Here is a 56479-nt window from a genome sequence, read left to right as displayed (position 1 = left end):
GTGCACGTGCCCGAGACCATCACGGTCGCCGAGCTCGCGCACAAGATGGCGGTCAAGTCGTCCGAGCTGATCAAGCAGTTGATGAAGCTGGGCCAGATGGTCACCATCAACCAGTCGCTGGACCAGGACACCGCGATGATCCTGGTCGAGGAGCTGGGCCACAAGGCCGTCGTGGCCGCGCTGGACGACCCCGAGGCCTTCACCGACGAAGAGGTGTCGCAGCAGCAGGCCGAGGCCAAGCCGCGCGCGCCCGTGGTCACCGTCATGGGCCACGTGGACCACGGCAAGACCTCGCTGCTCGACTACATCCGCCGCAGCAAGGTAGCGGCGGGCGAGGCGGGCGGCATCACGCAGCACATCGGCGCCTACCACGTCGACACGCCGCGCGGCATGGTCACCTTCCTCGATACCCCGGGTCACGAGGCCTTCACGGCCATGCGCGCCCGCGGCGCCCAGGCCACCGACATCGTCATCCTGGTCTGCGCCGCCGACGACGGCGTGATGCCGCAGACCAAGGAAGCCATCAAGCACGCCAAGGCGGCCGAGGTGCCGATCGTGGTGGCCATGACCAAGGCCGACAAGCCCGAGGCCAACATCGAGCGCGTGAAGTCCGAGCTCGTGGCCGAGCAGGTCGTGCCCGAGGAGTTCGGCGGCGAGTCGCCCTTCGTGGCCGTGTCGGCCAAGACCGGCATGGGCATCGACGACCTGCTCGAGCAGGTGCTGCTGCAGGCCGAGGTGCTGGAGCTCACCGCGCCGGTGGACGCCATGGCCAAGGGCCTGGTGATCGAGGCGCGCCTGGACAAGGGCCGCGGCGCCGTGGCCACCGTGCTGGTGCAGAGCGGCACGCTCAAGGTGGGCGACGTGGTGCTGGCGGGCCAGACCTCGGGCCGCGTGCGCGCCATGCTGGACGAGAACGGCAAGGCCACCAAGGAAGCCGGCCCCTCCATTCCGGTGGAGATCCAGGGCCTGGCCGAGGTGCCGCAGGCGGGCGACGAGTTCATGGTGATGGCCGACGAGCGCCGCGCGCGCGAGATCGCCACCTACCGCGCCGGCAAGTTCCGCAACACCAAGCTGGCCAAGCAGCAGGCCGCCAAGCTGGAGAACATGTTCGCGGACATGGCCGCCGGCGAGGTCAAGACCTTGCCCATCATCATCAAGGCCGACGTGCAGGGCTCGCAGGAAGCGCTGGCCGCCTCGCTGCTCAAGCTCTCCACCGACGAGGTGAAGGTGCAGCTGGTGTACGCGGGCGTGGGTGGCATCAGCGAAAGCGACGTCAACCTGGCCATCGCGGCCGGCGCCGTGGTGATCGGCTTCAACGTGCGCGCCGATGCCGGCGCGCGCAAGCTGGCCGAGGGCAACGACGTCGACCTGCGCTACTACAACATCATCTACGACGCGGTGGACGAGTTGAAAGCCGCCATGTCCGGCATGCTCGCGCCGGAGAAGCGCGAAGAGGTCATCGGCATGGCCGAGATCCGCACGGTGTTCGTGGCGTCCAAGATCGGCACGGTGGCGGGCTGCATGGTCACGCAGGGCATGGTCACGCGCAGCGCGCACTACCGCCTGCTGCGCGAGAACGTGGTCGTGCACACCGGCGAGTTGGAGTCGCTCAAGCGCCTCAAGGACGACGTGCGCGAGGTCAAGGAAGGCTTCGAGTGCGGTATCAAGCTGCGCAACTACAACGACATCAAAGAGGGCGACCAGCTCGAATTCTTTGAGGTCAAGGAAGTGGCGCGCACGCTGTAATCCACCCGAGCCAGCCAGAGACACACCATGCCCCGCAAGGCCTCGTCCGTTCCCAACCGCGGTTACCGCGTGGCCGACCAGATCCAGCGCGATCTGGCCGAGCTGATCGCGCGCGAGTTGAAGGACCCGCGCGTGGGCATGGTCACGCTCAACGCGGTCGAGGTCACGCCCGACTACGCGCACGCCAAGGTGTTCTTCAGCTTGCTCACCGGCAACCCCGAGGAAACCGCCGAAGGCCTCAACGCCGCGGCGGGCTTCCTGCGCAACGCGCTGTTCAAGCGCCTGCACATCCACACCGTGCCCACGCTGCATTTCGTGTTCGACCGCACCACCGAGCGCGCGGCCGACATGAACGCCTTGATTTCCAAGGCGGTGGCTTCGCGTTCCAAGAACGAGGACTAGCCATGCAGCGCCAACGCACGAGGGTGCAACGGCGCCCCGTGCATGGGGTGCTGCTGCTCGACAAACCGCTGGGCCTGTCCAGCAACCAGGCCTTGCAGAAGGCCAAGTGGCTGCTGCGCGCCGAAAAGGCGGGCCACACCGGCACGCTCGACCCCCTGGCCACAGGCGTTCTGCCGCTGTGTTTTGGCGCGGCCACCAAGTTCAGCCAACTGCACCTGGACGCCGACAAGACCTACGAAACCACCGTGCGACTGGGCGTGCGCACGCGCACGGCCGACGCCGAGGGCGAGGTCATCGACACCCGTCCCGTGTCGTGCTCCGCCGGCCAGGTGGTGGAGGTGCTGGACCGCTTCATGGGCGAGATCGACCAGGTGCCGCCCATGCACAGCGCGCTCAAGAAGGATGGCAAGGCCCTGTACGAGTACGCGCGCGAGGGTGAAACCGTGGCGCGCGAGCCGCGCCGCGTGCGCATCCACGAGATCGAGCTGCTCGACCTGCAGCTGCACGGCGAGGCCCCCCAGCTGCGCCTGCGCGTGGTCTGCAGCAAGGGCACCTACATCCGCACGCTCGGCGAAGACATCGGCGAGGCCTTGGGCTGCGGCGGTCACCTGATCGCGCTGCGCCGCGTGGCCACCGGGCCGTTCGGCGTGGCCGACGCCGTCACGCTCGACGCGCTCGAGGCGATGGGCGAAGCCGAGCGGCTGGGCGCCCTGAAGCCGGTCGAGGCCCTGCTCGAGGGCCATGAACGGATCGCGCTCGACGCCGAGCATGCCGGGCGCTTCCTGAGCGGCGTGCGCCGCCGCGGCGACTGGCCCAACCGCGAGCGCGTGGCCGTCTTCGGCCCTTCGCCCGCGGACCCCACGCCCACCGTCCTGCTGGGCACCGCTCACGTCCAGGGCGGCGAACTCATCCCGGGGCGCCTGTTGAGCCCCACCGACATCCAGCAAATCCTCGAAACCGAGGCACCCGCACCATGAGCAGACCCATCCGCAACATCGCCATCATCGCCCACGTCGACCACGGCAAGACCACCATGGTCGACCAGCTTCTGCGCCAGTCCGGCACCTTCGCCGAGCACGAAAAAGTCGTCGACACCGTGATGGACAACAACGCCATCGAACGCGAACGCGGCATCACCATCCTGGCCAAGAACTGCGCCGTGAGCTGGAAGGGCATGCACATCAACATCGTCGACACCCCCGGCCACGCGGACTTCGGCGGCGAGGTCGAGCGCGCGCTGTCCATGGTCGATGGCGTGGTGCTGCTGATCGACGCCCAGGAAGGCCCGATGCCGCAGACGCGCTTCGTGACCAAGAAGGCGCTGGCCCTGGGCCTCAAGCCCATCGTGGTGGTGAACAAGGTGGACAAGCCTGGCGCCAATCCCGACAAGGTGATCAACGCCGCCTTCGACCTGTTCGACAAGCTCGGCGCCACCGACGAGCAACTCGATTTCCCCGTGGTCTACGCCTCCGGCATCAACGGCTGGTCCTCGCTGGAGGAAGGCCCGGCGGGTGAGCAATGGGGCCCGGACATGTCGGCCCTGTTCGAGACCGTGCTCAAGCACGTGCCCGCGCACGAAGGCGACCCCGATGCGCCGCTGCAGCTGCAGATCTCGGCGCTGGACTACTCCAGCTTCGTGGGCCGCATCGGCGTGGGCCGCATCAACGCCGGCACGCTCAGGCCGTCCATGGACGTGCTGGTGATGGAAGGCCCCGACGGCAAGAGCGTCAAGGGCCGCGTCAACCAGGTGCTGACCTTCCAGGGCCTGGACCGCGTGCAGACCAGCGAGGCCCGCCCCGGCGACATCGTGCTCATCAACGGCATCGAAGACATCGGCATCGGCGTAACCCTGACCGACCCGGCCAACCCCGCGCCGCTGCCCATGCTCAAGGTCGACGAGCCCACGCTGACCATGAACTTCTGCGTCAACACCAGCCCGCTGGCCGGCCGCGAAGGCAAGTTCGTCACCAGCCGCCAGATCTGGGACCGCCTGCAGAAGGAGCTGCAGAGCAACGTGGCCCTGCGCGTGAAGGACACCGATGAGGACGGCATCTTCGAGGTCTCGGGCCGCGGCGAACTGCACCTGACCATCCTGATCGAGAACATGCGCCGCGAGGGCTACGAGCTGGCGGTGAGCAAGCCGCGCGTGGTGTTCCAGGAGATCAATGGCGAGCGCTACGAGCCCATCGAACTGGTGACGGCCGACGTGGAAGAGCAGCACCAGGGCGGTGTGATGCAGGCCCTGGGCGAACGCAAGGGCGAGCTCATCAACATGGAACCCGATGGCCGTGGCCGCGTGCGCCTGGAGTACCGCATTCCGGCGCGTGGCCTGATCGGCTTCAGCAACGAGTTCCTCAACCTCACGCGCGGCTCGGGCCTGATCGCCAACATCTTCGACGGCTACGAGCCGCACAAGGGCGAGGTCGCCGGCCGCAAGAACGGCGTGCTGATCAGCATGGACGACGGCGAGATCTTCAACTACGCCCTGGGCAAGCTCGACGACCGTGGCCGCATGTTCGTCAAGGCCAACGACCCGGTGTACGAAGGCATGATCGTCGGCATCCATAGCCGCGACAACGACCTGGTGGTGAACGCCACGCGCACCAAGCAGCTCACCAACTTCCGCGTCAGCGGCAAGGAAGACGCGATCAAGATCACGCCACCCATCCAGCTCACGCTGGAGTACGGCGTCGAGTTCATCGAGGACGACGAACTGGTCGAGATCACGCCCAAGAGCATCCGCCTGCGCAAGCGCTTCCTCAAAGAGCACGAGCGCAAGCGCGCGTCACGCGACGCCTGAGCCGACCATGCCCTTCCACCTGCTGAGCCGCCTGACGCACACGCAGGCGGTCTTCCTGATGGTCGCGGTGACCCTGATGTGGTCCATCGCCGGCGTGGTCGCGCGCCAGCTCGAATCGGCCGCTCGCTTCGAGGTGACCTTCTGGCGCAGCGCCTTCACCGCGCTGTCGCTGCTGGTGATCCTGCCGCTGTGGCGCTCGGCCGACCGCGCGGCGGGCAGCCTCGAGGACGAACCAGGGCAGGGCCCATGGCAGCGCCACTGGGGCATGCAGCCGGGGTCCGGGGCATTCTGGATGAGCGGTGTGTGCTGGAGCGTGATGTTCACCGCCTTCATGCTGGCGCTGACCTTCACCACCGTGGCCAACGTACTCGTCATCATGGCGGCGGGGCCGCTGTTCACCGCGCTGCTGGCGCGCTTCACCATCGGTCAGACGCTGGCGCCACGGACATGGGCCGCCATCGTGGTCGCGGGCCTGGGCATCGTCTACATGTACGGCAGCCAGTTCCTGCAGGCCTTTGCCCGGCCCGACATCGACACCAGCGCGCTGGTGATCGGCTCGCTGGTGGCGCTGTGCGTGCCCATTGCCGGCGCCATCAACTGGACGGTGATGCAGCGTGGCAAGTCCCAGGGCCGGCACATCGATCTCGTGCCTTCGGTGCTGCTCGGCGGGCTCATCTCTTCCTTGTTCACGCTGCCCATGGCCTTGCCCTTCGATGCCACGGGCCGCGACATCGCCTGGCTGGCGCTGCTGGGCCTGGTGCAGCTCGCCATTCCCTGCGCGCTGGTCGTCGTCTGCTCGCGCGCCCTCAAGGCGCCCGAGGTGTCGCTGCTGGCCCTGTTGGAGGTGATCTTCGGCATCCTGCTCGCCTGGCTGGGTGCGGGAGAAGAGCCCGGTGCCGAGGTGCTGATCGGCGGCAGCCTGGTCATCGGCGCGCTGCTCACCAATGAGCTGCTGGGCTGGCGCTCGCGCAGCGGCACGCCCCGCATACAAACCCTGGACGCCCGCGACGCCCGCGACTCGCGTGGCGCCTGAGGAAGAACAACCACCGCCTGGAGTACCCGCATGTCTTCGACCGAACCGCTCGTGATCACCGAAGTGCAGGGCCGCGTGGGCCTGATCACGCTCAACCGTCCCAAGGCGCTGAACGCCTTGTCGCTGGGCATGATCCGCGGGCTCACGGCCGCGCTGCTGGCCTGGCGCGAGGACCCCGCGGTGCTGGCCGTGGCCATCCGCGGCGTCAACAAGGAGGGCCCCTTCGGCGCCTTTTGCGCGGGCGGCGACATCCGCTTCTTCCACCAGGCGGCGCTGGCCGGCAACCCCGAGCTCGAGGACTTCTTCACCGAGGAGTACGCGCTCAACCACCTGATCCACACCTACCCCAAGCCCTACATCGCCTTCATGGACGGCATCTGCATGGGCGGGGGCATGGGCATCAGCCAGGGCGCCAGCCTGCGCGTGGTGACCGAGCGCAGCAAGCTGGCGATGCCCGAAACCAACATCGGCCTGTTCCCCGACGTGGGCGGCGGCTACTTCCTGAGCCGGTGCGCGGGCCACCTGGGCGAGTACCTGGGCCTCACGGGCCGGATGCTGCAAGGCCGCGAGGCGTTGAGCGCGGGCCTGGCCGACGGCCACATCGAATCGCAGCGCCTGCCCAAGCTCTGGGACAGCCTGGGCGCCACGCCCTTCGAGAACGGCGAGGCCGTGCAGCGCTGGGTGGAAAGCCACCTGCAGGCGCAGGCGCCCGCCGCGCCCTGGCCGGTGGACGAGGTCAACGCCGTCTTCGGCCTGGGCTCGGTGTCCGCCATGGTGGCCGCACTGGGGGCCAGCGGCAGCGAGTGGGCGAAGGAGACGCTGCAGGTGCTGCGCCAGCGCTCGCCGCTGATGCTGCACGTGGTGCTGGAGCAGATCCGCCGCGCGCGCCGCGTGGGCCTGGCCGAGGACCTGCGCATGGAGCGCGACCTGGTGCGCCACTGCTTCCACCTGCGCCCGGGCGCGGCGAGCGAAACGGTGGAAGGCGTGCGCGCGCTCGCCATCGACAAGGACCACGCGCCGAAGTGGAACCCGGCGCGCATCGAGGACGTCACGCCCGAGCAGGTGGCCGCGTTCTTCGTCTCGCCCTGGCCGGCGCACGCGCACCCGCTGCGCTCGTTGGGCTGAGGCCGGCGGGCCCACGCGCCAGGCGCGGGGCCCTGCGCACCGTCAGGGGGTGTAGCGTTCGGTCGAGTTGACCTCGACCCCGGCGACAGAGCCGCTCACCACCAGCACCTGGCCGTTGTCCAGTCGACTGGCCACCGCGGCCTGGCGCACATGGGCCATGGAGGCGGCGCTGGTCCAGACGTTGAGGTCCGGGTTGTAGATCTCGGCGGTGGTCTGGCCGGCGCCACCCGCCAGCAGCACGCGGCCGTCGGCCAGCAGCGTCATGGTGGGCAGGAGCCGGCCGGTGTTTTGCGTGCTCGGGGTCCAGGTCGAGGTGTGCGGGTCGAAACGCCACGCCGTCGTGCCGGCATCGCTCGTCACGAGCACGCTGCCGTCGTCCAATGGCACCGACAGCATGACGTTGCCGCTGCCGCCAAAGGCGATCGGCGTGGTGGCGCTGCCGTCCACCGCGTAGAGCTCGGCCGAGGTGACGAAGCCCCCGCTGTTGACGCCGCCCGCGACCAGCAGCGTGGTGCCGCCCGGCAGCAGCTGCGCCGCGTGCTGCGCCCGGGCGGAAGACAAGGGGGTGGGCAGCACGGTCCAGGTGCCGGTGGCCGGGTCGTACACCTCGGCCGTGCTCGAGAAGCTGAGGGGCGCCGGGCCGCGGAATCCGCCGACGACCAGGACCTTGCCATCGGTCAACACGCGCGCGCTGTGCCGCGTGCGCGCCTCGTTCATGCTGCCCGTGGCCGTCCAGGTATTGGCCACCGGGTCATAGAGCTCGGCGCTGGCCAGCGTGCTGAAGCCGGCGGCATCGCCGCCGAAGACCAGGACCCTGCCATCGGCCAGGACCACGGCCGCCGGATCCGCGCGCGCGACGAGCATGGGGGCCGCCGCGCTCCAGCTGCCGCTGGCGGGGTCGTAGATGTCGGCCTCAGAGGACGGGCCGCCGAGGGCATAACCGCCCGCCAGCAACTGGCGGCCATCGGGCAGGCGCGACAGGGTCGCGTAGTGGCGGGGCGTCGGGACGGTCGCGACGGATGTCCACGCGCCGCGTCCCGTGACGGTCAGGCGCAGCTGCGTCTGGACCGAGCCCGCGGGGTGGCTGGCGCTGACCGTGTGGCTGGTCTCGCGCTGCAGCGCGGTGGGCGTGCCGGTGATCGCGCCGGTGAGCGTGTCGAGGGTCAGCCCGCTGGGCAGGGCCGGCGAAACGGTGAACGCGCTGGCGGAGCCGCCGCTGAGCCGCGCATGGTTGGTGGCAATGGACTCGCCCACCACGTACAGCGCCCTTGGGGTGTCGTAGGTCAGGGCCGTCGCAGTGGGTGTGCCGGAGTGATTGCCCCCGCAAGCGGCCAGCAGGGCCGCGGCCGACAAGGCCAGGGTCCGCAGCCACGCCGCGGGGCCTGTTCGCTTTTTCACTATGGAATTGGGAGCAATCGAATACGCCATGGCCGAATCTACCATCGGCGGCCCGATCGCCCCCTGTCGCCCCAGTGCCCGCGCGGGGCCGGCGTTGCATGGCCGGCTCCCTGCGCTGGCGTGTTCAGGCCGGCGCCGCCAGGCGACCGAAGCGCCCGCTCTGGAAGTCGTGGAAGGCCTGCACGATCTCCTCGCGCGTGTTCATCACGAAGGGACCGTGGCCCACCACGGGTTCCTCGATCGGCTCGCCGCCCAGGAACAGCAGCTTGGCGTCGGTGTTGGCCTCGATCTCCAGCGCGTCACCGTCGCGCTGGAACTGCACCAGCTGGGCCTCGCGGGCCACGGCCTCGCCGTTGACCAGCACGGTGCCCGCCAGCACCACCAGCGCGGCGGTGTGGCCTTTGATCAGCGGCAGGCGCGCGGTCTTGCCCTGGTTCAGTCGCACGTCCCACACGTCCATGGGCGTGTGCGTGCGCGCCGGGCCGGCGTGGCCGCGGTAGGCGCCTGCGATCACGCGCACGCGGCCCGCGCCCTCGGGCAGGTCCACGCCGGGGATCTGCGCGTCCAGGATGTTCTGGTACCCGGGCGCCTCCATCTTGCTGCGCGCGGGCAGGTTCACCCACAGCTGCACCATCTCCAGCTGGCCCCCGCGCTGCGTGAACGCGGGCGAGTGGAACTCCTCGTGCAGGATGCCCGAGGCCGCGGTCATCCACTGCACGTCGCCGGGGCCGATGGTGCCGCCCGCGCCGGTGGAGTCGCGGTGCGCCACCTCGCCGTCGTAGACGATGGTCACGGTCTCGAAACCGCGGTGCGGGTGCACCCCCACGCCGCGCGGGCGATCGCTGGGCGGGAATTGCGCCGGGCCGGCGTAGTCGAGCAGCAGGAAGGGGCTGAGCTGGGCGCCGTGGTCGCCGTAGCTGAACAGCGAGCGCACGGGAAAACCGTCGCCCACCCAGTGCGGGCGGGGCGCGCTGTAGACCCCTTGGATCGGCTTGAGCATGGACTTCTCCTGAGAACACCACCCCGGTGGAACGGGGAATGGTGAGAGGATATGTGTGGAACGATGCCCTGGGTAGATGGCGATAATCGGTTGCAATGTTCTATAGGTGGAACGATGAAGCTGCCCGATCTCAACGACCTCTGCTACTACGCCCAGGTGGTGGAGCACGGCGGCTTCGCGCCGGCCAGTCGCGCCCTGGGCATCCCGAAGTCGCGCCTGAGCCGGCGCATCGCGCTGCTGGAAGAGCGCCTGGGCGCGCGGCTGATCCTGCGCTCCACGCGCAGCTTCTCCGTCACCGACGCGGGCCGCGGTTACTACACGCACTGCCGCGCCATGCTGACCGAGGCCGAGGCGGCCGAGGAGTCCATCGCCGTGGCGCGCGGCGAGCCGCGCGGCGTGGTTCGCATGAGCTGCCCGGTGGCGCTGCTGGCCACGCGCATGGGCGGCATGCTGGCCGACTTCCTGGCGCGCCACCCGCGCGTGGAGCTGCACCTGGAGGAGACCAACCGGCGCGTGGACGTGGTGGCCGAGGGCATCGACCTGGCCGTGCGCGTGCGCCCGCCGCCGCTGGAGGACAGCGAACTGGCCATGCGCGTGCTGTCCGAGCGCAGCCAGTGCCTGGTGGCCAGCCCGGCGCTGATCGAGCGCCTGGGCCACCCGCAGGGGCCCGGCGACCTGGCGCGTTTTCCGAGCATGGACCTGGGCCAGCCGCAGGAGGTGCATCAGTGGGTGCTCGAGGGCCCCGACGGGGCGCGCGCCGAGGTGCGGCACCAGCCGCGCTACGTCACGCGCGGCATGCTGGCGCTGCGCGCCGCGGCGGTGGCGGGCGTGGGCATCGTGCAGTTGCCGCGCATGATGCTGGCGGCCGAGTTCGGGCCGGGCGAACTGGTGCCGGTGCTGCCGGGCTGGGCACCGCGGCGCGAGATCGTGCACGCGGTGTTCGCCTCGCGGCGCGGCCAGTTGCCCGCGGTGCGGCTCCTGATCGATCACCTGGCCGAGCGCTTTGCCGCGCTGAGCGAGGACTGAGCCACGGGCGGGCGACGCGGCGGCGAAGGCCGTGCGGCCCTGGCGGCGTCTCGTGCCCTGTTCGCGTGCTGTCCGCGCGGCGGCCTCAGGCCGACGCCGTGGCCCGTGCGGCCAGCCAGGCCTGCAGCGTGGTCGGTGCCAGCCAGGCGCCCGGGCCGGGCAGCAGCGAGTCGGTTTGGAGCGGCGCGCCGAAATAGCCCGCGCCCTCGTCCGTCACGACCTCGCGCCCATCGCCGCGCTGGCGCAGCAGGTCCCGCAGCAGTTCGTCCATGGGCCAGGCCTGGGGGCCGGCGATCTCGGTGAGGCCATTCAGGGGCTCGGCCGTGGCGGCGCGCGCCACGGCCGCGGCCACGTCGGACGCGGCGATCGGCTGGATGCCCGCCGAGGGCGCGTGCACGCGCCCGTCCCGTGTGGCGGCGTCGGCGATGGCGCCGAGAAACTCGTGGAACTGCGTGGCGCGCACGATGGTGTGGGGCAGGGCGCCGTCGCGGATCAGCTGTTCCTGCGCCAGCTTGGCGAGGAAATAGCCGCTCTCGCGCAGGCGATCGGTGCCGACGACGGACAGCGCCACGACGTGGCGCACACCGGCCGCGGTCGCTTCGCTCAGGACCCGGCGCGTGGAGGTCTGGAAGAAGTGCATGACCGCCGCTGCCTCGAACGAGGGCGAGTTGCTCACGTCCACCACCACCCGCGCGCCCCGCAGCGCCTCGGGCAGGCCGTCTCCGGTGAGCGTGTTGACGCCGGTGGAGGGGGCGGCGGCCAGCACGTCGTGCCCGCCCTGGCGCAACAGCGCGCCGACCTGTTGGCCGATGAGGCCGGTGCCTCCGATGATCACGACTTTCATATGGGTCCTTTGTGTCTGGGGATGGCGAGGACCCGCGGTCGCGGCGCAGGCCGAAGCGGCGTCCTCAGGCCCAAGACGGCGCCGGTGCCCCGCTTGTGACCGCCGCGAACGACCATCCGTCGGCGGGGTCTTTGCCGCTGGCCCGGATCACATCCAGAGCGCGCGCCACAGCAGCCGCGGCAGCTCGCTCTTGTCCACGGTGACGCGCTGCGCCCAGCTGCGGTGCTGGATGGCGGCGATGCGGTCGAGCACGCGCAGGCCGCCTTGCACCACCAGGCGCAGCTCCCAGCCGGCGCGGCCGCCAACCTGGTGCACCAGCGGCGCGCCCATCTGCATCAGGCCACGCGCCTGCGCGCACAGCTCGGCCACCACGGCCTGGCGCTCGCGTTCGCGTGCGCTGGCGCCGGGCAGGAAGTCCTCCACCGCCACGCCGTGGCGGCGCAGCGTGTCAGCCGGCAGGTACACGCGCTGTCGCGACAGGTCGACGCCCAGGTCCTGCCAGAAGTTGATCAGCTGCAGGGCGCTGCAGATGCGGTCGCTGCGCTCCAGCGCGGCGGCGTCGGTCACGCCCCACAGGTGCAGCAGCAGCCGCCCCACCGGGTTGGCCGAGAGCCGGCAGTAGGCGAGCAGCTCGGCCGTGTCGGCGTAGCGGTGGCCGCTGGCGGTGTGGCGCACGTCCTGCTCGAAAGCGCTGATCAGGTCGCGCAGCAGGTCCGAAGGCCAGGCGTGGCGCTGCACGGCGGCGGCCAGGGGCGCGAAGACGGCCTGCCAGCGCGGGGGCACGGGGCGGCCAGCCAGGGCCTCGTCCAGCGCCGCGCGGTAGGCGGCCAGCTCGGCCAGGCGCGTGGTGGCGTCGGCCTCGCCTTCGTCGGCGATGTCGTCGGCCGTGCGCGCGAAGCGGTAGAGCGCGGCCACCGCGGGACGCAGCGGGGCGGGGCAGAGCCAGCTGGCCACCGGAAAGTTCTCGTAGTGCTCGACCGAGGCGCCGAAGGCGGCCGATGCCCCGGGTGGCGCGGCGCCGCGGGGCGCCTTCGCCGTGTCGGGTGCGGCCGTGCCCGTATTCCCGCTGGGATGGGCGGTGTCGGTGGGGTGGGGGGTTTGCACTAGAATTTCGGTTACTAACCGGTCAGTCATTAATATCCGGCGCCGCATCCGGCCCGAACGCGGGGGAATTCCATGAAAACGACGCTGATTGTCTGCGTATTGGCCAGCACCGCCGCGCTGGCCGCCTGCGCCCGGCCCGAGCCGGCGCCCGAGCCGGTGCGCTCCGTGAAGCTGCTCACCGTGGGCCCCTCGGTGCTGAACGCCAACAGCGAATACGCCGGCGAAGTTCGTGCCCGGGTCGAATCGCGCCTGGGGTTTCGTGTCGGCGGCAAACTGGTGGAGCGCCCGGCCGAGGTGGGCCAGCGCGTGAAGGCGGGTCAGCTGCTGGCGCGGCTGGACGCGCAGGACCTGGCGCTGTCCGGCCAGGCCGCGCAGGCCGCGGCCACCGCCGCGCTCACCCAGCGCGACCTGGCGCGCGCCGACCTGGAGCGCTTCAAAGGCCTGCTGGCCCAGGGCTTCGTGAGCCAGGCCGAGATCGACCGGCGCCAGGCCGCGCTGGAGGCGGCCGAGGCCTCCTTGCGCCAGGCACGCGCGCACAGCGCGGTACAGGGCAACCAGGCGGGCTACGCGCGCCTGCTGGCCGACGCGCCCGGCGTGGTGACGGCCGTGCCGGCCGACCCCGGCCAGGTGGTACAGGCCGGCAGCCCGGTGGTGGTGCTGGCGCAGGACGGCGAGCGCGACGTGGTCTTCGCCGTGCCGGAGGACCGGCTGGCCCTGGTGCGCCCCGGCACGCGCGCGCGCGTTCGGCCCTGGGCCCATGCCGATGGCAAGGAGCTGGAGGCCACCGTGCGTGAGGTGGCGGCCAGCGCCGATCCGGCCACGCGCACCTACCAGGTGAAGCTGGCGCTGCCGGCCGACGCGAAACTGCCGCTGGGCGCCACCGCCTACGTCACGCTGGCCACGGCGCACACCGGTCAGGCCGCCATCACCCTGCCCACCACGGCGGTGATGCAGTCGGCCGAGGGCGATCGCCGCGGCAGCGTGGTGTGGGTGTTCGACGAGGACAAGGGCACCGTGCAGCCGCGCCCCGTGCAGGTGGCCGGCGCCGACGGCAACCGCGTGGTGATCGCGGGCGGCCTGGAGCCGGGTGACGAGGTGGTGGCCACCGGCGGCCATGTGCTCAGCGCGGGCCAGAAGGTCGTTCGCTTCGTGGCGCAATAAAGGCCTCAGGCGAATCAACATGCAGGACACGCCACCCGGCCAGACAGGCCCGTTCTCGCGCTTCAACCTCTCGCGCTGGGCGCTGGATCACCCGGCTTTCACACGCTACCTCATGGTGGTGCTGATGCTGTTCGGCATCGCCTCCTATTTCCAGCTCGGACAGGACGAAGACCCGCCGTTCACCTTCCGTGCCATGGTGGTGCGCGTGTTCTGGCCCGGCGCCACCGCGCCGCAGGTGGCTGAACAGGTGGCCGACCGCATCGAGCGCACCCTGCAGGAAGTGCCCTACGCCGACAAGATCCGCAGCTACACCAAGCCGGGGGAGGCGTTGATCCTTCTGCAGCTGGACGATGCCTCGCCGCCCGGCGAGGTGCAGGACATCTGGTACACGGTGCGCAAGAAGGTGGGCGACATGCGCGGCGAGCTGCCGCAGGGCGTGATCGGTCCCTTCTTCAACGACGAGTTCGGCGACGTCTACGGCGTGATCTACGCCTTGCAGGGCGAGGGCTTTTCCGATGCCGAGCGCAAGGACGTGGCCGAGGCCGTGCGGCAGCAGTTGCTGCGCGTGAACGATGTGGCCAAGGTCGAGCTGTTCGGCGTGCAGGACCAGAAGATCTATGTGGAGGTCTCGCAGAAGCGCCTGGCCACGCTGGGCCTGAACCTCAACGCCGTGCTCGACCAGATGGGCCAGCAGAACGCCGTGGCCTCGGCCGGCGCGGTGCAGACGCCACTGGACGTGGTGCAGGTGCGCGTGGACGGCGGTTTCAACTCGGTGGATGAGCTGCGCGCGATGCCGATCCGCTCGGCCGCCAGCGGGCGCACGATCCGGCTGGGCGACATCGCCGACATCGCGCGCGGCACCATCGACCCGCCCGAGGTGCTGGTGCGGCACGACGGCCAGGACAGCATCGCGTTGGGCATTTCCATGGCCAAGGGCGGCGACATCATCGCCCTGGGCAAGGCGCTGAAGACGGCGGTGGCGGGCATCGGGCCCACGCTGCCCGCGGGCATGCACCTGGTGCAGGTGCAGGACCAGCCGGCCGCCGTGGCGGCCTCGGTCAACGAGTTCGTGAAGGTGCTGATCGAGGCGGTGGTGATCGTGCTCGCGGTGAGCTTCCTGGCGCTGGGCCTGCACCGGCGCCCCGGCGGCCGGGGCCTGCGCCGCTACGTGCTGGACATGCGGCCCGGCCTGGTGGTGTTCATCACCATCCCGCTGGTGCTGGCGATCACCTTTCTGGCGATGAACCACTACGGCATCGGCCTGCACAAGATCTCGCTGGGCTCGCTCATCATCGCCCTGGGCCTGCTGGTGGACGACGCCATCATCGCCGTCGAGATGATGGTGCGAAAGCTGGAGGAGGGCTACGACATGGTGCGCGCGGCGACCTTCACCTGGGACGCCACCGCCATGCCCATGCTCACGGGCACGCTGATCACGGCCGCGGGCTTCCTGCCCATCGGCCTGGCCCAGTCGGTGACGGGCGAATACACCTTCGCCATCTTCGCGGTCACGGTGATCGCGCTGCTCGTTTCCTGGGTGGTGGCGGTGCTGTTCGTGCCCTACCTGGGCGTGAAGCTGCTGAAGATCAAGCCCAAGGTGGACGCAGAGCCGCACGAGGTGTTCGACGGCCCCTTCTACCAGCGCTTCCGCCGCGCCGTGGACTGGTGCGTCGAGCACCGCTGGCTGACCATCGGCGCCACGGTCCTCACCTTCGTGCTGGGCCTGGCGGGCATGGGCCAGGTGCAGCAGCAGTTCTTCCCCGACTCGAGCCGGCCCGAGATCCTGGTCGACATCTGGCTGCCGGAGGGCAGCAGCATCCGCGCCATGGACGAGGTGGCCGAGCGCGTGGAGCAGCGCTTGCTGAAAGAGCCCGGCGTGAAGGCCGTGACCACCTGGGTGGGCTCGGGCGTGCCGCGCTTTTACCTGCCGCTGGACCAGATCTTTCCGCAGAGCAACGTGGCCCAGTTCATCGTGCTGCCCGGCGGCCTGAAGGCCCGCGAGCGCATCCGCCGCGACCTGCCGGCGCTGCTGGCCGCCGAGTTTCCCGAGGTGCGTGCCCGCGTGAAGCTGCTGCCCAACGGGCCGCCGGTGCCGTATCCCGTGCAGTTCCGCGTGGTGGGCGACGATCCGGTGGTGCTGCGCGGCCTGGCCGACGAGGTCAAGCGCGCGATGGCGCACAACCCCAACGCGCGCGGCGTGAACGACAACTGGAACGAGGCCGTCAAGCAGATCCGCCTGGAGGTGGACCAGGCCAAGGCGCGCGCGCTGGGCGTGAGCAGCGCCAGCATCGCGCAGGCGGCGCGCACCATCCTCGTGGGCAGCACCGTCGGCCAGTACCGCGAGGGCGACGAGCTCATCGACATCGTGCTGCGCCAGCCGCTGGAAGAGCGCGACACCATCACCGACCTGGCCAACGCCTACCTGCCCACCGCCAGCGGGCAGGCCGTGCCCCTGCTGCAGGTGGTGCGCGTGAACTTCGGCTGGGAGCCGGGCGTCATGTGGCGCGAGAACCGCGAATACGCCATCACCGTGCAGAGCGACGTGGTGGAGGGTCTGCAGGGCGCCACCGTCACCGTGCAGCTGCAGCCCCGGCTGCAGGAGATCCAGCGCCGCTGGCTGAGCGAAGGCCTGGGTGGCTACCGCATCGAGGTGGCCGGCGCGGTGGAGGAAAGCAGCAAGGGATCGGCCTCCATCGCCGCGGGCGTGCCGCTGATGCTGTTCATCGTGTTCACGCTGCTCATGGTGCAGCTGCAGAGCTTCAGCCGCGCGATGCTGGTGTTCCTGACCGGCCCCATGGGCATGGCCGGCGTGGCCGGTGCCCTGCTGCTGCTCAACCGGCCGTTCGGCTTCGTGGCGTTGCTGGGCGTGATCGCGCTGATGGGCATGATCCAGCGCAACTCGGTGATCCTCATCGACCAGATCGAGCAGGACCGCGCGCGCGGCGTGCCGGCCTGGGACGCGATCGTGGAAGCCGCCGTGCGCCGCATGCGGCCCATCGTGCTGACGGCCGCGGCGGCGGTGCTGGCCATGATCCCGCTGTCGCGCAGCGTGTTCTGGGGGCCGATGGCCGTGGCCATCATGGGCGGCCTGATCGTGGCCACGGTGCTCACGCTGCTGGCGCTGCCGGCGATGTACGCGGCCTGGTTCCGGGTGAAACGACCGCAGGCGGCCTGATGCCGTGGCCGTGGCCGCGGCAGGCACTGGCCATGCATGCGGCGCGGGGCTTGACGGGCCGGGCTTGCCGCGTCAATACTTTCCTTTTTTGGAAACTATTGACGCCGCCATGCCCCACCCGACGCTGCACTACCACCCGCTGTCCTCCTACTGCCACAAGCTGCTGATCGCGCTCGACGAGTTGGGCGTCGAGGTCGACAAACGCCTGCTGAACCTGGGCGATCCCGCGCAGCGCGAGGCCTTCCTGGCGCTCTGGCCGCTCGGCAAGATGCCGCTGCTGGAGGACCAGGGCCGGGTGATGGCCGAGACCAGCATCATCATCGAGCACCTGCAGCGCCGCCATGCACCGAGTGGGCGGGCGCTCATCCCCGCCGATCCCGAGCAGGCGCTCGAGGTGCGCCTGTGGGACCGTCTGTTCGACCAATACGTGATGACGCCCATGCAGGCCTTCACGGCCGACCTGTTGCGCCCCGAGGCCCAACGCGACCCGCTGAACGTGGCCCAGGCGCGCGAAGCGCTGCTGAAGTCTTACGCGCTGATCGACAGGCACCTGCAGGGCCGCCGGTGGGTGGCCGCCGATGGCTTCAGCATGGCCGATTGCGCGGCGGCGCCAGCCCTGTTCTACGCGGTGACCTACGTGCCGCTGCCTGAGGACCACGCCCGCCTGGCGGCGTACTTTGAACGCCTCATGGACCGCCCATCGGTGGCGCGCACCGTGGATCAGGCGCGGCCTTTCTTCCAGTTCTACCCGGGGCGCGCCGGCCTGGCGCGGCGCTTCTTCGAGCCGCAGGGGCGCTGAGATGCCCACGCGCATCGAACCGGCGCAGTTGGACCGCCTGTTTTTCGCGCTGTCCGATGCAACCCGCCGCGACATGCTCGCCCGGCTGGGATCGGGCCCGGCATCGGTGAGCGAGTTGGCCGAGCCCCTGGGCATCGCACTGCCTTCGGCGGTGAAGCACCTGGCGGTGCTGGAGCAAGGCGGTTTCGTCGCCTCCCGCAAGTCGGGGCGCGTGCGGACCTACCAGGCCGACCCGGCGGCGCTTGACGCCATGCAGGCCTGGGTCGAGCGGCACAAGGCCATGCTGCACGCGCAGTTCGACCGGCTGGATGCCTATCTCAAGACACGCGAAGAAAAGACCCGCCCATGACGACGCCGCCCAGTGCCCACACCGACTTCGTCATCGAACGCCGCTTTGCCGTGCCGCCCGGCGCGGTGTTCCAGGCCTGGGCCGACCCGCAGGCGCGGCGCCTCTGGTCCGACTGCCACGGCGAGTGCGGCAGCGAACAGCGGTTCGACTTCCGCCCCATGGGGCACGAGACGCATCGCGTGGTGCATGCCGACGGACGGACGCAGACCATCGAGCGCGTGTACTTCGACATCGTGGTCGATCGGCGCATCGTGTTCGGCTATGACATCCGGCTCGACGCCAGGCCGCTGTCGGTATCGCTGGTGACGGTGGAGTTCTTCGCGGCGGGCCGAGGCGCGCGCATGGTCTATACGGAACAGCTGGCGTACCTGGACGGACACGAGGACCGCGCCCGGCGCCTGCAGGGGACGCAGGAAGGACTGGACCGTCTGGTGCTGCTGCTGTCACCGCAGGAGCGGGCGTCATGAACCAGCGGCCGGCGAGTCCGCAAGACGCCCCGCCCGAAGCCCCCGGGCTGACCGCGGCCGAGGCGGCCCGGCGCCTGGCACAGGAGGGCCCCAACGCGCTGCCGGGCGGTGAGCGCCACACCCTGCTGGCGATCGCGCGGGAGACCTTGCGCGAGCCGATGTTCCTGTTGCTGCTGGCCGCGGGCCTGCTGTACCTGGCGCTCGGCAATCTGCAGGAGGGCCTGACGCTCCTGGGCTTCGTGGTCGTCACGCTGGCGCTGACCCTGTACCAGGAGGGCCGCACGGAGCGCGCCATCGAGGCGCTGCGCGAGCTCACCAGCCCGCGCGCGCTGGTCATCCGCGACGGGCAGCCGCAGCGCATCGCGGGCCGCGAGGTGGTGCGCGGCGACCTCCTGGTGCTCAGCGAGGGCGACCGCGTCCCCGCCGACGCCTGGCTGCTGACGGCCGACAGCGTGCAGGTCGATGAGTCGCTGCTCACGGGCGAATCCGTGCCGGTCGGCAAGCGCCAGGCCCGTGCCGAAGAAGGGGCCGATCCCGACGCGCCCGCGTCGGCGCGCACCGCCCCCGGTGGCGACGACCAGCCGATGGTGTACGCCGGCACGCTGATCGTGCAGGGGCACGCGATGGCGCGCGTCGCGGCGACCGGCGCGCGCAGCGCGATTGGCCGCATTGGCGAGGCGCTGGGCACGCTGGCCAGCGAGCGGACCCCGCTGCAGCGGCAGACGGACCGGCTGGTGCGTCGCCTGGCCCTGCTGGCCTTGCTGTTCAGCCTGGCGCTGGTGCTCATCCTGGGCGCGTCCAAGGGCGACTGGCTGCAGGCGCTGCTCGCCGGCATCGCGCTGGCCATGGCCATGCTGCCCGAGGAGTACCCCGTGGTGCTGACCGTGTTTCCCGCCCTCGGGGCGCGCCGCCTGTCGAAGGAGGGCGTGCTGACGCGGCGGCTCACCGCGATCGAAACGCTCGGGGCCACCACGGTGTTGTGCGCCGACAAGACCGGCACCCTGACCGAGAACCGCATGACGGTGACGCACCTGGTGGCGGGCGGACCCGCGGTCAGCGAGCGCCTGGTGCTGGACCCGCTGGCCGACGGCGAGCTGCCGGAGGCTTTCCACGGCCTGGTCGAGGTGGCGATTCTGGCCAGCGAGATCGATCCCTTCGACCCGATGGAGAAGGCCTTCCACCGCCTGGGCCAGCGCTTCCTCGCCCACACCGAGCACCTGCACCGGGACTGGCGCTTGGTGCAGACCTATGCCCTGACGCCGGCGCTGCGCGCCATGTCCCACGTCTGGGCCGATGGCAGCGACGGTGCCCGCACGGTGGTGGCCAAGGGCGCGCCGGAAGCGGTCGTCGACCTGTGCCACCTGGGCCCGGCGGACAGGCAGCGCATCGCCGCCGCGGTCGATGCGCTGGCCGCCCAGGGGCTGCGCGTGCTGGCGGCGGCCCGCGGTGTGGTGGCCGGGCACGAACTGCCCACCCACGAGCACGGCTTCGACTTCGAGTTCGTGGGCTTGCTCGGGCTGGCCGATCCGGTGCGGGCCGAGGTGCCGGCCGCCGTGGCCGAGTGCCGTGCCGCCGGCATCCGTGTGGTGATGATCACCGGCGACTACCCGGTGACGGCGCGCGCCATCGCCCGCCAGGCCGGCCTGGCCGACGGCGGCGCGGGCGTGCTGTCGGGCGATGAGATCGCCACGCTCAGCGACCAGGCCTTGCGTGAGCGCATGGCCGAGGTCAGCGTGTGCGCGCGCATTGCCCCCGAACAGAAGCTGCGCATCGTCCAGGCGCTCAAGGCACGCGGCGAGGTCGTGGCGATGACCGGCGACGGCGTGAACGACGCGCCCGCGCTGCGGGCGGCGCATGTCGGCGTGGCCATGGGCGGGCGCGGCACCGACGTGGCGCGCGAGTCGGCGTCTTTGGTGCTGGTCGACGACAACTTCGCGGCCATCGTGCGCGCGGTGCGGCTCGGGCGCCGCATCTTCGACAACCTGCGCAAGGCCATGTCGTACATCCTCGCGGTGCATGTGCCGATCGCGGGCATGGCCCTGCTGCCGGGGCTGCTGGGCTGGCCGGCGCTGCTGTATCCGATGCACATCGCGCTGCTCGAACTGGTCATCGACCCGGCCTGTTCCCTGGCGTTCGAGAACGAGCCGGCCGAGCGCCGGGTGATGCAGCGCCCCCCTCGGCGGCCCGAGGCGCCGCTGTTCGGTGGGGCGACGCTGTGGCTCGCGCTGCTGCAAGGCCTGGGCGTGCTGGCCGCGGTCCTGCTGGCCTTCGCCTGGGCCCGTGGGTCGATGGCGGAGGAGCAGGCGCGGGCTTTCGCGTTCGCAACGCTGGTGACCGGCAATCTCGCGCTCATCCTGTCGAACCGCTCCGCCAGCGGCTCGTTGTGGGCCTCCCTGCGCACCCCGAACCGCACGCTGTGGTGGGTCATCGGCGCGGGGCTGGCGCTGCAGGCGCTGGCGCTGTACCTGCCCTGGGCGGCGGGCGTGCTGCGTTTCGCGCCGCTGGCCCCGCTCGAACTGGCCGCGGCCGTGGCTGGTGGCCTGGCGAGCGTGGTCTGGTTCGAGGTGATCAAGTGGGTGCGCCGGCGAGCGCCCGACCCGGGCCCGCCCGCCCCCCGTGCCGGACAAGGTGTCGGGCCACCGGGGTGACGGCGCCCGGCGCAGCTGCTATGGTTGTCGGGGTAGGAGGTTCATGCGTGAAGATCCTGATCGCGGCCGATGGCAGCGCTTGCACCAAGCGTTTGCTGGCCTTCATCGCGGCCCACGACGAATGGCTGGGCCCGCAGCACCGCTACACGGTGCTGCATTGCGTGCCGGCGATTCCCCACCGCGCGGCGGCCTTTGTGGGCAAGCCGCAGGTGCAGGCCCTGTACCGCGACGACGCCGAGACGGTGCTCAGGCCGATACGGACGTTCCTGAATCGGCATTTGCAGGGTGTCGCCTTTGTCCACCGGGTCGGTTCCCCCGGATCGACCATCGCCAAGTTCGCCAGCGAGCGCCGGTTCGATCTGGTCATGATGGGCACCCACGGCCATGGCGCGATGGCCGGGCTGGTGATGGGGTCGGTGGCGACGAAGGTGATGTCCTTGTGCCGCACGCCGGTGCTGCTGGTGCGCTAGCTGTTGAGTCTCAGGCCCCGCCTGGGCTTCACCTGCTCATCCCATGGGGGAATGCAAGCGACCCCGAGAACGGTTCAGCTGCACCCGAGAGCTTCCTGACGGGTCGCTTCGCAAAGCCATGCACGCAAGGGAGCGAGGGTCTGCGCGCGGCCGAGGGGCGCATTCAGGCATTGATCCACCGGCGGTAGGCCCTGCGCCATGCCTTGCGCGCCTGAAACGATGGCAATCAGCTCGCGTGGGGCTTCGTTGGGCGAACCGTTCTGCCCATGGCCGTAGACAGCTCCCCCGGAATCACCGAAGCAGCTTCGGGTCCTTCGCCCTTTGGTTGGTGCTATGTAGACCAAGCCTCCGTCCAAGGCGGTGGGGCCGTCGTGGTGGCTCCATCCAACGATGGGGTTGCCGTCGTCCGCAATCTCTCGCCGGTCGGTGAGCCCGAATCCGAGTGTGGTGATCAAACCTGGGACCGATGGCTTGGATGGGAGCCGGGCAAAACGAGAAGGGGTGTCGGCAGGAAAACGCACCTTGACGACGGCAAGGTCGGGAACGGGAAAGGCGGCGCCGATGCCCTTGGCATCTGCCCAGGCCACGTCCGGATGAAATACGACCTCTCCTTGCGGAAAGCCGACGTGATAGCCGCAATCATTCGCGTGCGTCCAACACCTCATGAGATCGCGCGAGCGTGGCGTGTTCGCTTGTGCCGCGGCGTCTGACGGAATCAGGGCCAGCAATCCGTTCATGAGCGGTTCGGACGCCAACACTTTGCCTTCCCGACGGTCGCTTGCCGCTACGCAGTGGGCCGCGGTCACGATATACGTTGGCGACACGCGAACAAACGTGCAGTGTTTGACGATTTCGATGCCACCGCTTTTGAATGCAAGAACGCCGACTTCGCGAAAGCCTGTGGGGTCGTACAAGAGGTTCGTCGTGTTGTGAGTGGCATCGATCCGCCAGTCGACATCCTCGGCCGGCCGCCAGCAAGGCGCCCCATCGGGCATGCGGCCGCCCGCCACCAATTCACCACCAGGTGCCCCGCCCAGTCCGCCCTCGGGCACCGCGGTTCCTCCACCGGTCTGGCAGTTGGTGCAGCCCGCGTCGCCGATCTTCTTTTTCAAGCCTATGGGTGTTTGCACCCAAATGGAGTCCTTGATGGTCCTCGACCCCAGTACCCGAAACCACTGGTTTTCGTCGCTACTGACGCGGGCCGTCAACCAGGGATCGAGCGCTGCCACGCCGCGCAACCGTTCGGCCACGCGTCCTGGCTCATAGGGGGGCGCGGCGGTCGAGGGCCTCGCGCCAGTGGTCCATTCGCTGCGATCCGGCCACACCTGCCGGGTCACGCCAGTGCCGAATGGCCCGCGGGTACCCGCGGCGTCACCCAGGACCAACGGGAATTCACTGGGCGGGGCCCATGGGCCCGGCGATCCTCTGTCCGACCCGATCCGGCCCGAATACCCCCGCAAGGCGATGGACGAGGTTTCGCTGGTAGGTGGCTTCATGGCAGCGGCGATTGCCGATGCAAGGGCCGCGGCAACAGCGTCGGCGCTGGGCGGGGAGGTGCCGAGGCTTGCTGCTGTCTGGGGAGGGCACCGCGGCAAGGCATGGCTGGCCGAGGCAAGGACCATCAGCGCGGCGGTGATCGCCCAGGGCCGGAAATCAGGTGGTCGCATGGACACCTCGCGCGCCTAGGATGCCGGACTCGGCGCCGGGTCGATGGTTTTGGGTACGGACTGCGGCTGATGGAAGTTGGCTTCCCCAGGTGGGGGTGACCGCGACATCTCACCTGTTTCAAGGTTAACCCGCCACCGGATACCGCGGTAGCCAATGGCGATAGGGCGCTCATAGGTTGCGCGCAGGGCCACATCGCCAGTGGAGGCGGCCAACACCTGGGCGGTGACGCCCGGTGCGGGCTGGCTGGGCACGGATCTCCACTGCGCCAGCGAAGCATCGCGCAGTGCTTGGGCGGCGGACGAGGCACTGGCGGGTGTCGAGGTGTCTTTGTTGGCCGGGCCGTTGGCGCCGTCCGAAGCGCTCGTCGCGGTGGGTGTCGCGGGCGCCCCCGATGCTGGGGCGACGTCGATCGCTGCGCCGGCCTGATCCGAGGCATGAAGTGAAACGTCGAATGTTCGAACGACGTACAGCTCCGTCACCAGCGTGAGATCAACCAGCCGCTGGGAGGCATCCTGGTTGCCGGCGGCCGCGAAACGCAGCCACGCGAGTTCGATCGGATTGATTTTTGTCGTCGCCTGGGGTTCTTGCGACATCATGACCCAGTGCCTGGCGAAGGGTTCAAGCGCGACCCTTGCTGGAAGTCCATAGCTTTCACCCGCGGACACAGAAACCGTGGCGCTTCTCGCGGACGACGCGCCAGCGCGGACCGCGACGGCATATACATCCGGCGGCAGGTAGGCACCCAGCTGAGCGGAGTTCACCTGGGCACGGACAAACAAGGGAAAGGCGACCTGCCTCAAGAGATCACCGGTCCGCCCGCCATTGCAGCCTGCCGATGGCACTGGCATGCCGCTCGATGTGTTGCCGGAAGCCGTCTCGACGGTGCGGGCGGGGAATCGATTGCGTTCAGCGTAGTGCCGGTCCAGTTCGGCTTTCATGTTCACATGGGCGTGAAACGATCCGATCGGCACATATCCCGTGGGATCGGACAGCGGCTTCTGTGGGTCGGCGCTGACCGGGCTGACGAACAGGTCGCCCACGCAGACGTCTTCGCGTGGCGGGAACATGGGATATATGCCAAGTTCGCGCAGATTCGTGGACCAATCACGAACCACGAACCCGGGTTTGCTGGCGCTGCAGCCGACCAGCAAGATGGACGACAAAGCAAACGCGCACACGGTGCGACTAGGCATCATGGATGTCTCTCCTGGGATCACACACTGTCGGCGTCGCTGCGGCTCTGTTGGCGACAGAAAGCAGCGAATATTCAGTCCGTGTCGCGGAGCGCCACTCGGTTGGAGGGAGCGTGGCGCCATGAAATCTGCGGAAAATTCTGTCGGAAACAGTTTGTAGCGAACATCCCACGCTTTGAGGATGAGTCGCCTGCGTCGACGAGCGGCGTCGAGGTGGCCCACTCGGCCCGGCAGTGGCGTCTATTTCTCTTGAACGACCAGGCGCTTCTTCCTTCCCGACGCGCCCGTCTTGATGCCCACCTCGGCCTTGGCGCAGCCGAAGCGCCTGGCCACCAGCGCGATCAGCTCCTCGTTGGCCTTGCCATCCACCGGCGGCGACTTCAGGCGGGCGGTCCAGGTGCCGTCGCCGTTGTCCACCAGCTCGCTCACGCGCGCGTTGGGCTTCACCTGCACCTCGATGATGCGAGTCGCCACGGGCCTGGCCGCTCCGTTCAGATCGTGCGGTTGCGCGCCAGCGGTGGGTTGGCCTCGAAGTACTTCACGATGCCGCGCAGCAGGGCGTCGGCCAGGTCGTCCTGGTACTTCGGGTCGCGCAGGCGGCGTTCCTCGTCGGGGTTGCTGATGAAGGCGGTTTCCACCAGCACGCTGGGGATGTCGGGCGCGCGCAGCACGGCGAAGTTGGCGTGCTCCACCTGGGGCTTGTGCAGCTTGCCCAGGCGGCCCACCTCGCCCAGCAGCTTGGTGCCGATCTTGCGGCTGTCGTTGATCTGGGCCGTGGTGCTCATGTCGAGCAAGGCGCGCTGGATGGTGGCGTCCTTGGCGCGCACGTTCAGGCCTCCCACCAGGTCGGCCTTGTTCTCCTTGTCGGCGATCCAGCGCGCCGCGGCCGAACTGGCGCCGCGCGTGCTCAGCGCGTAGACGCTGGCGCCCTGAGGCCGGGCGTTGTAGAAGGCGTCGGCGTGGATGCTGATGAACAGGTCGGCGCGCACGCGCTGGGCCTTGGCCACGCGGATCTGCAGCGGCACGAAGAAGTCGGCGTCGCGCGTCATGAAGGCGCGCATGGGGTTGCCGTTGACGGTGGTGGCGTTGATGCGGTCGCGCAGCTTGCGCGCGATCTGCAGCACCACCTGCTTTTCCTGCGTGCCCTTGGGGCCGATGGCGCCGGGGTCTTCACCGCCGTGGCCGGGGTCGAGCGCCACGATGATGAGGCGTTCGGTGGGGGCCTGCCTGGCGCCCCCACCGGGGCGTTGCTTGCTCGGGCCAGGCGGCAGCGGGGCCTTGGCCACGGGCGGTGGAGTGGACGGGGTGTCGGCCGGGGTTTCGGGCGGCGGCGCCTCGCCGCGCTGGCTGCGCGCGATCAGATCGCCCAGCGGGTCGGGCTGGGTGCGGGCCAGGCCCTCGGTTTCCTTGCCCAGCAGGCGCGCGGCGCGCTCGCTGGCGGCCTTGTCGGCCTGGGACTGCTGCTCCACCAGCTGCAGCAGCGGGTCGGGCGGGGCGCTGGGGTAGAGGTCGAACACCAGGCGGTGCTGGTAGGCCGCCACGGGCTGCAGGTTGAAGATCTGCGGCTTGATCGGGTGCTTGAGGTCGATCACCAGGCGCACCACGTTGGGCGCGTTCTGGGCCACGCGCAGGCCGGCGATGTTGGGGTCGTCGGACTTGAGCTGGCCCACCAGCTCACGCAGGCCGGGCAGCAGGTCCACGCCCTCGATGTCCACCGCCAGGCGCGGCGGGTCGTTGACCATGAAGGAGTTGGTCTTGAGCACCGCGTCGCTTTCGATGGTGACGCGCGTGTAGTCCTCGGCCGGCCACATGCGCACGGCCACGACCTTGGCGCCGCGGGCGAGGTGCGCGGTGCCCAGCAGCAGCACCAGGGTGCCGGCCTGCAGCAGCCTGCGGCGGGGCAGGGGGGGGTGATTCATCGGTCCCGTCATTGGACTGCGGCCAGCAGCAGCTGGCCGGCGGAGGTTCGGGCCTCGGCGCGCACCTGGCGCGCGTCGTCGTGCTCGGGGTCGGTGTTCATCGGGTCGGGCGTGATGTACAGGTCCAGGTCGATGGGGGGCAGGAAGCCCGCGGCGCGTTCGGGCCATTCGACGAGCTTGAGGCCGGGACTGGCGAACAGTTCCCGAAAGCCCGCTTCTTCCCATTCGCGCGGGTCGCTGAAGCGGTAGAAGTCGAAGTGCCAGATGGACAGCGCCTCGCCCGGCGGCATGAGGGGGCAGTCGATGGCGCTGTGCGGCTCGACCACGGCGTAGGTGGGGCTCTTGATGCGGCCGCTGACGCCGAGCGCGCGCAGCAGGTGGCGCACGAAGGTGGTCTTGCCGGCGCCGAGGTCGCCGTGCAGGGCCAGGGTGGCGTGGGCGACGGCGGGGCACAGGGCCAGGCGCTGGGCGAAGGCCTGGGTGTCGGCCTCGTGGGCCCAGCGGCCCTGCCAGGTGGCGGGCGCCGTTGCTACCATCGGCGCCCCATGAAGGCTGTGTTGGATGCTGCTCAACTCGTCTCGCAGTTGCGTGCTTGGGGACGACAGCTTGGATTCTCCCAAATCGGGGTGGCCGGGGTGGATCTGAGCGCCGCAGAACCGGGATTGATGGCCTGGTTGTCGGCTGGATGCCACGGTGAGATGGCCTACATGGCCGCGCACGGCCTCAAGCGCGCCCGCCCGGCCGAGCTGGTGCCCGGCACGCTGAGCGTGATCACCGCGCGCATGGACTACCTGCCGCGCGACGCGGCACCCGACTGGGTGGCACAGGAATGGGCCCGCCTGCAGCGCCCCGGCGAGGCCATCGTCTCGCTCTACGCGCGGGGGCGGGACTACCACAAGGTGTTGCGATCGCGCCTGCAGCGGCTGTCCGAGCGCCTCGCGGGGGCCGTCGGCCCATTCGGCCACCGCGTGTTCACCGACTCCGCCCCCGTGCTGGAGGTGGAGCTGGCGGCGCGCAGCGGCATCGGCTGGCGCGGCAAGCACACGCTGACGCTGCACCGCGAGGCGGGCTCCATGTTCTTCCTCGGCGAGATCTACGTGGACCTGGCCCTGCCCCCCTGCGAGCCGGTGACGGAGCACTGCGGCAGCTGCAGCGCCTGCATCGACGTCTGCCCCACCCAGGCCATCACCGGTCCGCGCCGCGTGGACGCGCGGCGCTGCATCAGCTACCTCACCATCGAGCACGCCGGGCCCATCCCGGTCGAGCTTCGCCCGGCCATGGCCAATCGCATCTATGGCTGCGACGACTGCCAGCTGGCCTGCCCCTGGAACAAGTACGCCCAGCGCTCGCCGCTGCCGGACTTCGATCCGCGCGAGGGCCTGGGCGGCGCCACGCTGATCGAGCTGTTCGCCTGGGGCGAGGACGAGTTCCTGCGCCGCACCGAGGGCAGCGCGATCCGCCGCATCGGGCACGAGCGCTGGCTGCGCAACCTGGCGGTGGGCCTGGGCAACGCGCTGCGGGCCACCGGGGACGAGGCCGTGCGGCGGGCCTTGCGGGCGCGCGCCGAGGACCCCAGCGCGCTGGTGCGCGAACACGTGGCCTGGGCGCTGGCGCAGGGCTGATAAGGGGTCAGCCACCCGGCAGGTTGTCTTGCAGCCGGTCGAGCAGGGCGAGCAGGGTGGCGCGCTCCTGCGCGCTGAGTCCGGCCGTCAGGGCCTTCTCGAAGCGGGCGCGGTGCTGCTGCAGGCGGCGCTGCAGGGCCTGGCCGGCGGGGGTCAGGCGCAGGCGCTGGACGCGGCCATCGGCCGGGTCGGCCTGGCCCTGCAGCAGGCCGCGTTCGTGAAGGCCCTTCACCAGGCGCGCGATCTGCGCCTTGTCACGCCCGGCGTGCTGCACCAGGTCGCTCTGGGTGTGGCCCTCGTGGAGCGCGAAGTAGTTGAGGCAGCGGGCCTCCATCGGGTTCAGGCCCTCGGCGTCCTCGCGCAGGGCCTGCTGCAGGTGGCGGCGAAGGCCGTGCATGACGGCGTGCAGCCGGTCGGTCACATCGGTGGTCGTGGGGCGGGTCATGATGTCCACATGGTTGATGTGGTCAACCAGTTCGGGGAATGATCGTTGTTATTGTCAACTAAAAAGGCCCTTGTGACCATCTCTACCCCGTCTTCCCTGAGCGTGGAGCGTGTGCGCCACGCGCTGAAAGTGCGCCGCCTGCGGGTGAGCGACATCCGGCGCCTGGGCGCGAACTTCCTGCGCCTGCGCCTCTCGGGCGACGGGCTGGGCGATTTCGTCAGCGCCTCTTTCGACGACCACCTCAAGCTCATGCTGCCCGCGCGGGCCGGCGCGCCGCTGGTGCTGCCCGCGCCCGGTCCGGACGGCCTGGCCCTGCCGCCGGGCGCCGAGAAACCCCGGATGCGCGACTACACGCCGCGCGCCTTCGACGCCGCCGCCGGCTGGCTGGACATCGAGTTTCTGCTGCACGGCGACGGCGCGGCCAGCGAATGGGCCGCCGGCGCCCGGGTGGGCGACGAGGTCGGCGTGGGCGGGCCGCGCGGCTCCTTCGTGGTGCCCACGGGGTTCGATTGGCACCTGCTGGTGGGCGACGAGACCGCCTTGCCGGCGATCTCGCGGCGCCTCGAGGAACTGCCCGAGGGCGCGCGCGTGCTGGTGGTGGCGCAGACCGCCGATGCAGCCGACCGCCGCGGCTTCGGGGGGCGGGCGCTGGCCGAGGTTCGTTGGGTCCGGGCCGATGCCGCCGACGCGCTGGCGCGCGAGGTGGCCGCGCTCACGCTGCCCGCCGGCGAGGGCTTCGCCTGGGCCGCGGGCGAGGCCGCCAGCATGGCCGCCGTGCGCCAGGCCCTGGTGCAGGGCCATGGCCTGGACAAGGCGCGCGTGCGCGCCTCGGCCTACTGGAAGCGCGGCAGCGCGGGCCACCACGAAACCCTGTGAGCGCGCGCCGGCGCGGGCGCGCGCTCAGCCCGTCGCGTAGCGCACCCGCAGCTCGCGCTTGAGCAGCTTGCCGCTGGGATTCTTGGGCAGGGCGTCGGTGAACAGCACGCGCTTGGGCGCCTTGAAGCCGGCCATGTTCGCGTTGCAGTGCGCGATGACCTCGTCCTCGCTGAGCGACTGGCCGGCCTTGACCACCACCACCGCCGTCACGGCCTCCACCCACTTGGCGTCGGGCAGGCCGATCACCGCGACCTCGCTCACCGCGCCCAGGCGGTAGATCATTTCCTCGACCTCGCGGCTGGCCACGTTTTCGCCGCCGGTCTTGATCATGTCCTTCTTGCGGTCGACGATGGTGATGTAGCCCTCGGCGTCGATGGTGGCGAGGTCGCCACTGTGGAACCAGTCGCCGGAGAAGCTGGCGGCGGTTTTTTCGGCGTCGTTGAAGTAGCCCAGCATCAGGTGCGGCGAGCGGTGCACCACCTCGCCCACCTCGCCGGGCATGACGTCTTCCATCAGTTCGTTGACGACGCGCGTCTCCACGTTGAGCACCGCCTTGCCGCAGGAGCCGGGCTTGCGCAGCTGGTCCTCGGGGCCAAGCATCGTGGCCAGCGGCGCGATCTCGGTCTGGCCGTACAGGTTCCACAGCCGCACCGCCGGCAGGCGCGCGGCCAGTTCCTTGAGCACCTCCACCGGCATGATGGACGCGCCGTAGTAGCCCTTGGCCAGGGTGGTCAGGCGCGCGGCGTCGAAGGCCGGCGAGCGCAGCAGGGCGATCCACACCGTGGGCGGGGCGAAGAAGCTGGTGATGCGGTGCTTCTCCAGCAGGTTCAGCAGGTGGTCGGGCACGGGCTTGCCCGTGATGACGTTGCTGCTGCCGATGTAGATGGCCGGGCCGAAGAACACGTCGAGCTGGGCGCAGTGGTACAGCGGCAGGGCGTGCAGGGCGACGTCGGCTTCGGCGATCTCGGCGTTGATCACGCAGCTCACGTACTGCCACAGCACGGCGTCGTGCGTGAGCATGGCGCCTTTGGGCATGGACTCGGTGCCGCTGGTGTAGACGATCTGCGCCAGGTCGGTGCTTTGCAGACCCACCTCGGGCAGCGGGTCCGCGCAGGCCGCGAGGTGGTCGAAGCGGTGCATGGCGGCGTCGGGCTCGCTGGGGTCTTCGCTGGGCAGCCAGATGAAGCGCTCCACGGCGGTGTCCTGCGCGGCGGCGGCGCGCGCCAGCTCGGCCAGGCCGCTGTCGGTGGCCAGGGTCTTGGCGCCGGCGTGGCGAAGGATGTAGGCGACCTCGTCGGCCTTGAGCATGAAGTTGATGGGCACCAGCACCGCGCCCCGGCGCGCGATGGCAAAGCGCAGCGCCGCGAAGCCATGCGAGTTGCGCGCCAGCACGGCCACGCGGTCGCCTTCCTCGACGCCGAGCTGGGCCAGGCCGGCCGCCAGGCGCGTGACCAGGGCGTTGAAGTCGGCGTAGCTCCAGCGCGTGTCGCCGCAGGCGATGGCGAGCTTGTCGGGCAGGCGCTGGGCGGTGCGGTGCAGCGCGTCGGCGATGGTCTGGCGGCGCACCACGGGTGCGATGGCGGTGGTCATTCTCGGTGTCTCCTGGTAAACGGGCGGCGGCAACAGGCTTCGATTGGAGCGGCCGCCCGCGGCTTGGCCATCGGCGTTTTCACCATGTTGTCGCCGGCGCGACCCCGGTTTTCTCAGCTTGAGACACGCGGGCCCGACGCCGGCGCTGGCTATCATGCGCCGCATGCGTGGCATCACCTCCAACGTGGACCAGGGCTTTCGGCGCCAGACGCGGCTGCGCCGCGCCCAGGTGGTGGCCTGGTGGCACACGCTGCAGATGGGCGCGCAGATCATGGTGCTGATGCTCTCGCCCAGCAGTTACACGGGCGGGCGGGCGCGCACGGTGCTGTCGCACCTGGTGGTGGCGGTGCTGCCGCTGCTGCCCTGGTTCCTGGTGCTGTCGGCGCTCATCAGCCTGGTCATCATCCGCATCGTCACGGCCACGGCCGGCAGCTATGGGCTGTCGCAGTACGCGCTGGAGGTGCTGGTGCGCACCCTGGTGCTGGAGCTGATCCCGCTGTTCGCGGCCCTGTTCGTGGCGCTGCGCCACGCCATGCCGGGCGCCGAACTGCTGCGCCACCAGCTGGACCAGCGCCAGCGCGCGGGCGGGCGCATTCCCGGCATCGCCGGCCTGGCCGGCACCCTGCTGCCGCGTGCCCTGGCCAGCGTGCACGCCGTGGTGCTGCTGGCCGCGCTGTCGGGCGTGGTGGCCCTGGTGCTCACCTATCTGATGGTGCATGGGCTGTCGCCCTGGGCGGTGCCGTCCTACACCTACGACGTCGGGCGCGTGTTCAACTCGGTGGTCTCGCTGATCTTCGTGCTCAAGACCGCGTTTTTCAGCCTGGCGGTGGCCGTGGTGCCGCTGGCCGCCGCGGCCGAACCCGACGAGCACGGCCGCTACGTGGCGCGCAGCGAGATGGTGGAGTTCGCGCGGCTGTTCTCCGTGCTGTTGATGGTCGAGATCGGATCCCTGGTGGGCAACTACTACTGAACGCATGAACGAACACGAGCGATCGCCCGCATCCGAGGAACCCCTGGTGCCCGAGCCACCGCCCGTGCGCGGTCTGGAGTTCAAGGCCGCGCTGCTGATGGCGCTGACCCTGCTGCTGGTGGTGGGCTCGGCGCTGTACGTGATGTTCGCGCGCGGTGTGTTCGAGCCCACGCAGCGCGTGGTGCTGATCGCCGACGATGCCGAGGGTGTCACCGTGGGCATGGACATGACCTTCGCCGGCTTTCCCATCGGCCGCGTCACGCGCGTGGAGCTGGCCCCTGACGGCAACGCGCGCATCCTGATCGACGTGCGCGAGCGCGACGCCAAGTGGCTGCGCACCTCCAGCATCTTCACCATGGAACGCAGCCTGGTGGGCGGCACGCGCATCCGCGCCTTCAGCGGCGTGCTCGACGACCCGGCGCTGCCCGACGGCGCCGAACGCACCGTGCTGCGCGGCGACGCGGCGGCCGAGATCCCGCAGATCACGGCGGCGGCGCGCTCGCTGCTGGACAACCTCAACGCCATCACGCGCGAGGACGCGCCGCTGCAAGGCACGCTGGCCAACCTGCGCGCCACCACCGAGAAGCTCAATGGCCCGCGCGGCGCCATGGGCGTGCTGGTGGGCAACGAGGCCGATGCGAAGCAGCTCAGCCAGGCCATCGAGCGCAGCAACGCGCTGATCGCGCGCGCCGACGCCCTGGCCACCCGCCTGGACAGCCTGGTGGCCAACGCCGACCGGCAGGTTTTCGGCCAGGGCGCCAAGCCCGGCGAGGGCAGTGTGGTGGGCGATGTGCGCGCCACCGTGGTGCAGATGAACGGCCTGCTCGAGCAGGCGCGGGGTAGCCTGCAGAAGCTGGACGCCGTGCTGGTGGAGGCCCAGGGCGTGGCCAGCAACGCGCGCGAGGCCACCACCGACCTGGGCCCCTTGCGCGCCGACGTGGAAAGCAGCCTGCGCAAGATCGACGGCCTGATCGACGACATCAACCGCAGGTGGCCGTTCGCGCGCGACACGGAGATCAAGCTGCCATGAGCCGGGCCGTGGTTTCCCTGCTGCTCGCGCTGGCGCTCGCGGCCTGTTCCAGCGGACCGCCCACCCCGGCCTGGCAGATGAGCGCGCGCAGCGGGCTCGACGCCGCCGCCCTGGCCTGGCTGGAAGGGCGCACCGCCACCGAGGCGGTGGAATTCACGCGGGCGCGCGCCGCCATCGCGCGCACCGGCCGCCTGGACCTGCTGGCGCGCGCCGAGTTGCACCGCTGCGCCTTGCGGACGGCCACCCTGGTGTTCGAGCCCTGCGCGGGCTTCGAGGCCCTGGCGGCCGACGCCACGCCCGAGGACGCGGCCTATGCGCGCTACCTGGCCAACCGCTTGCGGCCGGGTGACGCCGAGCGCCTGCCGGCCGCGCACCGCGCCGCGCTCGCGGCGGCCGACCCGGTCGGCGCGCTGCGCGGCGTGCCGGACCCGGTGACGCAACTGGTGGCCGCCGGCGCCGCCCTGCAGCGCGGTCAGGCCAGCCCGGCGCTGGTGCAGCTGGCGGTGGACACCGCCTCGGCCCAGGGCTGGGCCCGGCCGCTGCTGGCCTGGCTGCTGGTGCAGCAGCGCGCGGCCCAGGCCGCTGGCGACACGGCCAGCGCCGAACGTCTGCAGCGGCGCATCGACGCGGTGGCGCCGCGCGGGCGCTGAACGCGGCGGGGCCGAATGGCCATGTGGTCTAGCGAATGGGGCCCGGTGCGGGGTCGAACCCTTGCGCCATGGTGTGACACTGAGAGAGGCCAATGCCTGAGCCCATCGGCTTCGGCTCCTTCAGTTCATGGGTACGGAGAGTGATTCATGGGTGCCATCAGCAACGCCATTCGCCACGTCGTCAAAGATTTCAGCAACAAGAACCGGGCCATGGGTCCGGAGGCTCGGGTCGCCGATCCCGAAAAATTCATCAACTTTGTTGTCGACCCCAAACGAGAAGACCGGTATGGGCGCGTGGCCTATAGCAAGAACGGTGGCGTGTTGACAACGCACAAGCGGTCGGTTCAGGCCGGGCTGCGCGCTTACCTCAAGAACCGGAGCAAGGGCACGGAAGAGCTGGGTTCCTTGAAGCTGGATTCCGAGCGCAAGGCCTTCGTGTACGCGCAGAGAAGTATTGCCAGGCAGTTCCAGAACCACCCTGATCCCCATGTGCGCGCGGCGGTGGAGTACATCCTCGGCAAGGATCAAGGGCGTGGTCAGGCCTGGGAGCGCTCAGCCTGGGAAAGAACGTGTTTCCGTATCACGCCCGAGCTGCGCGCGGCCAACCTGGCCATCCAGGGAGCGCTGCAGCAACAGGCCGCGGCAGCACAGCAGGCCGCTGCCTAGGGCGCGGGCGGCGTGTCGTCGCGGTCGTGGGCGCACGTCGATCACGGGACGTGCGCCCCCCTGGGAGCAAGGGCTTGGCCTGCGCGAGCGTTCATCGCCCCGTCAGTTCACCTTGCCGATGCGCTGCACCACGCTCTTCATGGCCGCGGCGTCGGCCTTCACGAAGGCGTCGAACTCGGCCGCGTCCTGGTACTGGAACTGCGTGCCGGCGGTGGTCATCACCTGGATGGTGCGCTCGTCGCGCGCCGCGGCGCGCGCGGCCTCGCGCAGCTTGTCGATCACCGGCTGCGGCGTGCCGGCCGGCGCGAACAGCCCGGCCCACTGCGAATAGCCGATGTTCACGCCCAGCTCCTTGAAGCTGGGCACGTCCGGCAGCAGGGCCAGGCGGCCTTCGCCCCAGTGCGCCAGCGCGCGCATGCGCCCGCTCTTGATGTGGCCCACGATGCTGGCCGGCCCGCTGGCCAGCGCGTCCACCTGGCCGCCCAGCAGGCCCACGATGGCCGGGCCCGCGCCGGTATAGGGCACGTGCAGCATGAAGCTGCCCGTGGCGGCCTTGAGCTGCTCCATCGGCACCTGCATGGTCCCGTAGTTGCCGGACGAGCCGAAGCTGACGCGCCCCGGGTTGGCCTTGGCGTAGGCGATGAACTCGGCGTAGGTCTTCCAGGGGCTGTCGGCACGCACCACCAGCACGGTGGGGTCGGCCGTCATGCGCGCGATGGGCGCCAGCTGGTTCACCTCGAACTGGGGCGGGCGGTTGAGGATGCGGTCGGCCTCTGGCAGCACCACCAGGGACGACAAGGCCATCAGCACGGTGTAGCCGTCGGCCGGGGCCTTGGCCACCTGCGCCATGCCGATGGCACCGCCCGCGCCGCCGCGGTTCACCACCACCACCGACTGGTTCAGGTGGCGCGCCATGGCCTCGGCCACGGGCCGGCCCACGGCGTCGGCCACGCCGCCGGGCGGGAAGGGCACCACCATGGTGATGGGCTTGCTCGGGAACGGGTCCTGTGCGAAGGCGGTGGCGGTGCCGCCCAGGCCGCCGAGTCCGAGGGCCGAGGCGCCCAGCAGGCGGTGGAAGTCGCGTCGTTGCATGCTGTCTGTCTCCTGTGGTGGTGGGGAAAGGGCGCGGGCTCAGGCAAAGCGGTTTTCGATGAAGCCGATGCCGTCGATCTCGACCCGCACCACGTCGCCGGCCTTCAGGAATTGCGGCGGGTTCAGGCCCATGCCCACGCCGGCCGGCGTGCCGGTGGCGATCAGGTCGCCGGGGTAGAGCGTGATGCCACGCGAGACGGTCTCGATCAGCGTGGGGATGTCGAAGATCAGGTCCTCCGTGCGGCCGTCCTGGCGCTGCTCGCCGTTGACCCAGCAGCGCACGCGCGTGTGCTGGCCATCCAGCTCATCGGCCGTGACGATCCAGGGGCCCATGGGGCAGAAGGTGTCGAAGCTCTTGCCCATGTCCCACTGCTGGTGGCGCATCTGCACGTCGCGCGCGGTCACGTCGTTGACGGCGGTGTAGCCCCAGACGTGCTTCATGGCATCGGCCTTGGCGATGTTCTTGCCACCGGTGCCGATGACCACGGCCAGTTCGGCCTCGTAGTCGATCTGCGACGAAATGGCCTCGCCGGGCAGGGTCACGGCGTCGGTGGGGCCGACCACGCACTCCGGCACCTTGGTGAAGACGATGGGCCACTGGGCCGGGTTGGCGTTGTTGTTCTTGAAGACCGAGCCCTGCAGTTCCTTGGCGTGCTCGTGGTAGTTGCGGCCCACGCACCAGAGGTTGCGCCGCGGCCGGGGGATGGGCGCTTCCAGCCGCACGGCCGACAGGGCGATGGGCTCGCCGCGGGTGGACGGCAGGGCCCGGCCCTCGGCCTGGGCCTCGACCAGGGCGAGGGCGCCGCGCTGGGCCTCGGCGGGCGACAGGTCGAAGGGGGTCACGGACCGGGCGTCGGCCGACACGAGGCCGACACGGCGTTGGCCCTCATGGGCGAAGGTGGCGATGCGCACGAAATCTCCTGATGGTTCAATTCAAGATACCAATAAATACCATTTGGTACCAGAACGGCAATGGTAGGGCGCCAGAGGATGAATCGACCGGGGGAATACCCTTGGGCCCGATCGGCTCGATGAATTGGTCTGGTTTGGTACAGTGCCGCGCATGAGCCTGTCCAACCAGTTGCACCAGAGCCTTCTCGACCAGGTCCAGAGCGGCCAGTGGCGCGCGGGCGATCGCCTGCCCACCGAGCGCGAGCTGTCCGAGCAGCACGGTGTGAGCCGCACCACGGTGCGCAAGGCGCTGCTCGCGCTCAAGCAACAGGGCCTGATCGAGCAGACCGTGGGCAGCGGTACCTACGTCACCGAGCAAGCCGGCGAGCGCCTGGGGCGCCGCGCCGCGCAGGACTCGTCGCGCACCACCAGCCCGGCCGAACTCATGGAGGCGCGCCTGGCGATGGAGCCGGCCATCATCGACATGGCCATACGCAACGCCAACGCGGCCGACCTGCAGCGCATGGACCGCTGCTGCGACGAGGCCGAGCGCGCGACCACGCTGGAGGCCTTCGAACATTGGGACGCCGAGCTGCACCAGGCCATCGCCGACGCCGCGCACAACAGCTTCGTGGCCAACGTGTTCGAGCTGATGAAGACCGTGCGCGCCCAGGGCGACTGGGGCCAGCTCAAGAAGAAGAGCGTGACGCCCGAGCGCCGCCTGGCCTACCAGGCCGAGCACCGCGAGATCGTGAACGCGCTGCGCGACCGCGACGCAGCGCGCGCGAAGGAGATGACGCGAGCGCACCTGTTGCGCGTGCGGCAGAACCTGCTGGGGTCCTGAGCGGGGCGAGGCCTCGGGGCGCGGGAATAATCCCGGCTTCTTCACGACGCCTTCGCTCATGGCAGATCCCGTCATCGTTCTCGGCGCCGGCATGGTCGGCGTGTGCACCGCGCTGCACCTGCGCCAGCGCGGCCACGCCGTCACCCTGGTCGACCGGCGCGGGCCTGGCCGCGAAACCTCCTACGGCAATGCCGGCATTATCCAGCGCGAGGCGGTGGAGCCCTACGCCTTCCCGCGCGACTGGGCCATGCTCGCGCGCGTGGCGCTCAAGCGCGGCGCCGACGTCAACTACCACCTGGGCGCCTTGCCCGCGCTGGCGGGGCCGCTGGGCCGCTACTGGTGGCACTCGCGCCCCGCGAGCCACCAGCGCATCGCGCGGTCCTACGCGCGCCTCATCGAACACTGCCTGGGCGAGCATCACGCGCTGATCGAGCGGTCGGGCGCGCAGGACCTGGTGCGCCGCGAAGGGTTTCGCGACGCGTTCCGCGAGGCCGACTCGATGCGCCAGGCCGTGGCCGACGCGCGCCGCGTGGCCGACGGGTACGGCGTGCGCTACGCCGTGCTCGACAGCGAGGCGCTCGCGCAGGCCGAGCCGGCGCTGCGCCGGCGCCTGGCCGGCGCCATCCACTGGCTGGACCCCTGGTCGGTGAACGACCCGGGCGAACTCGTGGCGCGCTACGCCGCGCTGCTGGGCCAGTCGGGCGGGCGCGTGCTGCGCGGCGACGCCGGCACGCTGCGCCAGGCGGGCGCGGGCTGGCGGGTGCGCACCGACGAGGGCGAGATCGACGCGCCGCACGCCGTGGTGGCGCTGGGCCCCTGGTCCGACGGCCTGCTGCGCCCGCTGGGCTACCGCTACCCGCTGTTCGTCAAGCGCGGTTACCACCGCCACTACAGCGGCGGCGAGCCACCGCGCCTGCCGATGCTCGACGCCGATGGCGGCCTGGTCATCGTGCCCATGCGCCAGGGCGTGCGCGTGACCACGGGCGCCGAGTTCGCGCGGGTCGACGCACCGCCCACGCCGGTGCAGGTGCCGCGCGCGCACGCGCTGGCCAGCGAGCTCTTCGATCTGCCGCAGGCCGTGGAGGCGCAGCCCTGGATGGGCTCGCGTCCCTGTACGGCCGACATGCTGCCCGTCATCGGCGCCGCGCCGCGCCACCGGGGGCTGTGGTTCAACTTCGGCCACGCGCACCAGGGCTTCACGCTGGGGCCGGTGAGCGGGCGGCTGCTGGCCGAGCTGCTGGGGGGCGAGTCGCCGGTGGTGGACCCGCGGCCGTACGCGCCGGCGCGCTTCGGCTGAGCCAGGGTCTGGCGGCCTGGCGGCGTGTGGGGGCTGATGGCGAAGACCTCGTCCTTCAGCCAGGCCTTCACCTTCAGCCAGTTGGCCTGGCGGTCCTCGCGGTTGGCGTGGCTGAGAGAGAACGCGTCCTGAACCGTGTGCAGCAGGGCGCCCAGCGCGATGGGGCCGTTGTGTCGCAGCAGACGCGGTTGCCGACGTGTGCCGCGTCAATCTTGCGCACGAAGCGCTCGATGTCTTGCGCCGACACCTTGCAAAGCAGCTCCCCGGGCCGCTGCCAGGCGAGCGGGCTCGGCGGGCCGGTGCCTCAGCCGGCCAAGCGCTCCAGCACCGCCACGTGCACCTTCGTCCGTACCCGAAAACCCAGCGTCTCGTACAGCGCGATCGCCGGCGTGTTGGTTTCCCAGGCGTGCAGGAAGGGCTGCTCGCCGCGTGCCTGGATGCGCGCCGCCACCGCCGCCGACAGGCGCCGCGCCAGGCCCAGGCCGCGCGCCTCGGGGTGCGTGCACACGCCACTCACTTCGGCGTAGCCCGGCACGCGGAAGCGCTCGCCGGCCATGGCCAGCAGCCGGCCGGGCCGGCGCACGCCCAGGAAGTCACCCATCGCATGGGTGCGGGGCAGGAAGGGTCCGGGCTCGGTGAGCGTCGCCAGCGCCAGCATCTCGGCCGCGTCGGGCTCGCCCAGCCGCAGCAGGGCGTCGGGGCCGCCGTCGTCGCGCAGCGCGCGTGTGGCCAGCATCTGCACACACAGGCCTTGCTTGGCCACCCGCAGGCCCGGCGGCACCACCAGCGCGGGCACCTGGGCCAGGAAGGCGCTCTCGCCCGGCGCCAGCAGGGCCGCCAGCGCGGCCAGGGCTTCGGGACCGTCGTCGGGTGTGGCGGCGAAGCGGTTGACGTCGGGCCGGTAGCGGCGCGCCAGGGCGCCGCCCACGGACAGGGGCGCGTGCGCGCCGGTGAGGCTGGCCCAGACGGGGCGGTCAAGCGGGTGCATGGGGTTCTGCGGCGGCGCGCGGGTGGCGGTTCACGCGCGCAAGCAGGTCTTGCGCGTCCAGGGCCTCTTCCAGGGCCTGGAGCAGCGCGAGCAGGGTGGGGCCGTGCGGCGCGCAGGCCTCGGCCACGGCGGCCTCGATGGCCGGCCAGGTGTAGCGCCAGGCATGGGCCACATGGCGCTGGCCGGCCTCGGTCAGTTCGATGGTGCGCAGCCGCAGGTCGCCGGCCGACTGGCGCGCGATCACCAGGCCGGCTTCCTGCAGCTTGCCCAGCTGCCGTGTCACGCCGGGCTGGCTCACGCCCAGCGCCAGCGCGATGTCGCCCACCGTGAGGGGGCCCAGGCGCTGCAGCGTGGCCAGCACCGGCAGGTGGGACGAGGGCAGGTCCACGCCCTCGGCTTCGATGACGGCCTGCGTCTGCGCCTGCAGCCGCTCGCCGACGCGCTTCAGGCGCGTGCCCAGGGTCAGCAGACCGAGCGCTTTGACAACGTCTTCCATGGCCATAAATATAACAAGATATATGCCTTGGAATTGATTTAATTTAAAGCCCGGAAAAATTGCCACGTCAGCCGGACCATTCCCTCCGCCCGCGCCGGAAACGGCGGACCCTCTACCATTCGGCCCCACCCGCCCACCGGAGACGCCCCTTGGTTCCCCTGAACGACTGGCTGCTGTTCGCCGCCGCCGCCCTGTTCGTGGCCGTCACGCCCGGCCCCAACATGGTGTACCTGCTGTCGCGCTCGCTCTGCCAGGGCCGGCGGGCGGGCGTGATTTCGCTCCTGGGCGTGGTCGTGGGCTTTCTGGCGCACATGTTCGCGGCGGCCGTGGGGCTGACCGCGCTGTTCATGGCGGTGCCGCTGGCCTACGAGCTGCTCAAGTGGGCCGGCGCGGCCTACCTGCTCTACCTGGCCTGGCAGGCGGTCAAGCCGGGCGCGCGCTCGCCCTTCGAGGCGCAGGACCTGCCGGCCGACCCGCCGCGCAAGCTCTTTCTCATGGGCTTTTTCACCAACCTGCTCAACCCCAAGATCGCGGTCTTCTACCTGTCGATCTTTCCGCAGTTCGTCTCGCCCGCGCACGGCTCGGTGTTCGCGCAGAGCGTGCAGCTCGGCCTGACGCAGATCGTGGTGAGCTTCTGCGTGAACCTGAGCATCGTGCTGTCGGCCGCGACGCTGGCGCTGTGGTTCGCGCGCAGCCCGCGCTGGCTGGCGGCGCAGCGCTACGTGATGGGCACGGTGCTGGCCGCGCTGGCGGTGCGCCTGGCCATGGAACAGCGGCGCACGGCCTGAGCGCTGCCGCCACCGTTTGCCCCAGTCCGTGCGCCGCTGGCTGTTGATCTTGCTGCTGCTGTGCGTGCCGCTGGTGTCGGCGCTGGCGCACGGCGGGCACGGCGTGGTCTCGGCGGCCGTGGCGGTGGCCGCCGCCACCGGCGATGCGGCGGCGCCCGAGGCCGTGACCCCGCAGACCGTCCAGACCGCGGCGTCCGCTGGCCTGGATGGCGACCCCTGCCACGCGCACGGCGTGGCGCTGCCTTCACCCGGCGCGGTGCCGCCCGCCTGCCGGGGCGCCGCGCCGAGCGCCGCCCACTGGCGCCCGAGCGACGGGCACCCGAGCCGCCCCGAGCGCCCCAACTGGCCCGCCGCGCGCCACGGGGCGCCGCGTCAAGCCGCCTGAGGCCCCGCGCCTGGCGGCACGCCGCGCCATCCCACACGTTCCCTTCCTTCGCCGCCCGCGCGGCGCCGGGCCCGCGCCGCCCCGGCCAGGGCCCCCGTTCCGATCCGATTCCCCATGAAAACCAGACCCCTCACCACCGCCGTCCTGCTGGGCGTGCTCCTGACCTTTTTTGCGCTCGGCCTGTGGGCCTGGCAGCAGCGCGCGCCGGCCGAAGCGCCGGCGCCCCAGCGGGCCGACCCGGCCCGCCTTCAGCGCATGCATTCGCCGGTTCTGGGCCCGGCCGGCGCGCCGGTGACGATCGTCGAGTTCTTCGATCCGTCCTGCGAGGCCTGCCGCGCCTTCCACCCCTTCGTCAAGGCCTTGCTGGAGCAGTACCCCAGCGAGGTGAAGCTCGTGATCCGCTACGCCCCGTTCCATCCGGGCTCGGACAGCGTCGTCAAGCTGCTGGAGGCCGCGCGCCGCCAGGGGCTGTACCAGCCCGTGCTGGAGGCGGTGCTGGACGCGCAGCCCGCCTGGGCGGATCATGCGCAGCCCAACCCCTCGCTGGCCTTCGCCGCCGCCAAGCAGGCCGGGCTGGACATCGAACGTGCCCTGCAGGACATGCAGCGCCCCGAAATGGCGGCCCTGCTGCAGCAGGAGGTGGAAGACCTCAATGCGCTCTACGTGGAGAAGACGCCCACCTTCTTCGTCAACGGCCGCGGTCTGACGCGCTTCGGTCCCGAGTCGCTGGCCGAGTTGGTCGCCGAAGAGGTGGCGATCGCCCGCCGCGCGCGGCCGGGGCCGTGAGACCATCGCGGTCTTTGCGTTCCACCCACGACGGGAGTCGACCATGGACTGGCTTGTGCTCGGACTGGTGCTGTTTCTTGGCATCCATTCGGTGTCGATCGTCGCGCCGCGCGGGCGGCACGCGGTCGCGCACCGCATCGGCGAGGGGCCCTGGAAAGGCCTCTACACGCTGGTGGCCCTGGCCGGTTTCGGCCTCATCGTGGCCGGCTACAGCGCCGCGCGGCAGAACCCGGTGCTGCTGTGGACCCCGCCCGTGGCCATGCGCCACGCGGCCGCCGTGCTGATGCTGCCGGTGTTCGTGCTGCTGCTGTCGGCCTACCTGCCGGGGCGCATCCAGCGCGCCGCGAAGCACCCCATGCTGGTGGCCACCAAGTTGTGGGCGCTGGCCCACCTGCTGGCCAATGGCGGCCTGGCGGACGTGGTGCTGTTCGGCGCCTTCCTGGCCTGGGCCGTGGCCGACCGGGTCTCGCTCAAGCGCCGTGCGTCGGCCGGCCTGCTGCGCGCCCCGCACACCTTCGGACCCGGCAAGGCCAACGACGCGATCGCGCTGGTGGGCGGCCTGCTCCTGTACGCGGTGTTCGCGTTCTGGGCGCACGGCTTCCTGATCGGCGTGCGGCCGTTCGGTTAGGGCCTGGGCAGGCCCCCACGGGAACCCGGGCGCCGGCGCTCGCCTCCATCGGGGCACGCCTTGAACACCTCACACCGATGGGAGACTCCATGATCCGACGCCTTCGCCCCCTGTTCATCGCCCTGGCCGGGGGCCTGGCCTTCGCCTGTGCCCTGGCCCAGCCGTCGGTGCGCCTGACGCCCGAGGTGGTGGCCGGCGGCCTGCAGAACCCCTGGGGCCTGGCCTTCATTGGCGATGGGCGCCTGCTCGTGACCGAGCGCCCCGGGCGCCTGCGGGTGGTGGAGGCCGACGGCCGCCTCAGCCCGCCACTCAAGGGCCTGCCCGAGGTCGATGCCGTGGGCCAGGGCGGCTTGCTCGACGTCATCACCGACCGCGACTTCGCCCGCAACCGCACCGTGCACTTCTGCTACAGCGAGCCCGGGCTGGTGGGCAATTCCACCGCCATGGCTTCGGCGCGGCTGTCGGACGACCGCACCGCGCTCGAGAACCTGCGCGTGGTCTTCAGCCAGAAGCCCAAGGTGGGCAGCCGGCTGCACTTCGGCTGCCGCATCGTGCAGGCGGACGACGGCAGCCTCTTCCTCACCCTGGGCGACCGCTACCAACGCATGCACGACGCGCAGACCCTGGACAACCACCACGGCAAGGTGGTGCGCGTGCAGGCCAACGGCCAGCCGCACCCCGACAACCCGTTCACGCAGCAGGCGCGCGCGCTGCCCGAGATCTGGACCCTCGGCCACCGCAACATCCAGGGCGCGGCCCTGGGGCCGGACGGCGCGCTCTGGACCATCGAGCATGGCCCCCAGGGCGGCGACGAACTCAACCGTCCCGAGGCCGGCAAGAACTACGGCTGGCCCCTCATCACCTACGGCGAAAACTACGGCGGCGGGCGCATCGGTGCCGGCCTGACCAGCCGCGCGGGCCTGGAGCAGCCGGTGCAGTACTGGGTGCCTTCCATCGCGCCCTCGGGCCTGGTGTTCCTGCGCGGTGACCGCTACGGCGCCGCCTGGCAGGGCAACGCCTTCACCGGCTCGCTCAAGTTCCGCCACCTGGTGCGCCTGCAGATGGAGGGCGGGCGCGTGGTGCACCAGGAGCGCCTGCTGACCGAGCTGAACCAGCGCATCCGCGACGTGCGCGAAGGGCCGGACGGCTGGCTCTACGTGCTGACGGACGACAGCGATGGGAAGGTGCTGCGGCTGGTGGTGCGGTGATCATTCGCATCGCCCAAGGTGAACAAGGAGATGTCCTCGCCGGTCCTTGAGGCGCATGTTCTGCTAGGAACGGTAGTCGGTCAGAAGCGCTTCGAGTGACAAGCCGAGCGAAGCGGCAAGCTTTGCAAGGGTGAGCAAAGAGGGGTTGCGCGCTTGACGTTCGATGTCGGCGATGGCGGGCATGTTGACGCCCGACTGCTGACTCAACTTCTCTTGCGTCAGCTTGAGCCCCTTCCTCGCCGAGACAAGGTTCCTCGCCACAACTTCCTCGATCAAGGCATCACCTTCTTGCCGGGCCAGCGGCCGGTTTCCTACCAGTGAGCCCGCCGTGACGCCGAGGGCGCGAGCCAACTTGTCTATCGTCTTCAGCGAGGCGTTGACCTGCCCCTGTTCCACCAGCCGAATCATTCGTCGATTCACACGCGCTTGCTCCGCCAGCGCACTGATGCTCCAGTTCCCTTTTGCTCGAAGAGCAACGAGGTTCGCCGCCAGCGGGGCAAGGAAGGGCGGTATTTCAGATGCTTGTTCAGACACCAAAAAAGTGTTGGCCTTGCATGCGCTTAAACTGATAATTTGAGCTATAAATGGGTGGCTTTGGGATTTTGGGAGTTCGCACTTGTTCATCACCGCCCCCGGCCTCGTCCAGCACTTTCACCCTTCTCAGGTCGCCCCTCGCCAGAGCCACTGGCAGGCCATCACGCTCTCGATGGAGCGGCCCTGGTACCTGCTTGTCTACGACGTTTCCTACCGCGGCAAGAAGGTCTCGCAGACCTCCCTGGTGGCGTGGGATTCCACCTTGCTGGACATGCTGGCCCAGATTCCCGTCGCGAACCTCACCGGCATTGCCCGTCTGGACCGGCGCCGCGATTCAGGCCCGAGTTGGAGCTTGAGCTGGATTGGCGCGCTGTGGGCGCCAGCGCCGTGCGAGGCCCCGTCGGTCGGACCTCTGCTGTTCAAGCTCGACGACGATCCACACGTCCGCAACGCCCTCCTGCTGCCCATGCCCGCCGCACCCGGCCGGCGGCTGTTGTACAAGGCGTCTGCGTAGTCGCGCGGCTCAGCGCGTCATCCACCGCCGGGCCCCGTGGCTGGCGGCGTCCACCAGGGCCACCATCAGCAGCATCGCGCCGAGGACGGTGGCCGTCTTGCCCATGTGGAACAGGCCCATGTGAAAGGCCAGCATCTGGCCCAGGCCGCCCGCGCCCACCACGCCCAGCACGGCGGCGGCGCGGATGTTGTTCTCCCAGCGGTAGAGGGTGTAGCTCAGCAGCTGCGGCAGCACCTGCGGCAGCGTGGCGTAGCAGAACACCCGTACGCCGCCCACGCCCTGCACGCGCAGCGCGGCGGCCGGGCCGGGCGGGGCGTTCTCGATGGCCTCGGCGAACAGGCGGCCCAGCACGCCGGCCGTGTGGAAGGCCAGGGCCAGGGTGCCGGCGAAAGGCCCCAGGCCGGCGCTGATGAGCAGCAGCGCGGCCCACACCAGCTCGGGGATGCTGCGCAGCGCATTGAGCAGCAGCCGCGTGGGGCCGCGCGCCCAGGACGCACCACCGCCGGGCCGCCGGCTGGCCGGCAGCGCCAGCGCCAGGCCCGCCGCGGCCGCCAGGCCGGTGCCCAGGGCTGACATGGCCAGCGTTTCCCAGGTGCCCTGGGCCACGCGGCGCAAGAACGCGGGCGAGGTGTCGGGCGGGAAGAACTCGCCGAGGAAGCGGCCCATGCTGCGCGCCGCGTCCAGCGACAGGAACTGACGCCACTGCAGGTCCAGCGACCAGAAGCTGGCGACGACCAGCGCGGCCAGCGCCAGCAGGAACCACAGGGCCTTGCCGCGCGGGTCGAGCAGGGAGGGCGGGGCGGGCGGCCAGGGATTCATCCGAGCGCCTTTCGCAGTCCCGCGCTCACGCGGTCGGCCAGCGCCACCAGGGCCATGAAAACCAGCAACATGGTGGCCACCTCGCCGCCGTTGAACATCTTCATGGAGTTGTCGAGCTGCTGACCCAGGCCGCCCGCGCCCACGAAGCCCAGCACCACCGAAGAGCGGATGGCGCATTCCCAGCGGTAGACGGTGTAGCTGGTGAGCTCGGCCGCGTTGGTGGGCAGCAGGCCGTAGCAGAAGGCCTGCAGGCGCGAGGCGCCGTTGCGCAGCAGGGTCTGCGTGGCGTGGGGCTCGCCGCTTTCCAGGATCTCGCCGTAGACCTTGCCGAGCATGCCGCCGTAGGTGAGGGCGATGGCCAGCACGCCGGCGGTGGGTCCCAGGCCCACCACGCGCACGAAGACCAGGGCCCAGACCAGCTCGGGGACGCTGCGCAGCACGATCAGCAACCAGCGCACCGCCTGGCGCACCACCCAGGGCCCGCGCGCCATGCGCCCCGACAGGGCGGACAGCGAGAGCACGCGCGTGGCGGCGAGCGTGAGCGGCACGGCGATCAGCATGGCCAGCGCCATGCCGGCGGTGGCAATGGCCACCGTGCGCCAGGTCTCTCGCGCCACCAGCGCGAGGAATTCGCCGTCCCGCGCGGGCGGCAGGAAGCTGCCCAGAAACTGCGCCGAGACGCGCAGGTTGCGGGGCTCGAACAGCACCCAGGGCCGGAACTCGGTGGCCACGCCCAGCGGCCACAGCATCACCAGCGCGGCGCCGATCCAGAACACCCGCGACAGCCAGGCCGGGTCGCGGGTGGGAGCGGCGCGCGGGGCCGGGGCGGTGTTCATTGCGGGCTTCAGCGGCACATCAGCATGGGCGGCACGGCCGCCCCGGGCTCGGGCGATGGGGTCGCGGGCGCGCCGCCTTGCAGCTCGTGTTCGAACCGGTCGTACAGGCGCGCCAGGCGTTCGCGCGTGACTTCGGCGGCGGGCAGGTCGAAGGCCAGGCGGCCGTCGCGCAGGCCCACGATGCGCGGGAAGTGCGCCAGCGCCACGTCCACCTGGTGCAGGGTGGCCACCAGCGTGGCGCGGCGCTCGCGCGCGCCCTCGACGAGGGTGCGGATGGCCTGGCGCGCGCGCGTCGGGTCCAGGGCCGAGAGCGGTTCGTCCACCAGCCAGGCGGTGGCCGGCGCCAGCAGGGTGCGCGCCAGGCCCACGCGCTGGCGCTCGCCGCCGGAGAGGCGGTCCACGCGCTCGAAGAGCTTGTCGCCGAGGTCGAAGCGCTCGAGCGCGGCGAAGGCGGCGGGGATGTCGCTCGGGCGCAGCAGCGAACGCAGGCTGGCCCACAGGCCCATGGCGGGCAGCCGGCCCGCCAGCACGGCCGTGACCACGCGCTGGCGCGGCGGCAGCGGCGGGACCTGCGGTGCGAGCAGCAGGCGCCCGCGCAGGCGGCGCAGCTCGTCGCGCGGCAGCGTCCAGGGATCGGCGCCATCGAGCCTCAGGCGCCCTTCGCTGGGCGGCATGGCGCAGGCCATGAGCTGCAGCAGCGTGGTCTTGCCAGCGCCCGACGGGCCAATCACCGCGAGCTGTTCGCCCGCGGCCACGCGCAGGCTCAGGTCCTGCACGGCGGCGGGCTGGGTGGCGCGCGCCGCGGGGTGGCGCGCGCTGAGCTGTTCGAGGGCGATCTCCAAGACGGGTGGCTCCGGTGCGGGGACGAAGCCCGGATTAGACCGCGAACGCCCATCCCGGCCGCAAGGCCGGCCCGCGCCACCCGGGGCGCGTTCAGCGCGCGGCCGGCAGGGCCACGCTGCGAAAGCCCGCGAGGATGTCGTTGCGCGGCGCGCCGAAAAAATTGCGGTAGCGCGGGTGGCGCATCTGCGGCGCGCTGGCCCAGCTGGCGCCCTTGAGCACGGGCCGGCCGTCAAACCAGGGCTGGGAGTAGTCGCGGTAGGGGTGCGGCTCGAAGCCCGGGTGGGGGGCGAAGGCGCTAGCGGTCCATTCCCAGACCTGGCCCCAGGCGAAGCCGGGCGCGCTGAGCGCCGCGCGCTCCCATTCGGCTTCGGTGGGCAGGCGCCGGCCGGTCCAGGCGCACCAGGCCTGGGCTTCGGTGGCGCTGACGTGGCAGACCGGCGCCTGCGGGTCCAGCACCCGCCAGCGGCCCTGGGCGCGCTGCCACCAGCCGCCGGCCTTGTGTTGGAGGAAGCGTGGCACGGGCACGGCCCCGGCCTCGATGGCGGGCAGGTAGCGCGCCCAGCTCACCGGGGCCGCATCGATGTCGACGGCCGCGAGCTCGACGGTCTGGCCCGGCCATTCGTTGTCGAAGGCGAAGCCCGGGCCGCGCCAGCCCAGGGTCCAGGGCCCGGCGGGCAGGTGCAGCGTGCCTTCGCGCGCGGCCGGGGGCGAGGGCGCGGCCTCGCCGGGATCGATGTCCAGCACCTGGGCCATGCAGATCCATGCCTCGTTGTGCATGTCCTCGTGGAAGAGGGCGAGGCGAAAGGCGTACAGGCCGTCGTCGGTCTCGGGCGCGCGCGCCAGCCAGGCCAGGGTGTCGTCCAGGCTGGCCTGCAGGTCGGCGCGGGTGGTGGCCAGGTCGGGCAGGGGCAGCGACCAGCGGGCGTCGTGCGGCACCGCGCTGCTGTCGTAGAGCGCGTCGGCGTCGAGGCCGCGCACGGCCTGGCGCGCCGGCGCCAGCGGCGCCAGGGGGTCGGCGCGCGCGCCGCGCTCGCGTTGCGGCGTGGGCTGGCGCGCGATCCAGCGGTCGGCGAACCAGCCGAGGTGGCCCAGCTCCCACAGCGGCGGGTTGAGTTCGGGCGACCGCGGCACGCGCAGGCCAGGGCCCAGCGCGGCCTCGTAGGCCTGGGCCAGGCGCAGGGTGCGCGCGCGCGTGCGGCGCAGCAGGGCGGCCAGCGTTTCCCGACCACCCCGGCGGGCCTGCTCGGCCGCCGCGCCGCAGGCGTCGCCGGGCTCCGACAGAATCCCTTGATCGATGGCCACCATCCACAAACCCCTGTTGTGCATCGTCACGCCGTCGCTGGCCGACGCGAACAACGGCAATTGGCAGACCGCGCGGCGTTGGGCGCGCCTGCTCGCGGGGCATTATCGGGTGGTGGTCGTGCGCGAATGGCCCGAGGCCAGGCTGCACGAGACGCCGGCGGCACTGATCGCGCTGCACGCGCGCCGCTCGGCGGCGTCCGTCGCGGCCTGGGCGAAGGGGCACCCACTCGCGCCCCTGGTGGTGGTGCTGACGGGCACCGACCTGTACCGCGACATCCAGGGCGACGCCGACGCCCGCCGCTCGCTGGCACTCGCGCACCGCCTGGTGGTGCTGCAAGAGCGCGGGCCGCTGGCGCTGCCGCCGCCGCTGCGCGAGCGCTGCCGCGTGGTGTTCCAGTCGGGTCCCGCGCGCGCGCCCCTGCCCAAGCCCCGGCGCTTCCTGCGCGCGCTGATGGTGGGCCACCTGCGCGACGAGAAATCGCCGCAGACGCTGTTCGAGGCGGCGCGGCTGATCGTCCCCGGCGAAGGCATCCGCATCGACCACATCGGCGATGCCCTGGACCCGGCGCTCGGCGCGGCTGCGCGGGCCACCGCCGCGGCCTGCCCGCACTACCGCTGGCTGGGCCCGCTGCCGCACGCCGACGTGCTGCGCCGCCTGCAGCGCGCGCACGTGCTGGTGCACGCCAGCCGCCTGGAGGGCGGCGCGCACGCCGTGCTGGAGGCGGTGCGCGGCGGCACGCCGGTGCTGGCCTCGCGCATCGACGGCAACGTCGGCATGTTGGGCGAGGCCTATGGCGGTTACTTTCCGGTGGGCGATGCGCCCGCCCTGGCGGCCCTGCTGCGCGGGTGCCGTGCGGACATGGCCGAGGCCGATGGCAGGCTCGCGCGCCTGGCCGCACAATGCGCCGCACGCGCGCCGCTGTTCGAGCCCGAGGCCGAACGCCAGGCGCTGCTGGCCCTGTTGAACGACGTCCGCCCGCGCGAACCCGCGCCGGCCACCGAACCGGAGACCCCTTCGTGAACGCCCCCATCCCCACCGCCGCCGCCCAACCCCGCCTCACCAGCCTGTCGCACGGTGGCGGCTGCGGCTGCAAGATCGCCCCCGGCGTGCTCAGCGACATCCTCAAGGGCAGCACCGGCATGCCCATGCCCCAGGAATTGCTGGTGGGCATCGAAACCGCCGACGATGCGGCCGTGTACCGCCTCAACGACGAGCAGGCGCTGATCGCCACCACCGACTTCTTCATGCCCATCGTGGACGACCCCTACGAGTTCGGGCGCATCGCGGCCACCAACGCCATCAGCGACGTCTACGCCATGGGCGGCACACCCATCATGGCACTCGCGCTGGTGGGCATGCCCATCAGCGTGCTGAGCACCGAGACCATCGGCCGCATCCTGCAGGGCGGGCAGGACGTGTGCCGCGCCGCCGGCATCCCCATCGCGGGCGGCCACACCATCGATTCGGTGGAGCCCATCTACGGCCTGGTGGCCATGGGCCTGGTCCACCCCGCACGGATCAAGCGCAACGCCGACGCCCAGACCGGCGACCGCCTGGTGCTGGGCAAGCCGCTGGGCGTGGGCGTGCTGTCGGCCGCGCTCAAGAAGGAGCGGCTCGATGCGGCCGGCTACGCCGCCATGATCGACACCACCACGCGCCTGAACACGCCGGGCCCCGACCTGGCCAGGCTGCCCGGCGTGCACGCCCTGACCGACGTGACCGGCTTCGGCCTCGCGGGCCATGCGATGGAAATGGCGCGCGGCGCGAACAAGACCGTGCGCCTGGACTGGTCGCGCGTGCCGCTGATCCCCGGCGTGCGCGAACTGGCCGGCGCCGGCATGGTGACGGGCGCCTCGGGCCGCAACTGGGCGGCCTATGGGCACGAGGTGCGCCTGGGCGCGGGTCTGCAGTCGGTCGAGCAGGCCCTGCTGAGCGACCCCCAGACCAGCGGCGGCCTGCTGGTGGCCTGCGACGCCGCCAGCGTGGACGAGGTGCTGGCCACCTTCCGCCGCCACGGCTTCGAGCAGGCGGCCGAGATTGGCGAGGTGCTGGACGCCAGCGGCGACGGCGCGCGCCTGCGGGTGGATTGACACCGGGGGGGCGCGGCGGGCGCCCTCAATGGCCTTCGAGCGTTTCCAGCAGTTCGGTCTCGATCTGGATCTGCCGCTTGTTCACCTGCAGCTCGGGCCCGCTGATGAGGAAGGTGTCCTCCACGCGTTCGCCCAGGGTGGTGATCTTGGCCAGCTGCACGCTGATCTCGTGGCGCGCCAGCACGCGCGAGATGCCGTAGAGCAGGCCCGCGCGGTCGCTGGCCGAGACCGACAGCAGCCAGCGCTGGGCCTTTTCGTCGGGCCGCAGGTCCACGCGCGGCGTGATCGGAAAGCTCTTCACGCGACGCGACAGCCGGCCCTTGGTGGGCGGCGGCAGCGGGCCGCGCTCGTCGATGACCTGTGGCAGCCGGGCCTCGACCATGGCCACCAGTTCGCGGTAGTGCTCGGCCATCTCGGGCACGATGACCTGGAAGGTGTCCAGGGCGTGGCCGGTCAGGGTGGTGTGCACGCGCGCGTCCAGGATGCTGAACTGCGACATGTCGAAGTAGCCGCAGATGCGCGCGAACAGGTCGGCCTGGTCGGCCGCGTACACCAGCACCTGCAGGCCTTCGCCGGCCGGTGAGAGGCGCGCGCGCACGATGGCGCGGCTGGGGTCGCGCCCGGGCTTGGCCAACTCGCGCGTGAGCACCCGCGTGTGCCAGGCGATCTCGTCGGCCTGGTGGCGCATGAAGTAGCTCACGTCCAGCGTGTCCCACAGCGCCTTGTGCGCGTTGTGGGGCAGGGCGTGCAGCGCGAGCATCTGCAACGCCTCGCGCTTGCGGCCTTCGATCTCGGCGCCCGGGTCGGGCGCGCGCCCGCCCAGCACGCGCAGCGTGTAGCGGTACAGGTCTTCCAGCAGCTTGCCCTTCCAGGCATTCCACACCTTGGGGCTGGTGCCGCGGATGTCGGCCACGGTGAGCAGGTACAGCGCCGTGAGGCGGCGCTCGTCGCCCACGCGCTGCGCGAAGGCGGCGATGACGTCGGGGTCGGACAGATCGGCCTTTTGCGCCAGCCGGCTCATGGTGAGGTGCTCGGCCACCAGGAATTCGATCAGGCGCGTGTCCTCGCGCGGGATGCCGTGCTGTCGGCAGAAGCTGCGCACGTCGTGCGCGCCGAGCTCGGAGTGGTCGCCGCCGCGGCCCTTGGCGATGTCGTGGAAGAGGGCGGCGATGTAGAGCAGCCAGGGCTTGTCCCAGCCGGCCGCGAGCTGCGAGCAGAAGGGGTACTCGTGCGAGTGCTCGGGGATGAAGAAGCGGCGCATGTTGCGCAGCACCATCAGGATGTGCTGGTCCACGGTGTAGACGTGGAACAGGTCGTGCTGCATCTGCCCCACGATGTGGCGGAACACCCAGAGGTAGCGGCCCAGCACCGAGGTCTGGTTCATCAGCCGCATGGCGTGCGTGATGCCCTGCGGCTCCATCAGGATGCGCAGGAAGAGGGCGCGATTGGTCGGGTCGGCGCGGAACTTCGCGTTCATCACCGGGCGCGCGTTGTACAGCGCGCGCAGGGTGCGCGCCGACAGGCCCTTGATGCCGACCGTGGTCTGGTAGATGTGAAAGGTTTCGAGGATGGCGTGCGGCTGCTGGAAGTAGAGGTTGTCGCTGGCCACCTCCAGCATGCCGGCCTTGTCGAAGAAGCGCTCGTTGATGGGGCGCAGGCGCATCACGCCGGGCTCGGTGTCGCCCAGGCGCTCCTCGATGTTGAGCAGCAGGATCTGGTTGAGCTGCGCGACCGCCTTGGCCGCCCAGTAGTAGCGCTTCATCAGCGCCTCGCTGGCGCGGCGCGTGCCGCGCGGGTTGGTCTCGCCGGGCGCGGGCAGCTGGGGCTTGAAGCCGAAGGTCTCGGCCACGGCGGTCTGCAGGTCGAAGACCAGGCGGTCTTCGCGGCGGTGGGCGAGCAGGTGCAGGCGCGCGCGGATCAGGCTCAGCAGGGCCTCGTTGGCCTTGATCTGGCGCGCCTCCAGCGGCGTGGCCAGGCCGCGGCGGGCGAGCTCGTCCCAGCTGCGGCCCAGGCCGGCGGCCTTTGCCACCCAGAGGATCATCTGCAGGTCGCGCAGGCCGCCGGGCGACTCCTTGCAATTGGGCTCCAGCGCGTAGGGCGTGTTCTCGAACTTGTGGTGGCGCTGGCGCATCTCCAGCGTCTTGGCCACGAAGAAGGCCTTGGGGTCCATGGCCTCGCCCAGGCGGCCCACCAGGCGCCGGAAGCCCGCCTGGTGGCCGGCGATGAGCCGGCATTCGAGCAGCGAGGTCTGGACGGTCACGTCCTTCTCGGCTTCGGTGGCGCACTCGTCGACGGTGCGCACGCTGGAGCCGATTTCCAGGCCGAGGTCCCAGCAGGCGCCGATGAAGCCCTCGATGCGGGCCTTGAGGGTGTCGTCGGCGTCGGGCTCGCAGCCCTCGGGCAGCAGCACCAGCACGTCGACGTCGGAATGCGGGAACAGCTCGCCGCGCCCATAGCCGCCCACGGCCACCAGGGCGAAGCGCGGGCCGAAGCCGGCGCGCTGCCACAGCGTGCGCAGGGTCTGGTCGGTCAGGCGGGCGAGCTGGTGCAGGGCCTGGCGCACGCCGCGGGTGGAGGCACCCGTCTGCAGCAGGGCGGCGAACACCGCCTGCTTGTGCTCACGGTACTGCTGGCGCAGGCTGGCCAGGTCGTCCACCGGGACGCCCCTTCAGGCCGCGACGCTGGCCGGGGCCGGGTTCACGAAGGCCGGCGGCGCGATGTTGCCGGCCGACCAGGTGAGCACCTCGTAGCCGGTCTCGGTGACCAGCACGGTGTGCTCCCACTGGGCCGAGAGCGAGCGGTCGCGCGTGACGATGGTCCAGCCATCGCCCAGTTCCTTGATCTCGCGCCGGCCGGCGTTGATCATGGGCTCGATGGTGAAGGTCATGCCGGGCTTGAGTTCTTCCAGCGTGCCCGGGCGGCCGTAGTGCAGCACCTGGGGCTCTTCGTGGAAGCGCTGGCCGATGCCGTGGCCGCAGAACTCGCGCACCACGCTGAAGCCATTGCCTTCGGCGTAGGTCTGGATGGCGTGGCCGATGTCGCCCAGGCGCGCGCCCGGACGCACCAGCACGATGCCCTTCCACATGGCCTCGAAGGTCACCTGGCACAGGCGGCGGGCCTGGATCGAGCAGGCGGCCTCGCCGCCGATCAGGAACATGCGGCTGTTGTCGCCGTACCAGCCCTCGGGCGTGATGACGGTGACGTCGACGTTGAGGATGTCGCCCTTCTTGAGCGGTTTTTCGTTCGGGATGCCGTGGCAGACCACCTGGTTGATGGAGGTGCACAGGTGGCCGGGGTAGGGCGGGTAGCCGCTGGGCTGGTAGCCGATGGTGGCCGAGCGGGTGCCCTGCTGCTTCATGTAGTCGGCCGCGAGGCGGTCGATCTCGAGCGTGGTCATGCCGGGCTGGATCAGCGGCGTGAGGTAGTCCAGCACTTCGGAGGCGAGGCGGCAGGCGGTGCGCATGCCCTCGATGCCGGCGGCGTCCTTGTAGGTGATGCTCATGGGGCGCAATTATCCCACCGGACCCCGCCCGCACACCGCCCGCCGGGCCAATCGCCATGGGGGCGGCGGGTAGAATTCGAGGCTTCCCAACGCCTTAGCCAACCACTTCGCTTCGCGCGACCCGCACCGCTTGCCGGGGTCGAACCAAGAGGCACCACGGAACCGGCTTTGCCGGGCCGCAGGTGCCGCCCCCTGGAGGGGGTCGCGCGCAGCGCGGCGGGGGTGATTCCATTTCATGTCCCTGCACCTGCGCACTTTTGATGGCGGGCACGCCATCAGCGACTTCAAAGTCCAGCAGCTCCTCCCCCGTCTCCAAGCCATCCACGACAGGATCGTCGGCCTCAGCGCCCGTTTCGTGCACCTGGCGGCCTTCGACGCCGCGCCCGACACCGCCACCGGGCAGCGCCTGGGCGAGCTGCTCACCTACGGCGAGCCCGCGCAGCCCGCCCACCTGGCGCTCGAGACCGAGGGCGCGCCGGCCCTGCTGGTGATGCCACGCCTTGGCACCGTCTCGCCCTGGGCCTCCAAGGCCACCGACATCGCCCGCAACTGTGGCCTGGTGGTGCACCGGGTGGAGCGCCTCATCGAGTACCGCCTGGCGCTCAAGCCCGGCCTGCTCGGCGGCAAGCCCAGCCTCACGCCGGAGCAGACCTGGGCCGTGGCCAGCCTGCTGCACGACCGCATGACAGAGGCCGTGGTGGCCACGCGCGAGGAAGCCCACGCCCTGTTCACCGAGCTGCAGGCCGCGCCCATGGAGCGCGTGGACGTGCTGGGTGGTGGCCGGGCGGCGCTGGAGCGCGCCAACGCCGACTGGGGCCTGGCCCTGGCCGAGGACGAGATTCAGTACCTCATCGAGGCCTTCCAGGGCCTGGGCCGCAACCCCACCGACGTGGAGTTGATGATGTTCGCGCAGGCCAACAGCGAGCATTGCCGCCACAAGATCTTCAACGCCCAGTTCACCATCGACGGGGTGGCGCAGGACAAGAGCCTGTTCGGCATGATCCGCCACACCCACCAGAGCAGCCCGCAGCACACGGTGATCGCCTACGCCGACAACGCCTCGGTGATGGAAGGCCACGCGGTGCAGCGTTTCGTGGCGCGCTACGACGGCGGCCAGGCGCCGGCCTACCGCGCCGAGCCCATCACCCAGCACGTGCTCATGAAGGTGGAGACGCACAACCACCCCACGGCCATCTCGCCTTTCCCGGGCGCCTCGACCGGCGCCGGCGGCGAGATCCGCGACGAGGGCGCCACCGGCCGCGGCGCCAAGCCCAAGGCAGGCCTCACGGGCTTCACGGTCGGCAAGCTCTGGGGCGGTCTGAGCGACCAGCCGGGCGGCAAGCCCGAGCACATCGCCAGCCCGCTGCAGATCATGACCGAGGGCCCGCTGGGTGGCGCGGCCTTCAACAACGAGTTCGGCCGGCCCAACCTGCTGGGTTACTTCCGCGAGTACGAACAGCTCGTGGACGGCGTGCAGCGCGGCTACCACAAGCCCATCATGATCGCCGGCGGCGTCGGCACCATCGACGCCCGCCTGACGAAGAAGGTGCTGTTCCCGGCCGGCACGCTGCTCATCCAGCTCGGCGGCCCGGGCATGAAGATCGGCATGGGCGGCGGCGCGGCCAGCTCCATGGCCACCGGCACCAACGCCGCCTCGCTCGACTTCGATTCGGTGCAGCGCGGCAACCCCGAGATCGAGCGGCGCGCGCAGGAGGTCATCAACCACTGCTGGGCGCAGGGGGAGAAGAACCCCATCCTCGCCATCCACGACGTGGGCGCGGGCGGCCTGTCCAACGCCTTCCCCGAAATCACCCACGACGCCGGCCGCGGCGCGCGCTTCGACCTGCGCGCCGTGCCGCTGGAAGAAAGCGGTCTGGCGCCCAAGGAGATCTGGAGCAACGAAAGCCAGGAGCGCTACGTGCTGGCGATCGCGCCCGACTCTCTGCCACAGTTCCAGGCCTTCTGCGAGCGCGAGCGCTGTCCCTTCGCGGTGGTGGGCGTGGCCACCGAGGAACGCCAGCTGCAGCTGGTGGACGAAGGCCAGGACAGCCCGGTCGACATGCCCATGGACGTGCTGCTCGGCAAGCCGCCCAAGATGCACCGCGACGTGACGACCGTGGCGCGCCAGTCGCCGGCCCTCGACCTCACCGGCGTCGACCTGCAGAAGAGCGTGATCGACGTGCTGAGCCACCCCACGGTGGCCTCCAAGCGCTTCCTCGTCACCATTGGCGACCGCACGGTGGGGGCCTTCAGCCACCGCGACCAGATGGTCGGCCCCTGGCAGCTGCCCGTGGCCGACTGCGCCGTGACCCTGGCCGACCACGCCGGCTTCGCGGGCGAGGCCATGGCCATGGGCGAGCGCACGCCGCTGGCCGCCACCAACGGCGCCGCCTCGGGCCGCATGGCCGTGGCCGAGGCCATCACCAACCTGCTGGCCGCGCCGATCGAACTGCCGCGCG

The 56479-nt window shown here is 70.9% G+C and carries 53 protein-coding genes (2 of these 53 cut by a window edge); 31 read left to right on the top strand and 22 right to left on the bottom strand.

All coding sequences use genetic code 11. The annotated features are described in order from the left end of the window. The 6 genes in view from infB to DY262_RS03110 are tightly spaced (at most 30 nt apart) and all read left to right on the top strand, a layout consistent with a single transcriptional unit that may run on beyond the window. A protein-coding gene (gene infB / locus DY262_RS03135) for a translation initiation factor IF-2 (RefSeq protein ID WP_116957497.1) crosses the window boundary here: on the top strand, positions 1-1746 show its 3' portion. Its footprint begins 1110 nt before the window's first position; the window shows 1746 of its 2856 coding nt (coding positions 1111-2856); its start codon lies beyond the left edge, outside the window; it ends in the stop codon at positions 1744-1746. 27 nt (positions 1747-1773) lie between these two features. Next, positions 1774-2148, top strand: a complete 375-nt coding sequence (gene rbfA / locus DY262_RS03130) for a 30S ribosome-binding factor RbfA (RefSeq protein WP_070398620.1) — start codon at positions 1774-1776, stop codon at positions 2146-2148. Between the two features lie 2 nt (positions 2149-2150). Next, positions 2151-3125: a tRNA pseudouridine(55) synthase TruB gene (gene truB / locus DY262_RS03125; protein ID WP_116957496.1), complete on the top strand. Its 975-nt coding sequence runs from the start codon at positions 2151-2153 to the stop codon at positions 3123-3125. Next, positions 3122-4948 carry a translational GTPase TypA gene (gene typA / locus DY262_RS03120; protein WP_116957495.1) on the top strand — a complete coding sequence of 609 codons (1827 nt, stop codon included), beginning with the start codon at positions 3122-3124 and terminating at the stop codon, positions 4946-4948. Before truB ends, typA begins: the two co-directional genes overlap by 4 nt. Positions 4949-4955: 7 nt before the next feature. Then, positions 4956-5981: a DMT family transporter gene (locus DY262_RS03115; protein WP_116957494.1), complete on the top strand. Its 1026-nt coding sequence runs from the start codon at positions 4956-4958 to the stop codon at positions 5979-5981. A 30-nt stretch (positions 5982-6011) separates the two neighbouring features. Then, entirely contained in the window at positions 6012-7106 is a 1095-nt protein-coding gene (locus tag DY262_RS03110; protein ID WP_116957493.1) for an enoyl-CoA hydratase/isomerase family protein, read from the top strand. 42 nt (positions 7107-7148) lie between these two features. Here the strand turns inward: DY262_RS03110 and DY262_RS03105 are convergent, their stop codons facing one another. Next, a complete protein-coding gene (locus DY262_RS03105; RefSeq protein WP_181936397.1) occupies positions 7149-8504 on the bottom strand; it encodes a Kelch repeat-containing protein in 1356 nt (451 codons plus the stop codon). Between the two features lie 124 nt (positions 8505-8628). Continuing rightward, positions 8629-9504, bottom strand: coding sequence for a pirin family protein (locus tag DY262_RS03100; protein ID WP_116957491.1), 876 nt, complete (start codon positions 9502-9504; stop codon positions 8629-8631). A 114-nt stretch (positions 9505-9618) separates the two neighbouring features. Between DY262_RS03100 and DY262_RS03095 the strand changes: the two genes are divergently transcribed. Next, positions 9619-10530, top strand: coding sequence for a LysR family transcriptional regulator (locus DY262_RS03095; protein WP_116957490.1), 912 nt, complete (start codon positions 9619-9621; stop codon positions 10528-10530). A gap of 85 nt (positions 10531-10615) precedes the next feature. Here DY262_RS03095 and DY262_RS03090 read toward each other — a convergent pair whose 3' ends face one another. Both DY262_RS03090 and hpnC read right to left on the bottom strand, forming a co-directional pair. After that, positions 10616-11374: an SDR family oxidoreductase gene (locus tag DY262_RS03090; RefSeq protein ID WP_116957489.1), complete on the bottom strand. Its 759-nt coding sequence runs from the start codon at positions 11372-11374 to the stop codon at positions 10616-10618. A gap of 147 nt (positions 11375-11521) precedes the next feature. After that, the gene (hpnC, locus tag DY262_RS03085; RefSeq protein ID WP_245980771.1) at positions 11522-12478 is read right to left on the bottom strand and encodes a squalene synthase HpnC; all 957 of its coding nucleotides are present in this window, start codon (positions 12476-12478) and stop codon (positions 11522-11524) included. A 72-nt stretch (positions 12479-12550) separates the two neighbouring features. Here hpnC and DY262_RS03080 point away from each other — a divergent pair, with 72 nt between their 5' ends. From DY262_RS03080 to DY262_RS03050, 7 genes are all read left to right on the top strand, one after another. Beyond that, the gene (locus tag DY262_RS03080; RefSeq protein WP_116957487.1) at positions 12551-13639 is read left to right on the top strand and encodes an efflux RND transporter periplasmic adaptor subunit; all 1089 of its coding nucleotides are present in this window, start codon (positions 12551-12553) and stop codon (positions 13637-13639) included. 19 nt (positions 13640-13658) lie between these two features. After that, complete coding sequence (locus tag DY262_RS03075) at positions 13659-16814, top strand: efflux RND transporter permease subunit (protein ID WP_116957486.1); 3156 nt, start codon at positions 13659-13661, stop codon at positions 16812-16814. A 109-nt stretch (positions 16815-16923) separates the two neighbouring features. Then, a complete protein-coding gene (locus DY262_RS03070) occupies positions 16924-17613 on the top strand; it encodes a glutathione S-transferase family protein (RefSeq protein ID WP_116957485.1) in 690 nt (229 codons plus the stop codon). 1 nt (position 17614) lies between these two features. Then, on the top strand, positions 17615-17962 hold the full coding sequence (locus DY262_RS03065) for an ArsR/SmtB family transcription factor (RefSeq protein WP_116957484.1): 348 nt from the start codon (positions 17615-17617) through the stop codon (positions 17960-17962). Next, complete coding sequence (locus tag DY262_RS03060) at positions 17959-18429, top strand: SRPBCC family protein (RefSeq protein WP_116957483.1); 471 nt, start codon at positions 17959-17961, stop codon at positions 18427-18429. Before DY262_RS03065 ends, DY262_RS03060 begins: the two co-directional genes overlap by 4 nt. Then, positions 18426-21077 (top strand): cation-translocating P-type ATPase, encoded by a 2652-nt coding sequence (locus tag DY262_RS03055; protein ID WP_116957482.1) that lies wholly within the window; start codon positions 18426-18428, stop codon positions 21075-21077. The genes DY262_RS03060 and DY262_RS03055 overlap by 4 nt, the downstream gene beginning before the upstream one ends. A 47-nt stretch (positions 21078-21124) precedes the next feature. Beyond that, positions 21125-21547, top strand: coding sequence for a universal stress protein (locus DY262_RS03050; RefSeq protein WP_116957481.1), 423 nt, complete (start codon positions 21125-21127; stop codon positions 21545-21547). Positions 21548-21621: 74 nt separating this feature from the next. On the opposite strand, the gene DY262_RS21540 is transcribed toward DY262_RS03050, so the two are convergent. The 5 genes from DY262_RS21540 to tsaE all read right to left on the bottom strand — a co-directional run bounded on the left by DY262_RS21540 (position 21622) and on the right by tsaE (position 26863). Then, positions 21622-22797: a S1 family peptidase gene (locus DY262_RS21540; RefSeq protein WP_147326166.1), complete on the bottom strand. Its 1176-nt coding sequence runs from the start codon at positions 22795-22797 to the stop codon at positions 21622-21624. 432 nt (positions 22798-23229) lie between these two features. Beyond that, positions 23230-24411, bottom strand: coding sequence for a hypothetical protein (locus DY262_RS21535; protein ID WP_147326165.1), 1182 nt, complete (start codon positions 24409-24411; stop codon positions 23230-23232). Positions 24412-24648: 237 nt separating this feature from the next. Next, on the bottom strand, positions 24649-24882 hold the full coding sequence (locus tag DY262_RS03045) for a DUF167 domain-containing protein (protein ID WP_116957480.1): 234 nt from the start codon (positions 24880-24882) through the stop codon (positions 24649-24651). 17 nt (positions 24883-24899) lie between these two features. Continuing rightward, complete coding sequence (locus tag DY262_RS03040) at positions 24900-26327, bottom strand: N-acetylmuramoyl-L-alanine amidase (RefSeq protein ID WP_245980770.1); 1428 nt, start codon at positions 26325-26327, stop codon at positions 24900-24902. A gap of 8 nt (positions 26328-26335) precedes the next feature. Continuing rightward, positions 26336-26863, bottom strand: a complete 528-nt coding sequence (tsaE, locus tag DY262_RS03035) for a tRNA (adenosine(37)-N6)-threonylcarbamoyltransferase complex ATPase subunit type 1 TsaE (protein ID WP_116957478.1) — start codon at positions 26861-26863, stop codon at positions 26336-26338. 9 nt (positions 26864-26872) lie between these two features. Between tsaE and queG the strand changes: the two genes are divergently transcribed. Further along, positions 26873-27949, top strand: coding sequence for a tRNA epoxyqueuosine(34) reductase QueG (gene queG / locus DY262_RS03030; RefSeq protein ID WP_425459281.1), 1077 nt, complete (start codon positions 26873-26875; stop codon positions 27947-27949). Between the two features lie 7 nt (positions 27950-27956). On the opposite strand, the gene DY262_RS03025 is transcribed toward queG, so the two are convergent. Continuing rightward, positions 27957-28394 (bottom strand): MarR family winged helix-turn-helix transcriptional regulator, encoded by a 438-nt coding sequence (locus DY262_RS03025; protein ID WP_116957558.1) that lies wholly within the window; start codon positions 28392-28394, stop codon positions 27957-27959. A gap of 78 nt (positions 28395-28472) precedes the next feature. Here DY262_RS03025 and DY262_RS03020 point away from each other — a divergent pair, with 78 nt between their 5' ends. Then, positions 28473-29270 (top strand): siderophore-interacting protein, encoded by a 798-nt coding sequence (locus tag DY262_RS03020; RefSeq protein WP_425459282.1) that lies wholly within the window; start codon positions 28473-28475, stop codon positions 29268-29270. Between the two features lie 24 nt (positions 29271-29294). Here DY262_RS03020 and DY262_RS03015 read toward each other — a convergent pair whose 3' ends face one another. Then, on the bottom strand, positions 29295-30860 hold the full coding sequence (locus DY262_RS03015; RefSeq protein WP_220377549.1) for a fatty acyl-CoA synthetase: 1566 nt from the start codon (positions 30858-30860) through the stop codon (positions 29295-29297). Positions 30861-31023: 163 nt separating this feature from the next. Here DY262_RS03015 and DY262_RS03010 point away from each other — a divergent pair, with 163 nt between their 5' ends. The 4 genes from DY262_RS03010 to DY262_RS02995 all read left to right on the top strand — a co-directional run bounded on the left by DY262_RS03010 (position 31024) and on the right by DY262_RS02995 (position 34176). After that, positions 31024-31830 (top strand): ABC transporter permease, encoded by an 807-nt coding sequence (locus DY262_RS03010; protein WP_116957556.1) that lies wholly within the window; start codon positions 31024-31026, stop codon positions 31828-31830. A gap of 4 nt (positions 31831-31834) precedes the next feature. Beyond that, positions 31835-32860: an MlaD family protein gene (locus tag DY262_RS03005; RefSeq protein WP_116957475.1), complete on the top strand. Its 1026-nt coding sequence runs from the start codon at positions 31835-31837 to the stop codon at positions 32858-32860. Then, positions 32857-33510, top strand: a complete 654-nt coding sequence (locus DY262_RS03000) for a hypothetical protein (RefSeq protein ID WP_116957474.1) — start codon at positions 32857-32859, stop codon at positions 33508-33510. The genes DY262_RS03005 and DY262_RS03000 overlap by 4 nt, the downstream gene beginning before the upstream one ends. Positions 33511-33657: 147 nt before the next feature. Then, positions 33658-34176, top strand: coding sequence for a hypothetical protein (locus DY262_RS02995; RefSeq protein WP_116957473.1), 519 nt, complete (start codon positions 33658-33660; stop codon positions 34174-34176). A 102-nt stretch (positions 34177-34278) separates the two neighbouring features. On the opposite strand, the gene DY262_RS02990 is transcribed toward DY262_RS02995, so the two are convergent. Both DY262_RS02990 and DY262_RS02985 read right to left on the bottom strand, forming a co-directional pair. After that, complete coding sequence (locus DY262_RS02990) at positions 34279-35268, bottom strand: tripartite tricarboxylate transporter substrate binding protein (RefSeq protein WP_070398601.1); 990 nt, start codon at positions 35266-35268, stop codon at positions 34279-34281. A gap of 39 nt (positions 35269-35307) precedes the next feature. After that, positions 35308-36180, bottom strand: a complete 873-nt coding sequence (locus tag DY262_RS02985) for a fumarylacetoacetate hydrolase family protein (protein WP_116957472.1) — start codon at positions 36178-36180, stop codon at positions 35308-35310. A 151-nt stretch (positions 36181-36331) separates the two neighbouring features. Between DY262_RS02985 and DY262_RS02980 the strand changes: the two genes are divergently transcribed. Next, positions 36332-37003, top strand: a complete 672-nt coding sequence (locus DY262_RS02980; RefSeq protein ID WP_116957471.1) for a FadR/GntR family transcriptional regulator — start codon at positions 36332-36334, stop codon at positions 37001-37003. 58 nt (positions 37004-37061) lie between these two features. Then, on the top strand, positions 37062-38300 hold the full coding sequence (locus tag DY262_RS02975; RefSeq protein WP_116957470.1) for an NAD(P)/FAD-dependent oxidoreductase: 1239 nt from the start codon (positions 37062-37064) through the stop codon (positions 38298-38300). 304 nt (positions 38301-38604) lie between these two features. Here DY262_RS02975 and DY262_RS02970 read toward each other — a convergent pair whose 3' ends face one another. Together DY262_RS02970 and DY262_RS02965 are read right to left on the bottom strand one after the other, a co-directional pair. Continuing rightward, entirely contained in the window at positions 38605-39288 is a 684-nt protein-coding gene (locus tag DY262_RS02970; RefSeq protein ID WP_116957469.1) for a GNAT family N-acetyltransferase, read from the bottom strand. Then, positions 39275-39784: a MarR family winged helix-turn-helix transcriptional regulator gene (locus DY262_RS02965; RefSeq protein ID WP_116957555.1), complete on the bottom strand. Its 510-nt coding sequence runs from the start codon at positions 39782-39784 to the stop codon at positions 39275-39277. Before DY262_RS02965 ends, DY262_RS02970 begins: the two co-directional genes overlap by 14 nt. A 149-nt stretch (positions 39785-39933) precedes the next feature. On the opposite strand from DY262_RS02965, the gene DY262_RS02960 reads away from it, so the two are divergent. The 5 genes from DY262_RS02960 to DY262_RS02940 all read left to right on the top strand — a co-directional run bounded on the left by DY262_RS02960 (position 39934) and on the right by DY262_RS02940 (position 43579). Continuing rightward, positions 39934-40572, top strand: a complete 639-nt coding sequence (locus DY262_RS02960; protein ID WP_116957468.1) for a LysE family translocator — start codon at positions 39934-39936, stop codon at positions 40570-40572. A 16-nt stretch (positions 40573-40588) separates the two neighbouring features. Beyond that, entirely contained in the window at positions 40589-40957 is a 369-nt protein-coding gene (locus tag DY262_RS02955; RefSeq protein WP_116957467.1) for a hypothetical protein, read from the top strand. A gap of 114 nt (positions 40958-41071) precedes the next feature. After that, on the top strand, positions 41072-41743 hold the full coding sequence (locus tag DY262_RS02950; RefSeq protein ID WP_116957466.1) for a DsbA family protein: 672 nt from the start codon (positions 41072-41074) through the stop codon (positions 41741-41743). 43 nt (positions 41744-41786) lie between these two features. Continuing rightward, positions 41787-42371, top strand: coding sequence for an NnrU family protein (locus tag DY262_RS02945; protein ID WP_116957465.1), 585 nt, complete (start codon positions 41787-41789; stop codon positions 42369-42371). Between the two features lie 89 nt (positions 42372-42460). Next, the gene (locus DY262_RS02940) at positions 42461-43579 is read left to right on the top strand and encodes a PQQ-dependent sugar dehydrogenase (RefSeq protein ID WP_116957464.1); all 1119 of its coding nucleotides are present in this window, start codon (positions 42461-42463) and stop codon (positions 43577-43579) included. Between the two features lie 63 nt (positions 43580-43642). On the opposite strand, the gene DY262_RS02935 is transcribed toward DY262_RS02940, so the two are convergent. Continuing rightward, on the bottom strand, positions 43643-44203 hold the full coding sequence (locus DY262_RS02935; protein ID WP_116957463.1) for a helix-turn-helix domain-containing protein: 561 nt from the start codon (positions 44201-44203) through the stop codon (positions 43643-43645). Between DY262_RS02935 and DY262_RS02930 the strand changes: the two genes are divergently transcribed. After that, the gene (locus DY262_RS02930) at positions 44196-44627 is read left to right on the top strand and encodes a hypothetical protein (RefSeq protein ID WP_116957462.1); all 432 of its coding nucleotides are present in this window, start codon (positions 44196-44198) and stop codon (positions 44625-44627) included. The two genes, DY262_RS02935 and DY262_RS02930, sit on opposite strands and share 8 nt — an antisense overlap. A gap of 9 nt (positions 44628-44636) precedes the next feature. Here DY262_RS02930 and phnE read toward each other — a convergent pair whose 3' ends face one another. From phnE to senA, 4 genes are all read right to left on the bottom strand, one after another. After that, positions 44637-45446 (bottom strand): phosphonate ABC transporter, permease protein PhnE, encoded by an 810-nt coding sequence (gene phnE / locus DY262_RS02925; RefSeq protein WP_116957461.1) that lies wholly within the window; start codon positions 45444-45446, stop codon positions 44637-44639. Then, entirely contained in the window at positions 45443-46282 is an 840-nt protein-coding gene (locus DY262_RS02920; protein ID WP_116957460.1) for a PhnE/PtxC family ABC transporter permease, read from the bottom strand. Before DY262_RS02920 ends, phnE begins: the two co-directional genes overlap by 4 nt. A gap of 8 nt (positions 46283-46290) precedes the next feature. Beyond that, positions 46291-47124, bottom strand: coding sequence for a phosphonate ABC transporter ATP-binding protein (locus tag DY262_RS02915; RefSeq protein WP_116957459.1), 834 nt, complete (start codon positions 47122-47124; stop codon positions 46291-46293). A 91-nt stretch (positions 47125-47215) separates the two neighbouring features. Then, the gene (gene senA, locus DY262_RS02910) at positions 47216-48430 is read right to left on the bottom strand and encodes a selenoneine synthase SenA (RefSeq protein ID WP_116957458.1); all 1215 of its coding nucleotides are present in this window, start codon (positions 48428-48430) and stop codon (positions 47216-47218) included. On the opposite strand from senA, the gene senB reads away from it, so the two are divergent. Both senB and selD read left to right on the top strand, forming a co-directional pair. Beyond that, a complete protein-coding gene (senB, locus tag DY262_RS02905) occupies positions 48420-49448 on the top strand; it encodes a selenoneine biosynthesis selenosugar synthase SenB (RefSeq protein ID WP_116957457.1) in 1029 nt (342 codons plus the stop codon). The genes senA and senB overlap by 11 nt on opposite strands. Next, positions 49445-50518: a selenide, water dikinase SelD gene (gene selD / locus DY262_RS02900; RefSeq protein ID WP_116957456.1), complete on the top strand. Its 1074-nt coding sequence runs from the start codon at positions 49445-49447 to the stop codon at positions 50516-50518. The genes senB and selD overlap by 4 nt, the downstream gene beginning before the upstream one ends. Before the next feature lie 25 nt (positions 50519-50543). Here selD and DY262_RS02895 read toward each other — a convergent pair whose 3' ends face one another. Both DY262_RS02895 and map read right to left on the bottom strand, forming a co-directional pair. Next, complete coding sequence (locus DY262_RS02895; protein ID WP_116957455.1) at positions 50544-53174, bottom strand: [protein-PII] uridylyltransferase; 2631 nt, start codon at positions 53172-53174, stop codon at positions 50544-50546. 12 nt (positions 53175-53186) lie between these two features. Continuing rightward, positions 53187-54020: a type I methionyl aminopeptidase gene (map, locus tag DY262_RS02890; RefSeq protein WP_116957454.1), complete on the bottom strand. Its 834-nt coding sequence runs from the start codon at positions 54018-54020 to the stop codon at positions 53187-53189. Between the two features lie 235 nt (positions 54021-54255). Between map and purL the strand changes: the two genes are divergently transcribed. Then, a protein-coding gene (gene purL, locus DY262_RS02880) for a phosphoribosylformylglycinamidine synthase (RefSeq protein ID WP_116957452.1) crosses the window boundary here: on the top strand, positions 54256-56479 show its 5' portion. 1820 nt of this gene lie beyond the right edge of the window; only the first 2224 of its 4044 coding nucleotides appear in the window; it begins with the start codon at positions 54256-54258; its stop codon lies beyond the right edge, outside the window.

It is taken from the genome of Hydrogenophaga borbori, assembly GCF_003417535.1.
GTDB classification, from domain to species: domain Bacteria; phylum Pseudomonadota; class Gammaproteobacteria; order Burkholderiales; family Burkholderiaceae_C; genus Hydrogenophaga; species Hydrogenophaga borbori.
The sequence above is the reverse complement of the archived record's forward strand: the minus strand, read 5'-3'. Positions and strand labels throughout refer to the sequence as shown.

Coding starts and splice junctions, on each gene's coding strand:
- DY262_RS21535 (WP_147326165.1), bottom strand. CDS start 24,411: ATGATGCCTAGTCGCACCGTGTGCGCGTTTGCTTTGTCGTCCATCTTG.
- DY262_RS03110 (WP_116957493.1), top strand. CDS start 6,012: ATGTCTTCGACCGAACCGCTCGTGATCACCGAAGTGCAGGGCCGCGTG.
- DY262_RS02935 (WP_116957463.1), bottom strand. CDS start 44,203: ATGAACAAGTGCGAACTCCCAAAATCCCAAAGCCACCCATTTATAGCT.
- DY262_RS02995 (WP_116957473.1), top strand. CDS start 33,658: ATGGGTGCCATCAGCAACGCCATTCGCCACGTCGTCAAAGATTTCAGC.
- DY262_RS03070 (WP_116957485.1), top strand. CDS start 16,924: ATGCCCCACCCGACGCTGCACTACCACCCGCTGTCCTCCTACTGCCAC.
- truB (WP_116957496.1), top strand. CDS start 2,151: ATGCAGCGCCAACGCACGAGGGTGCAACGGCGCCCCGTGCATGGGGTG.
- DY262_RS02945 (WP_116957465.1), top strand. CDS start 41,787: ATGGACTGGCTTGTGCTCGGACTGGTGCTGTTTCTTGGCATCCATTCG.
- DY262_RS03115 (WP_116957494.1), top strand. CDS start 4,956: ATGCCCTTCCACCTGCTGAGCCGCCTGACGCACACGCAGGCGGTCTTC.
- DY262_RS02965 (WP_116957555.1), bottom strand. CDS start 39,784: ATGGAAGACGTTGTCAAAGCGCTCGGTCTGCTGACCCTGGGCACGCGC.
- rbfA (WP_070398620.1), top strand. CDS start 1,774: ATGCCCCGCAAGGCCTCGTCCGTTCCCAACCGCGGTTACCGCGTGGCC.
- DY262_RS02975 (WP_116957470.1), top strand. CDS start 37,062: ATGGCAGATCCCGTCATCGTTCTCGGCGCCGGCATGGTCGGCGTGTGC.
- map (WP_116957454.1), bottom strand. CDS start 54,020: ATGAGCATCACCTACAAGGACGCCGCCGGCATCGAGGGCATGCGCACC.
- DY262_RS03015 (WP_220377549.1), bottom strand. CDS start 30,860: ATGACCACCGCCATCGCACCCGTGGTGCGCCGCCAGACCATCGCCGAC.
- DY262_RS03095 (WP_116957490.1), top strand. CDS start 9,619: ATGAAGCTGCCCGATCTCAACGACCTCTGCTACTACGCCCAGGTGGTG.
- DY262_RS02990 (WP_070398601.1), bottom strand. CDS start 35,268: ATGCAACGACGCGACTTCCACCGCCTGCTGGGCGCCTCGGCCCTCGGA.
- DY262_RS03090 (WP_116957489.1), bottom strand. CDS start 11,374: ATGAAAGTCGTGATCATCGGAGGCACCGGCCTCATCGGCCAACAGGTC.
- phnE (WP_116957461.1), bottom strand. CDS start 45,446: ATGAATCCCTGGCCGCCCGCCCCGCCCTCCCTGCTCGACCCGCGCGGC.
- DY262_RS03060 (WP_116957483.1), top strand. CDS start 17,959: ATGACGACGCCGCCCAGTGCCCACACCGACTTCGTCATCGAACGCCGC.
- DY262_RS03010 (WP_116957556.1), top strand. CDS start 31,024: ATGCGTGGCATCACCTCCAACGTGGACCAGGGCTTTCGGCGCCAGACG.
- senA (WP_116957458.1), bottom strand. CDS start 48,430: ATGGTGGCCATCGATCAAGGGATTCTGTCGGAGCCCGGCGACGCCTGC.
- DY262_RS03055 (WP_116957482.1), top strand. CDS start 18,426: ATGAACCAGCGGCCGGCGAGTCCGCAAGACGCCCCGCCCGAAGCCCCC.
- DY262_RS03075 (WP_116957486.1), top strand. CDS start 13,659: ATGCAGGACACGCCACCCGGCCAGACAGGCCCGTTCTCGCGCTTCAAC.
- queG (WP_425459281.1), top strand. CDS start 26,873: ATGAAGGCTGTGTTGGATGCTGCTCAACTCGTCTCGCAGTTGCGTGCT.
- DY262_RS03065 (WP_116957484.1), top strand. CDS start 17,615: ATGCCCACGCGCATCGAACCGGCGCAGTTGGACCGCCTGTTTTTCGCG.
- typA (WP_116957495.1), top strand. CDS start 3,122: ATGAGCAGACCCATCCGCAACATCGCCATCATCGCCCACGTCGACCAC.
- senB (WP_116957457.1), top strand. CDS start 48,420: ATGGCCACCATCCACAAACCCCTGTTGTGCATCGTCACGCCGTCGCTG.
- DY262_RS02970 (WP_116957469.1), bottom strand. CDS start 39,288: ATGCACCCGCTTGACCGCCCCGTCTGGGCCAGCCTCACCGGCGCGCAC.
- DY262_RS02980 (WP_116957471.1), top strand. CDS start 36,332: ATGAGCCTGTCCAACCAGTTGCACCAGAGCCTTCTCGACCAGGTCCAG.
- DY262_RS03040 (WP_245980770.1), bottom strand. CDS start 26,327: ATGAATCACCCCCCCCTGCCCCGCCGCAGGCTGCTGCAGGCCGGCACC.
- DY262_RS03080 (WP_116957487.1), top strand. CDS start 12,551: ATGAAAACGACGCTGATTGTCTGCGTATTGGCCAGCACCGCCGCGCTG.
- DY262_RS03000 (WP_116957474.1), top strand. CDS start 32,857: ATGAGCCGGGCCGTGGTTTCCCTGCTGCTCGCGCTGGCGCTCGCGGCC.
- DY262_RS02920 (WP_116957460.1), bottom strand. CDS start 46,282: ATGAACACCGCCCCGGCCCCGCGCGCCGCTCCCACCCGCGACCCGGCC.
- DY262_RS03005 (WP_116957475.1), top strand. CDS start 31,835: ATGAACGAACACGAGCGATCGCCCGCATCCGAGGAACCCCTGGTGCCC.
- DY262_RS02940 (WP_116957464.1), top strand. CDS start 42,461: ATGATCCGACGCCTTCGCCCCCTGTTCATCGCCCTGGCCGGGGGCCTG.
- DY262_RS02950 (WP_116957466.1), top strand. CDS start 41,072: ATGAAAACCAGACCCCTCACCACCGCCGTCCTGCTGGGCGTGCTCCTG.
- DY262_RS03100 (WP_116957491.1), bottom strand. CDS start 9,504: ATGCTCAAGCCGATCCAAGGGGTCTACAGCGCGCCCCGCCCGCACTGG.
- DY262_RS03025 (WP_116957558.1), bottom strand. CDS start 28,394: ATGACCCGCCCCACGACCACCGATGTGACCGACCGGCTGCACGCCGTC.
- tsaE (WP_116957478.1), bottom strand. CDS start 26,863: ATGGTAGCAACGGCGCCCGCCACCTGGCAGGGCCGCTGGGCCCACGAG.